The sequence below is a fragment of the Acidobacteriota bacterium genome (genome assembly GCA_035471785.1).
GTDB lineage: Bacteria > Acidobacteriota > UBA6911 > RPQK01 > DATIPO01 > JANQFM01.
Window position 1 is genome coordinate 1 of the sequence record DATIPQ010000031.1, and the last position, 49503, is coordinate 49503.

At 63.7% G+C, this 49503-nt stretch carries 39 protein-coding genes; 14 read left to right on the forward strand and 25 right to left on the reverse strand.

Annotated elements, in window-relative coordinates; genetic code table 11:
* A partial coding sequence (locus VLU25_04775; GenBank protein HSR67233.1) for an ABC transporter permease occupies window positions 1-1593 on the reverse strand: 1593 nt, incomplete at its 3' end.
* Between the two features lie 117 nt (window positions 1594-1710).
* On the opposite strand from VLU25_04775, the gene VLU25_04780 reads away from it, so the two are divergent.
* Entirely contained in the window at window positions 1711-2232 is a 522-nt protein-coding gene (locus VLU25_04780; GenBank protein ID HSR67234.1) for a hypothetical protein, read from the forward strand.
* On the opposite strand, the gene VLU25_04785 is transcribed toward VLU25_04780, so the two are convergent.
* The 7 genes from VLU25_04785 to VLU25_04815 form a co-directional block, all read right to left on the reverse strand.
* Complete coding sequence (locus VLU25_04785) at window positions 2195-3799, reverse strand: ABC transporter substrate-binding protein (protein ID HSR67235.1); 1605 nt, start codon at window positions 3797-3799, stop codon at window positions 2195-2197. The two genes, VLU25_04780 and VLU25_04785, sit on opposite strands and share 38 nt — an antisense overlap.
* 58 nt (window positions 3800-3857) lie before the next feature.
* Complete coding sequence (locus VLU25_04790) at window positions 3858-5201, reverse strand: M23 family metallopeptidase (protein ID HSR67236.1); 1344 nt, start codon at window positions 5199-5201, stop codon at window positions 3858-3860.
* Window positions 5202-5264: 63 nt separating this feature from the next.
* Window positions 5265-5837, reverse strand: coding sequence for an SRPBCC domain-containing protein (locus tag VLU25_04795; GenBank protein HSR67237.1), 573 nt, complete (start codon window positions 5835-5837; stop codon window positions 5265-5267).
* Between the two features lie 47 nt (window positions 5838-5884).
* Entirely contained in the window at window positions 5885-6370 is a 486-nt protein-coding gene (locus VLU25_04800) for an SRPBCC domain-containing protein (protein HSR67238.1), read from the reverse strand.
* Window positions 6363-6692, reverse strand: coding sequence for a metalloregulator ArsR/SmtB family transcription factor (locus tag VLU25_04805; protein ID HSR67239.1), 330 nt, complete (start codon window positions 6690-6692; stop codon window positions 6363-6365). Before VLU25_04805 ends, VLU25_04800 begins: the two co-directional genes overlap by 8 nt.
* A gap of 553 nt (window positions 6693-7245) precedes the next feature.
* Window positions 7246-9294: a glycoside hydrolase family 97 protein gene (locus tag VLU25_04810; GenBank protein HSR67240.1), complete on the reverse strand. Its 2049-nt coding sequence runs from the start codon at window positions 9292-9294 to the stop codon at window positions 7246-7248.
* Window positions 9295-10013: 719 nt separating this feature from the next.
* Entirely contained in the window at window positions 10014-10862 is an 849-nt protein-coding gene (locus VLU25_04815) for a P-loop NTPase (GenBank protein HSR67241.1), read from the reverse strand.
* 46 nt (window positions 10863-10908) lie between these two features.
* Between VLU25_04815 and VLU25_04820 the strand changes: the two genes are divergently transcribed.
* Window positions 10909-12744 (forward strand): sulfatase-like hydrolase/transferase, encoded by a 1836-nt coding sequence (locus tag VLU25_04820; GenBank protein HSR67242.1) that lies wholly within the window; start codon window positions 10909-10911, stop codon window positions 12742-12744.
* On the opposite strand, the gene VLU25_04825 is transcribed toward VLU25_04820, so the two are convergent.
* A complete protein-coding gene (locus VLU25_04825) occupies window positions 12741-13733 on the reverse strand; it encodes a YwiC-like family protein (protein ID HSR67243.1) in 993 nt (330 codons plus the stop codon). The genes VLU25_04820 and VLU25_04825 overlap by 4 nt on opposite strands.
* Window positions 13734-14102: 369 nt before the next feature.
* Between VLU25_04825 and VLU25_04830 the strand changes: the two genes are divergently transcribed.
* Window positions 14103-14942 carry a matrixin family metalloprotease gene (locus VLU25_04830; GenBank protein ID HSR67244.1) on the forward strand — a complete coding sequence of 280 codons (840 nt, stop codon included), beginning with the start codon at window positions 14103-14105 and terminating at the stop codon, window positions 14940-14942.
* A 75-nt stretch (window positions 14943-15017) separates the two neighbouring features.
* Here the strand turns inward: VLU25_04830 and VLU25_04835 are convergent, their stop codons facing one another.
* The gene (locus VLU25_04835; protein HSR67245.1) at window positions 15018-16967 is read right to left on the reverse strand and encodes a serine hydrolase domain-containing protein; all 1950 of its coding nucleotides are present in this window, start codon (window positions 16965-16967) and stop codon (window positions 15018-15020) included.
* Between the two features lie 131 nt (window positions 16968-17098).
* On the opposite strand from VLU25_04835, the gene VLU25_04840 reads away from it, so the two are divergent.
* Both VLU25_04840 and VLU25_04845 read left to right on the forward strand, forming a co-directional pair.
* Window positions 17099-17479 carry a DoxX family protein gene (locus tag VLU25_04840; protein HSR67246.1) on the forward strand — a complete coding sequence of 127 codons (381 nt, stop codon included), beginning with the start codon at window positions 17099-17101 and terminating at the stop codon, window positions 17477-17479.
* Window positions 17480-17577: 98 nt separating this feature from the next.
* Entirely contained in the window at window positions 17578-19110 is a 1533-nt protein-coding gene (locus tag VLU25_04845; GenBank protein HSR67247.1) for a calcineurin-like phosphoesterase family protein, read from the forward strand.
* 103 nt (window positions 19111-19213) lie between these two features.
* Here VLU25_04845 and VLU25_04850 read toward each other — a convergent pair whose 3' ends face one another.
* Entirely contained in the window at window positions 19214-19870 is a 657-nt protein-coding gene (locus VLU25_04850; protein ID HSR67248.1) for a hypothetical protein, read from the reverse strand.
* A 151-nt stretch (window positions 19871-20021) separates the two neighbouring features.
* Here VLU25_04850 and VLU25_04855 point away from each other — a divergent pair, with 151 nt between their 5' ends.
* The 3 genes from VLU25_04855 (at window position 20022) to VLU25_04865 (ending at window position 23077) form a co-directional block, all read left to right on the forward strand.
* Window positions 20022-20522: a MarR family winged helix-turn-helix transcriptional regulator gene (locus tag VLU25_04855; protein ID HSR67249.1), complete on the forward strand. Its 501-nt coding sequence runs from the start codon at window positions 20022-20024 to the stop codon at window positions 20520-20522.
* A 74-nt stretch (window positions 20523-20596) separates the two neighbouring features.
* Complete coding sequence (locus VLU25_04860; protein HSR67250.1) at window positions 20597-21895, forward strand: PQQ-binding-like beta-propeller repeat protein; 1299 nt, start codon at window positions 20597-20599, stop codon at window positions 21893-21895.
* Window positions 21896-21925: 30 nt separating this feature from the next.
* Window positions 21926-23077: a YceI family protein gene (locus VLU25_04865; GenBank protein HSR67251.1), complete on the forward strand. Its 1152-nt coding sequence runs from the start codon at window positions 21926-21928 to the stop codon at window positions 23075-23077.
* A 211-nt stretch (window positions 23078-23288) separates the two neighbouring features.
* Here VLU25_04865 and VLU25_04870 read toward each other — a convergent pair whose 3' ends face one another.
* The 3 genes from VLU25_04870 to rbsC form a co-directional block, all read right to left on the reverse strand.
* Window positions 23289-24296, reverse strand: coding sequence for a Gfo/Idh/MocA family oxidoreductase (locus tag VLU25_04870; GenBank protein HSR67252.1), 1008 nt, complete (start codon window positions 24294-24296; stop codon window positions 23289-23291).
* Window positions 24297-24305: 9 nt separating this feature from the next.
* Window positions 24306-25241, reverse strand: a complete 936-nt coding sequence (locus VLU25_04875) for a sugar ABC transporter substrate-binding protein (protein ID HSR67253.1) — start codon at window positions 25239-25241, stop codon at window positions 24306-24308.
* Between the two features lie 214 nt (window positions 25242-25455).
* Complete coding sequence (gene rbsC, locus VLU25_04880) at window positions 25456-26400, reverse strand: ribose ABC transporter permease (GenBank protein HSR67254.1); 945 nt, start codon at window positions 26398-26400, stop codon at window positions 25456-25458.
* Window positions 26401-26507: 107 nt separating this feature from the next.
* Here rbsC and VLU25_04885 point away from each other — a divergent pair, with 107 nt between their 5' ends.
* The 4 genes from VLU25_04885 (at window position 26508) to VLU25_04900 (ending at window position 33389) form a co-directional block, all read left to right on the forward strand.
* On the forward strand, window positions 26508-26825 hold the full coding sequence (locus tag VLU25_04885) for a helix-turn-helix transcriptional regulator (GenBank protein ID HSR67255.1): 318 nt from the start codon (window positions 26508-26510) through the stop codon (window positions 26823-26825).
* Between the two features lie 11 nt (window positions 26826-26836).
* Window positions 26837-29527: an ABC transporter permease gene (locus tag VLU25_04890; GenBank protein ID HSR67256.1), complete on the forward strand. Its 2691-nt coding sequence runs from the start codon at window positions 26837-26839 to the stop codon at window positions 29525-29527.
* A gap of 370 nt (window positions 29528-29897) precedes the next feature.
* On the forward strand, window positions 29898-32672 hold the full coding sequence (locus VLU25_04895; GenBank protein HSR67257.1) for a serine/threonine-protein kinase: 2775 nt from the start codon (window positions 29898-29900) through the stop codon (window positions 32670-32672).
* A gap of 60 nt (window positions 32673-32732) precedes the next feature.
* Window positions 32733-33389, forward strand: coding sequence for a hypothetical protein (locus VLU25_04900; GenBank protein ID HSR67258.1), 657 nt, complete (start codon window positions 32733-32735; stop codon window positions 33387-33389).
* A gap of 62 nt (window positions 33390-33451) precedes the next feature.
* Here VLU25_04900 and VLU25_04905 read toward each other — a convergent pair whose 3' ends face one another.
* The 9 genes from VLU25_04905 to uvrB form a co-directional block, all read right to left on the reverse strand.
* Window positions 33452-34852: an ATP-binding protein gene (locus VLU25_04905; GenBank protein HSR67259.1), complete on the reverse strand. Its 1401-nt coding sequence runs from the start codon at window positions 34850-34852 to the stop codon at window positions 33452-33454.
* Window positions 34849-36213, reverse strand: a complete 1365-nt coding sequence (locus VLU25_04910; GenBank protein HSR67260.1) for a sigma-54 dependent transcriptional regulator — start codon at window positions 36211-36213, stop codon at window positions 34849-34851. Before VLU25_04910 ends, VLU25_04905 begins: the two co-directional genes overlap by 4 nt.
* A gap of 97 nt (window positions 36214-36310) precedes the next feature.
* On the reverse strand, window positions 36311-37951 hold the full coding sequence (locus VLU25_04915) for a TolC family protein (GenBank protein ID HSR67261.1): 1641 nt from the start codon (window positions 37949-37951) through the stop codon (window positions 36311-36313).
* Between the two features lie 253 nt (window positions 37952-38204).
* On the reverse strand, window positions 38205-38897 hold the full coding sequence (locus tag VLU25_04920) for an ABC transporter ATP-binding protein (GenBank protein ID HSR67262.1): 693 nt from the start codon (window positions 38895-38897) through the stop codon (window positions 38205-38207).
* Window positions 38898-38915: 18 nt separating this feature from the next.
* On the reverse strand, window positions 38916-40172 hold the full coding sequence (locus VLU25_04925) for an HlyD family efflux transporter periplasmic adaptor subunit (protein ID HSR67263.1): 1257 nt from the start codon (window positions 40170-40172) through the stop codon (window positions 38916-38918).
* A 251-nt stretch (window positions 40173-40423) separates the two neighbouring features.
* Complete coding sequence (locus tag VLU25_04930) at window positions 40424-41848, reverse strand: transglycosylase SLT domain-containing protein (protein HSR67264.1); 1425 nt, start codon at window positions 41846-41848, stop codon at window positions 40424-40426.
* A gap of 45 nt (window positions 41849-41893) precedes the next feature.
* Window positions 41894-42409, reverse strand: a complete 516-nt coding sequence (locus tag VLU25_04935) for a shikimate kinase (protein ID HSR67265.1) — start codon at window positions 42407-42409, stop codon at window positions 41894-41896.
* 11 nt (window positions 42410-42420) lie between these two features.
* Window positions 42421-43707 (reverse strand): 3-phosphoshikimate 1-carboxyvinyltransferase, encoded by a 1287-nt coding sequence (gene aroA, locus VLU25_04940; protein ID HSR67266.1) that lies wholly within the window; start codon window positions 43705-43707, stop codon window positions 42421-42423.
* A gap of 48 nt (window positions 43708-43755) precedes the next feature.
* Complete coding sequence (gene uvrB / locus VLU25_04945; GenBank protein ID HSR67267.1) at window positions 43756-45729, reverse strand: excinuclease ABC subunit UvrB; 1974 nt, start codon at window positions 45727-45729, stop codon at window positions 43756-43758.
* Between the two features lie 236 nt (window positions 45730-45965).
* Between uvrB and VLU25_04950 the strand changes: the two genes are divergently transcribed.
* Together VLU25_04950 and VLU25_04955 are read left to right on the forward strand one after the other, a co-directional pair.
* Window positions 45966-47819: a hypothetical protein gene (locus VLU25_04950; protein ID HSR67268.1), complete on the forward strand. Its 1854-nt coding sequence runs from the start codon at window positions 45966-45968 to the stop codon at window positions 47817-47819.
* Window positions 47820-47829: 10 nt separating this feature from the next.
* On the forward strand, window positions 47830-48174 hold the full coding sequence (locus VLU25_04955; protein HSR67269.1) for a hypothetical protein: 345 nt from the start codon (window positions 47830-47832) through the stop codon (window positions 48172-48174).
* A 454-nt stretch (window positions 48175-48628) separates the two neighbouring features.
* Here the strand turns inward: VLU25_04955 and VLU25_04960 are convergent, their stop codons facing one another.
* Entirely contained in the window at window positions 48629-49114 is a 486-nt protein-coding gene (locus VLU25_04960; protein ID HSR67270.1) for a hypothetical protein, read from the reverse strand.
* A gap of 177 nt (window positions 49115-49291) precedes the next feature.
* Window positions 49292-49503, reverse strand: a 212-nt coding sequence (locus VLU25_04965) for a hypothetical protein (protein HSR67271.1), incomplete at its 5' end; no start/stop codon positions are given.

Below are 49503 nucleotides of genomic sequence, written 5' to 3' on the forward strand. Positions count from 1 at the left end.
GAAGTAGTCCTCGGTCACCACCCTCTGAGACAACGTCTGGCCCTCTTCCTCCTCGGACTGTCCCGGGCGCAGGACGCTGACCCCGATTCCCTGCCCGCGGGTGGGAGGGAAGTTGGCGGCGGCCACCGATGCCACTCCGGGGAGTGCGTCCAAGTTTTTCAGCGCTTGCTCGAAGTAATTCACCTTCTGGGCGCTCTGGTACTCGTTGGGAGGCAAGACCAGGCCCAGCGCCAGGATGTCGGTGCGGAATCCGGGCTCGACCTCGTTGAGCTGGTTCAGGCTGCGCAGCACCAGTCCCGCGCCCGTCAGCAGCACCATGGCCAAGGCCACCTGTGCGGCCACCAGGGCATTGCGCCAGCGGCGGTTGCCGCGCTTGTCGGCGGCTCCCCTGGAGGCGCTGGAGAGAGCGTCGTTGAGATCGGCGCGGCTGCCCTGCAAGGCGGGGAGCAGCCCGAAGACGAGGCCGGTGGCCAGGGTCACGGCCAAGCTGAAGAGCAGCACGCCGGGGTCGATGGTCACCTCGCTGAGGCGGGGCAGGGTGGCGGGGGCCAAGGAAAGCAGCGCGTCCGTGGCCCAGAAGGCCACGGTGACGCCCAAGGCTCCTCCCAGCACCGCCAGCAGCACCGACTCGGTCAGCATCTGGCGGATGATGCGGGCGCGTCCCGCCCCGATGGCCAGGCGGACGCCGATTTCCTTTTCTCTCTCACGCGAACGCGCCATCAACAAGGTGGCGATATTGGTGCAGGCGATGAGCAGGACCAGTCCCACGGCCGCCATCAACAACCACAGCGTCAAGCTCAGGTCGCCCACGATGTGTTCATGCATCGAAACCAGTCCGATGCCGACGTCTTGTTCGTTCTGTGGACGGGTCTGGGCCAGCCGCGCGGCCAGCCCCCGCATCTCCTCCTCAGCCTGGGAGACCGGCACGCCCGCAGCCAGCCGTCCCAGCAGGAAGAGGTTGCGCTGCCCATTCTGAGAATCGTCGGGAGTCCCCAGCGGAATGAAGAGGTCCCATGGAGTCTCGTAGGGAAAGGAGAATCCGGCCGGCATCACGCCCACCACTTCGTAGGCCTTTCCGTCGAGTTCGATGGTGTTTCCCACCATGGGCCGCGCGCCGTACTGGCGCAGCCACAGGGAATGGCTGAGGATGGTGACCTGGCTGCCGCGTCCTGCCTGGTCGCGGGCGTCTATGCGGCGGCCCTCAAGCGGCGGCACGCCCAGGAGGCGAAAGAGGTCGGCGCTCACCTTTGCGGCCCGCAATTGCTCGGGCTGCTGTCCGCCCGTCAGGTTGAAATTGTCGAATTGATAGGCCGCCAGGGGCTCCCAGGAGCGGCTCTGCTCTTTCAGGTGCTGGAAGTCGCGATAGCTGGATAGGACCTGTGCCCGCTCCTGGGACTCCAATTCCCAAACCCGGTAAAGATGCTGCGAGTCAGGGAAAGGAAGCGGTTTCAACAGCACGCCGTCCACCACGCTGAAGATGGCGGTGTTGGCTCCGATCCCGAAGGCCAGCGCCAGCAGCGCCACAAGCGTGAAAGCGGGATTCTTGGCCAAGAGACGCACGGCGAATCGAAGGTCCATCCAAAAGTCTTTCATGGTCGGCTCCAGGTCTCAGCGAACAATTTCAAATCAAGTTTAAGTTTTGCAACTTCCATGCCAACAACGGCGAGCAGAAGTTTTCCATATCCGGACTCGCCACTACAATGGAAGCCTATGAAGGCCGACCCCCGAGAGGAGCAGCGATATGTACAGGCAGCCATGACTTATGGGGCCCTGGGGCTGGCCGTGCTCTTGTTGAGCTTGATCGATCCGGGCTTGGCCCGGCCTGAGCGGCGCGACGATGTGGCGGCGCTGATCGTGGCCATTCCTGTCTTCTTGATCTTCGCGGCCATGGTGGCTTGGGGGAATCGTCTGGTGGCGGCCCTGTTGGCCTTCATGGGAATCAGGCCGGAATTCGCCTGGCGCGTGGGCTATCAGGTGCGCGAGAAGCTGGTCATGTTGCTGACGCTGACTTCGGGGCTGCGTGGGCTGGTCCTTTTGGGCAATGCTTCGGGCTACCGTCCCCGCCTCATTCCGCCTGGCTTGGAGCCGGCCGAGCCCAAGCTTTCGATGTGGTTGGGCGTGGCTTTGATGTGCGTCATCGTTTGGGCCCTCTTCCGGGCTGGTTGGAGGCCCTTTCTCGAGCGCCGCCGTCCCGCTACTCGGACCACTCCCGGAAAGGGCCCTGAGGAGTGAAGTCCTTCTTTTCCAGGTCGACCAGCAGAACGTAGGCGCCTTTGGCTCCGATGCGCCGGTTGGGGTTGTAGGTGACCGGCGGCGTCAGTCCGGTCTCGAAGCGGTAGAGGCCTTCCAGTCTGTCCACCAATTTTTCACGGCTCACGTCGCGTCCGGACTGGCGCAGTCCCTCCAACAGAATCTTGGCCGAGGCGAGGGTGAGGATCTGTTGGGGGCGTCCTTGCCGGGACAGGTCGGCCTCTTGGGCCAGGCCCAGGAACTCCCCCACCGCGCTGCGTTCGAAATCGGCCGGAAGGGTGGCGGCGCTGCTGAAGATCTTTCCTGCGAAGGCCTGGGGCGCCTGAAAGAGCGCCGCACCCGCCAAGGAAGCCGGCGAGAGCAAGTAAGGACGGTACTCGGCGGCTTCTGCGGCCTCCAGCCAGGCCGAGGCATCGGCGTCGCGGCCCAGGAACAGCACGGCATCGATCTGCCCCTGGCGCAGCTTTTTGACCGCCTGGGCCGGCTTCAGTTCTCCCGCCGCGTAGCGGATCTCCACCACTTCGGGCCAGTCCTGCCGAAAGGCCTCTTCTTTGGCGGCATCGACGGCCTCTTTCAGGTCCTCTCTGAGGGGTGCCACCACAGCCAGGCGGACTTGGCTCAGGCCCGACTGCTGAGCGGCGAATCCGATGAGGACCCGGCTCTGGGTGGCCAGTCCCGAGAGCAGGTAAAAGACTTTGCGGTTGAGAGGAAAGTCGAGTTGAGGACGCAGCGTGATGGGCCCTACCATGGGCAGCCCCCTGCGGTCAGCCAGCTTGACAAGGGCTTCCTCGCGGTCAGCCAGGAAAGGCGAGACCAGTGCAAAGATGTCCTTCTCGTCGATGAACTCGATGACGGCCGACTCGGCCTGCGCAGGATCGGCAGGCAGGTAGTAGGTCTGCAGCTCCAGCTTGCGTCCGTAAATGCCGCCGTTCTGGTTGACGTCCTCAAAGTAGGCCTGCAGCAGGCGGCGCATCGATTCGGCCACCATCAGCGATCCCGGAGGCAGCAGCAGACCCAGTCTCAGGCTCTCCTCGTCGACGCCCGGATCGCGTTCCTGCCCCAGCTTCTGCAGGTAGGCCACCAGGGCCTGCAGGTCGTCGTCCGACATGCGGTAGCGGGGCATGGCGGTGTTGAGGGCATTGCCGGCGGGGTCGACGCCCTCGGTGATGGACGCGGTCAGGGTTTCCAGCGTGTAGGGCGGATGGCTGCGTCCCGTCTCGTGGCGGACGCCGTAGGGTTTGGTCAGCGTCTCCCATCTCACGTTGGAGGGGATGACGCCGCCTTCCGGGCGTCCGCGTCCGTCGGAGCCGTGGCAATTCACGCAGGGCAGCAGGGTGGCGGGAACCTCGGTCTTTTCCTCGCCCATCAGGGCCACCACGGGCTGGCTGGAGGGACTGGCGCCCGTCAGGTAGATTTGCTTGCCGCGTTGCTCCTGCGGGGTCAGATCGTCGCTGGCCGCCGCGGCGGCCAGCCCCGCCGCCACCAATAGACAGGCCGGCAGGAGCCAATATGTGAAACGGCTGAGAGAAGTGGAGGATGGTGTCTTCATGTTTAGCGGAGCCCCGGCTCGAGGCCAAGTATAACAGTCCAGCGGCCCGGCTCCGCCTTCATCGGACGGCGTCCTCGCGAGGCGGAAAGGTGACGATTTCATTGTGAAGCGGCAGTCCGTACTCGACGGCCTGACCCGCAGGCAGGCTGAAGCCGCCCTCCCGTTCCCAGGGCAGATAGCCGTGACTGAGATAGCCTTCAAAGTGGTAGGGCAGTCCTTCCGAGATGAGCGGGTCGCAGTCGTCGGCCACTTGAAAATGGAGGTGGGGATCGTCGGAATTGCCGCTGTTTCCGATCTGCCCCAGCAGACGGCCGGCGAAGATCTTCTCGCCCGCCCGCACGGCCACCGAATCCTGCTTGAGGTGACCGTAAAAGGCGCAGAATCCCAGGTCGTGACGTACCGCCACATAGTTGCCGGCGAAATTGGACAGGTTGGAGGGCTGCAAGAGCTTGCCGGGAGGATTGTCGGGCCAACCGTCGCGGACCTCGGCCACCACGCCCGAGAAGGCCGAGCGCACTTGGGCCGCGTAGGACAGGTAGTCGGTGTTGGCGGCGTCCTGGCCGTCCGCGGTGGGCTGGCGCAAGAGGCTCCCCTCCCGGTCGATGCGCACCCAGTCGATGGCGAAGCGCTGGGAGATGTGCCCCAGCACGCGGGCCCGTCGATGGCGCGACCAGTTCGAGGGTCCGGCCCTGGCCAGCCAAGGCCCTCCGCTTAGGGGGGATTGAATGACGGGCAAGCGAGGGCGTCGTCGGCGGTAGGTCGAGGGACCCAGGGCCGGCATCGCTTCGTCCTGCCCTGAAGCGGCTAAGACCAGGACGTGGCCCAGCCGGTCGGGAAGAGGCTCGTCTTGCCTGAGGGCCAGCCACAAGAAGAGGGTGGCGTCGCGTCCCGCGGGCAGGGTGATGGACTGCTGCCGGCCCTCCTCGCCGCGGAAGGGTCCGTTGACCAGCCAGTCGGCGTCGAAGGTTCTGAGCAGGGAGCCGTCCTCGCCCAGCACCCGGGCCTCGGTCAAATGGAGGTCGCGAAATCCGTAGTGCCTGATGCGGATCTCATAGGCCAGATGCCGCAGTCCGCCGCTGAGGAAAGCCATGGGCGGCGAAGGCACCGTGCAGATCAAGGCCGGCGTCCACAGCGCGTATCCGGCCAGGGCTGCCGGCGGGAGCAGGGCCAGGGCTCCCGTCCGCCAGCGGTGTTTCCTCTCCCGCCTGAGCAGCAGGCGCAGGGCGGGAGGCCAGCAGGCCAGAATGAGACCGGCTGACACGCCCAGCACCGGAATCCAATGGACGGGCAGGGCGTGGGTAATGGAACTGAGGGTGTCGAGTCCGAGAGCCGTCACCGCGATGACGGCCCCTGCGATGGGCGGTCCCCATGCCCGGCGGGGCTTGGCCTGCTCAGCTTGCATGCCGCGACTCTAGGCCAAAGCAGGTCCGAGGGGCAACCGCCCATCGCTCTCGATGAGGTCTCCTCAGTCCTCTACTTTGATGGACTGCGAGATGGGAGCCAGCTCGGGACTCTCTCCCGCTACGATAGGACCGACCTCTAGGGCGTGTTTGAAGCGGGGCAGCACGAAGCTTCTCCAGGCGCCGTCGAAATAGTCGAAGCATTTGTCCCAGTCCTCTCCATACCCCCAGCCCTCGTGAGAGAAGCGGACACGCGTGCGGCCCTCGTCGATGGCCTCGAAATCGAGGGTCACCAGGGTCTGCTGATGGCGCAGCGTGGGAATGCTGGGAGGGGCGTTCCAGGTGAATCCGAAGCGGCTCTTCTCGATGTATTGCATCACCCTCTGGTCTTCGGCTCCCCGTTGGCCCTTGGGGGCATCGGGGGAGAACCAGATGTCCAGGGTGCCGCCGACTTGCGGTTCGATTCGGGCGTAGGGGGCGAAAAAGCTCTGCAGGCCTTGAGCCGTGGTCCAAGCCTCCCAGGCCTTGTCCAGCGGGGCATCCACTGCGAAATCGGCGTGCAAGCGCCGTTCACCGGCCCGGGCCGGCGCAGCCAGCACCGCCATCAGGCCTATAGCCACAAATAGGTTTCTTTTCATTGTCATTCTCCTTCAGTTCTCCATAGCTTCAGCGACGCGGGGCCGTTTTAAGCCCGGCAAGCCGGAAGATAGTGCAGGTTGAGTACGGCGTCCCACCCGCTGTCGTAGCCTTGGCGGGTTTCCTGGGCTCTCTCGCCCAGCACTTCCCACCCGCTGTGAATCAACTCCACGCGAGTCCTGGATCCGTCCTCGTGGAACCGGACTTCGACTCTCTGGGCCCGGTCTTCCTCGTATCCGGGATGCCAGGTCACTTGGATGCGGCGCGGAGCGTCCCAGGCCAGCACCGTCCCCCACTGGAAGCGCCGGCCGTCGTCGCGCTCCTCGTAGAGCTGACCGCCCACACGAGGCTCGAAGCCGCAGAATGCAGCCCGATCCAGGCTGACGGAATGAGTGGATAACGGCCACCAATCGGCCATGCGCGCCGTGAAGATCTCGAAGGCCTTTTGGCGCGGGCAGTCCACCTCGATGGTCTTGTGGACGGGGCCGAGTTGGCCTCTCTCCTCAACCTCGGTTTCGACTCTTGATTCAGTCATCGCCTCTCTCCTTGGTTTTTCGATGTTGTGCTTCAGCCTCGGCCTTGAAAGACTCCAACACATCCTCCCAGAAGCTTTCCACATAGATGCGCAGAGCCAGCAGACCGCGGCGCTCCAGGCGATAGAGTCGGCGCACGCCCTCCCGCCGTTCGCTCACCAATCCGGCTTGGCGCAGCACCTTAAGGTGCTGAGAAACCGCCGGACGGCTCACCGGCAGGCCTTCTGCCAAATCGCAAACCGCCAACTCCCCTCGCCGCAGCCGCTCGAAAATGGCCCGCCGGGTAGGGTCCGCTAATGCCTGGAGCACGTTTCCGTAAGTCATCACTTACGTAAGTCTAGGCTAACGGACTGGGCGGTGTCAAGAAAAAAATCGCGCGAGGTTTCGCCTCGAGGCAAGCCCTACATCGAATCAAGACTGGCTTTCATGAGGATTCACAAGGTTGCCCAGCCCAGTACAGTTTCCACCTCGACGGCGAGTTCAGTGCGTCAGAAGTTTTGAGCCACCCTGTGGCGTTATCCCACGCTTTCAGCGTTTGCACATTTGGCGTTTGAAACCCAGGGTGGCGCCGCCGTCTCGCTTACGCTCGCCGGGGCTGACCCTGGGCTGGCGAATCTGTCCCTTTCAGGGACAAAAAACGGCGGCCCTGGCTCAGAACTTATGACCGGCAGCACTAGTTCAGCCATTGCGGCGTCCATTCCTTCTCTCTGGTCCGAAGGATGGAAGATCAGCGGAGTGGTTTACAGCGTCGAGCGCCAGGGCTGCAACATTCGTCCGCTTGGACCTGAGTAATGGCGATTCGAGACGCCTGTCGTTGGGACGTGTCAGACGGCGATCACCGAGGGCCTGCGCCTCATCCTGCCAATCTAATCCCCCGCTACTCGTAGGCGGGGACGGACTGGGTTTCTTCCTCGCTGGCGGGGCGGAGGCGGAGGGCGGCGCCGCCGCCGGGGGCCAGGTTGAGGGTGTAGGTGGTGGAGGAGTCGACCAGGACCTGGGTGATGTTGATGGCGTAAGGGGCGGACTCCCAGTTGGCGCCTTCGCCGTCGGCGTAGATCTCGGCCACGTACTTGCGGCCGGGGTCGAGAAAGTCGAGGGGGACCTCGAACGTGCGGGCCTCTTCGTCGGTGATGCTGCCCACGTACCAGTCGTCGCTGTTGCGGTCCTTGCGGGCGATGCCCACGTGGTCGCCGATCTTGGCGTGCAGGGCCCGGGTGTCTTCCCAGTCGGTGGGAACGTCCTTGATGAACTTGAAGGCCGGCTGGTCCTGATAGTTCTCGATCAGGTCGGCGGCCATGTGCAGCGGCGAGTAGATGACCACATAAAGGGCCAGTTCCTTGGCCAGCGTGTTCTTGACGCGGGCATTGGGATTGATGTCTTCGAAGGTCAGGTCCAACACGCCCGGCGTGTAGTCGAAGGGGCCCGCAAGCATGCGCGTGAAGGGCAGGATGGTGGTGTGGTCGGGCGGGTTGCCGCCTTCGACGCTCCAGGCGTTGTACTCCTGTCCGCGGGCGCCCTCTCGGGTCATCATGTTGGGATAGGTGCGGCGGATGCCGGTAGGCTTGATGGGTTCGTGGACGTCCAGCATGATGCCGTGTTCGGCGGCCTTTTCCACCACCATGCGGTAGTGGCGCACCATGAACTGCCCGTGGTGCCAGTGCTCTCCCCCTTCGGTGCGGGTGCCCACGTAGCCGGTCTTGATCATGGTGACGCCCAGTTCTTGGTAGAGGTCGAAAGCGGCGTCGATCTGGGATTCGTAGTTGCTGATGCCGGCCGAGGTTTCGTGGTGGCCGATCAGCACCACGCCCTTCTCGCGGGCGTAGTCGGTGACGGCGCGCAGGTCGAAGTCGGGGTAGGGCTCGGTGAAGCGGAACAGCTCGCTGTTCTGCATCCAGTCGCCGTCCCATCCGACGTTCCAGCCTTCCACCAGGACTCCGTCGAATCCGTGCTCGGCCGCGAAGTCGATGTACTGCTTGGTGCGCTCGGTGGTGGCTCCGTGCTTGGGGCCGGATTCCCAGCTCATGGTGCCCAGGTGCATGCCCCACCAGATGCCGACGTATTTGCCGGGCTTGATCCAGGACGTGTCCTCCAGCTTGTTGGGCTCGTTGAGGTTGAGGATGAGGTAGCTTTCCAGCAGGTCGCTGGCCGACTCGCCGATCTGCAAGGTGCGCCAGGGCGTCTTCATGGGGGCTGATCCCAGAACCTTGGCTCCGTCGGGCCAGGGCACCAGGTCGCACTTGAGCGTGGTGCCCTCGGTATGGCGGGCGGTCATGCTGGCGTAATCGGTCAGGGCCGCTTCGTGCAGGCTGAGCACCAGCCCGTCCGAGGTCTCGAAGGTGACCGGCGTATGCACCACGTCCAGCTCGCTGATGGGATTGCGCTGGTAGAGGTATTCGTAGCGGTTGTCCTGGTAAGCGGGAATCCACCAGGCGGCATGATCGCCGGCGAAGCGGAACTCGGTCAGTTCGTCGGTGATGACGAAGTCGGCCAGAGCATCCTGCTCGGGAAATTCATAGCGGAAGCCTACGCCGTCGTCGTAGGCCCGGAAGACCACATCGAGGCGCCGCCGGGGAGCGGCCGATTCCCTGAGGGCCACGCGCAACTCGTTGTAATGATTGCGGATCTGGTGTTTCTCGCCCCACACCTGCTCCCAAGTGTTGTCGTAGTTGGTCTCCCCGTAGGAGAGGACTTCCAATCCGCCGTCCAGCGGTTCCTGGTCGCGGAAGGCGAAACCCAGCCGGGAATTCTCGAGAACGGCCTGACCGCCGCGGTCGATGCGGTAGAAGGGGGTGCCTTCGGCCAGTTCGAAAGAAACTTCGATGCTGCCGTCCGGTGAAGCCACCTGCAGCGTTGCCGGAGTCTGTGAGCAACCCGCAACCGCGGTCGGGATTGCCCCCAACACGATCCATCTCAAGGTCTTCTTCATGATCTTAGTCTGTCCTTATAAGTTACTGTATCACAGGTACTTAGCATGCCAGAAGGAGGCTTTGGCGGCAAGCTGCTTGCTGCGCCCTTTAGAGCGGGGCTTGGGGCTGGGCGCCCGATTGGCGATCGGTGCCCATCGCCGCGGGGACGCGCCTCCCACCCGGCCTGTACCAAGCCGCCTGGCTGGTTGCAAGGAGGAGACTGGCGGCAAGGCATCCCTGAAGCCACCGGACTTTCTGCTGCGGGTTTAGATCGCGACCGGCATCCAGCCTTTAAGCATCACTGTGCCCATCGCCGCAAGGATGCGCCTCCCACCAGCGGTGTGTCCCATCGCTCCCTTGAGCAGGTCGCTCTCTGGAGGGTGGTGGTCCACCCAGACTTCTCCCGCTCTTCTGAGCCAGGGCCCTCCGTTCTTGTCCCTGACAGGGACAGATTCGCCAGTCCAGCGACTGTGTTAGCAGTCAAGTCCGGGCTCGCTGAAGGCGAGCGATTCGTCAGCCCAGGGTCAGCCGCGGCGAGCGTTAGCGAGACGGCGGCGCCACCCTGGGTTTCAGACGGCAAAGGTCTGAACGCTGAAAGCGTGGGATAACGAGACGGAGTGGCTCAAAACTTCTGAGGCAATGCAGTAGCGAGCAGCCTCATACCGCCGAGAGCAATTAGCCCTTCAGCGCGGTCGCTGAAACTTGATTCGTGTGTGAACTTGCTGGCCACCTAGTGGCCCTAGAGTTCTTTCGCTATCTTGAGGATGGACTGCCAGGCGGGAGAGTCCACTTGGTCCCTGGGGCTGAGCCCTTGGTCGCAAAGGCGGGCCAGCTCCGGATCAAAAGGTACGCTGCCAAGATGAGCCAGATCGATCTCCACTTCGGACGACTCGGGAAAGAGCGGACGCACCTGGCCGCAGCATGCGCAGTAGTAGCCGCTCATGTTTTGGATGTACCCGAGCAGCGGATTAGGAGTCTTGCGCAGGGCCGCCAGCGAGCGGCGGACGACTCCCCTGGAAAGGTCGGAAGGCAGCGTTACCAGCACGAACTGCGTCTGCGGCCCCAGGAATTCGGCGTACTGGAAGGTCCTCTCGGCTCCTGGAGGAAGGTCGAAAAGCAAGGTGTCGAAGGGCTCCCAGTCGGTCCCGGCCAGGAAATCGGCCAGGGTGGCGAACTCCTTGGTGGCCCGCCAGGTGTGGCTGTCGCCCTGGGCGATGGAGGGGAAGTCGACGGCCTCCGACTCGGGCACCATGGTGCCGAAAGAGACCACTCCCACGCCGTCCCTCGTCCTGGGGACGACCAGTCCTCGCCGCCCGGGGACAGGGACGCTGGTCTTGAGTCCGCCCAGACGGGCCTGGGAAGGTCCGTTGAGATCGGCATCCAGCACGGCCACGCAGCGTCCCCGGGTGTTGAGGGCTTGGGCCAGCAACATGGTCAAGGTCGATTTGCCCACGCCGCCTTTGCCCGATCCCACCGCCAGCGCCATCTCGATGGGCTCAAGCTTTGAGGCGATCTTCTCCTTCAGCTCCACCACCTGCCGCAGGACATTCGAACCGCCGTCGCCTTCCAGGTCCCTGTAGGTCTTCATGGTGGCCAGTATACTGGTGGGAAGCGGTGTTAGTATCCATAGAGTCATGAGAGCTAAGATCCTGTTGGCGGCTCTGGCCGTCCTGGCATGGATGTTAACCGTTGCCTGGCGTCAGCCGGAGGGCGAGAAGGCCGCGGCCAGGCCCGACATCGTGCTCATAACCGTCGACACCTTGCGGGCCGATCACCTCTCGCCTTACGGCTCCCAGTTGAAGACGCCTGCCGCAGACCGCCTGGCGCGCGACGGGATGGTGTTCGAACAAGCGCTGTCGCCGGCCCCGCTGACCTTGCCCTCCCACCTCACCCTGATGCTTTCGCAGGAGCCCTTCGTCCACGGGGTACGCAACAACCGCGGATGGGACCTGAACAGCCAGGCCCAATCGCTGGCGCAGGTGCTGCGGGAAAACGGCTACGCCACGGCGGCTTTCGTGAGCGCCTTCGTGCTCAATCCCGAAACCGGCATCGAGCGGGGCTTTCAACACTTCGACAACGACTTCAGCACCAACCTGGAGGCCGGTCCCGAGCCCTTGGAGCGCAGGGCGGCCTTCGCGGTGGGGGCCGCCATGGGCTGGCTGCGTACGGCTCCGCGTCCGTTCTTTCTCTGGCTTCACCTCTTCGATCCTCACGAAGACCACGACCTGGAAGCCTCTTTGACCGGCCGGCGCACGGGACGCCCTTACCCCGAGGAGGTGGAATACGCCGACCGTCACATCGGACGCCTGCTCGATTTGCTGGACGAGAAGGGGCTCTACCGGGACAGCCTCATCATCTACACCTCCGATCATGGCGAATCGCGGGGCGAGCACGGCGAACTGACCCACGGTTTTTTCATCTACCAGTCCACCCAGCACATCCCCCTGATCGTCAAGCTGCCCCAGAGTGGAGGGGAGGTGGCATCTGCGGGGCGGCGCGTCTCCGGGCTGGCGCGGCTGCTGGACGTGGCGCCCACCGTCCTGCGCCAAGCAGGCTTGCGTCCGCCGCGGGAATGGCAGGGAACCGACCTCTTGTCGCGGCGCAGGGTGGAAGAAGCTTACGCCGAAACCCTCTACCCCTATCAGAACTTCGGTTGGAGCGCGCTGGCCTCCCTGCGCTGGAAGCATTACAAGTACATCCGTGCTCCCCGTCCTGAACTCTACGACTTGCAGGAAGACCCGGGCGAGCGGCGTAACCTGGCGGAGCAGCGCTCCACCCTGGCCAACTCGCTGTCGCAGAAGCTCGACGAGTATGTGGGCCGCTTTGAAATGGCGCCTTCTCAGCCGGCAGAGATCGATCCGCAAGTTGAAGAGAGGCTGCGTGCACTGGGCTACGGCTCCTTAGCCAAGCCCCGTCCCTCGCAGGGACTCTTCGCCGGCGCCGACCCCAAGGACCGTCTCGACCTTTATTTGGCGGTCAGCGGCAAGGACTCCTCCTTGGGGCTGACCTCGCAAGAGGCTGTCGAAAAGCTGCAGGGATTCCTGGAGCAGGAACCGCAAAGCGCCCATCTGTGGAAGCTGCTGGGACGCAACCTCTATCGCCTGGAGCGTTTCGACGAAGCTCAGGCCGCCTTCGCCCGCGGACTCGAACTCGACTCCCGTTCCCCCGAGTTGAGGCTTTACCTGGCTCTCTCCCAGTTCCAGGCCGGTCACGGCGGGGAAGCCGAAGCCAACTTACGCCGCATCATCGGGGAGGGCTCGGCCGACTACCGGGGCCTGGTCACGCTGGGGATCCTCTTGCAGCAAAAGGGAGAAATCGAGGAGTCGATTTCAATGCTGCGCCGCGCCATGCACATCAATCCCGGAGCCCTCGATGCGCGGCAGGCGTTAATCGAGTCCTTGAAACGGGCCGGGCGCAATGAAGAGGCCGAGCGCCTGCAGTCCTCCCTCCCCCAGCCGCCGGGACGTTAGGACGCCCAACCCACAGTGGTGAAGATCACGAACCAGAGGGTGAAGGCGATCTCGCTGTAGCCGATGACCTGGAGGTTGAGGCGGGCGGACGGTTCGCGCAGGTACCAGAAAGCCCGCGACACGATGGGCAAGTAGGCCAAGGCGATGAGGCGGCCGATAAGCCCTCCGGTCCACAGGGCGCCAACCACCACCACCAGCCCAGCGTGATAGAGGATGTTGTGGAGGGTGCGGCGGCGCGGGTCCTCCTTCTTGACGAAGCGGCTGACCCGCATCTTGACGTAGAAGATGGAGCTGGCGAAGTAGAGGAAACAGAGGCTCCAGATGAGAGCGGCGGACTCGTCCAGGCGGCTCTGCGCGACCACCTGGGCAGCGGGAGCGGTGGCCGTGAGTCCCACGATGCCGATGACCTCTCCCGCCACCTGACGCTCTTTCTTGCCCCGCACTTGCAGCAAATGGAGGCCGAAAAACAGTGCCGCCAGTCCGCCGATCAGGCACAGTTCCCAGAGCCCGTAGCGGGTCAGCAGCGCCAGTCCGCAGGCCAGTCCCACTGCAAGATAGATGAGAAGCCAAAGACGCCACCAGGCCGCATGGCCCGCGCCGGGCGTCCCCTTGCGGACCCGCAGCAGCCGCGAGAGCGGTTGGTGAGCCAGGAAGAATCCGCTGGCGGCCGACAGGAAGAGCACTTCCTTGAGTCCCAGGCTGCAAGCCGCCAAAAGGGGGATGAGAGCGCTGCCGTAAAACACTGCCCAAGCCCCATGTTCCCTGGGGATGGGAATTCGCCTTCGTGAAATGCGGGCCCTGCTCGCCTGTACCACTCTCTCGCTCCCTGCCTCATGTATCCGGACTGCTGATGAACTCGAGTCGATGCAGGAAAATAATACATTCTTCGCCGCCTCCAGCGCGCATCCGTTCTCGGTCGGCCGATGGGCTTGCCCCCTTGCGGGAGACTCGTTAGGATGACCTTCTCCAACATGCTTTGATCTCGACACGGCAATCAGCAGAGGGGGCAGGACATGCGAGCGACACGAATCGGATTGGTCGCCCTTACTGCGATGGTTTCCATCTCAACGGCCGGGGCTTGGGCGGTCCAGGATCCTGCCATGGAAGATGCTCTAAGCGAGGCTCTCAAGGCCGCCGGAGCACCCTATACTCCCGGTCGCCAGCCCCGTTGAGGTTGATGCCGGAGCCTCTCGCTTTGCATCAATTACTTATCTCTATACAGAAACTTGTGCATTCTCTGTAGAAATGTGGCACAATGGGGCCATTGTTTTCACCATTTCATGAGTCCGGATGAACGACTCCTATGCGGGCCTGGGGAAGCCTCCAGGCATCCGGACGCTTCAAGTGAGGAGATGAGCATGCGCAAGCTTATCGTAGCTCTTTTTGTACTTGCGGCTCTGATGGCCACCTCTGTCGTACTGGCCCAGGGACGCCCCTTCGATCTGCCTTCCCACGCACAGCAAATCGCACCCGGAATCTACTACCTGGGCGTGGGCCGCGACGTCGACGGACGCCTGGTTGAAGGTCTCGCCTTCGTTCGCAAGGGCCCCGGTTTTCAGGCCAATGGAATGGGCCAGGGCATGGGCGGCGGCGGAGGCGGCGGCGGCTGCTTCACCGAGCTGGCCAAAGGTGCGGCTTGGATCACCACCGAACCCTGGCGCATCGATACCAGCATCGTCAACAACGCCAACCTGTCCTCCCAGGACATCGTCAACCAAACCGCTCTGGCCCTGCAGGCCTGGAACAGCGCGGCTGATTTCCTGGTCTTCGGCAGTCAAGAAAGCGGCCCCGTGGACGGGGCCGACGAGGTCAGTCCCGACGGACTCAACGAAGTCCTCTTCGCTCCCATTTCGAGCAGCGGCACCATCGCCGTGACCATCACCTGGGGCATCTTCTCGGGTCCCCCTTCCGGACGCGAGTTGGTGGAATGGGACACGGTTTTCGACGATGACGGCGATTGGCTATGGGGCGATGCCGGACCGACCGACGAGGTCGGATGCGATCCCTCGGTCTGCGACGACACGATCATGGACTTCCGCAACATCGCCCAGCATGAGTACGGCCATGCAGCCGGCCTGGGCCATCCCGGCAGCAACTGCACCGAGGAGACCATGTTCGCGTTCGCCAGCGAAGGCGAAACCAAGAAGCGCACCCTCAACACGGGCGACGTGGGCGGAATGGTTTCCCTCTACCAATAAGCGCGCCGGCAAGCGCTTGAGCAGCCTTGACGAGCGGGATCGGCCGATCCCGCTCGTTTTCTTTTTCGGCAGAGGCTAGTAGTTAAAGCCCAGCAGGTTCCAGTAGTTGAGCACCCACAGGAGGGCAAAGCTGAGCACCGTCAAGAGCGTGAAGTGCAAGCGTCTGATCACTCCCCAGTAGGAGTGCCTCCAGGCCACCCACAGGCCGGCCAGCAGGAGAATGCTGAGAAAACCCGCCGCCAGGGGAATCCACAGCAGCGTCTGCAGCGAGGCGGGAACGCCGAAGACGATCGAGATGGGGTCGCTGAGCACGATGGCGAATCCGACCGCGAAGATGATGAAGAGCAGCGACACGGCCCATCCCAGCAGGGAAGGCCACAGCGGCGGCCTGGGGTCGCGGGCGGCCATGGTGCTCTCCGACTTGCGGCGCAGCAGCGGGGCGAAGGGCCACAGCACCACCGCCGAAAGCATCCAGACCAGACTAATGCCCATGATTGCCATGTGCAGAGTGGGCGAGCGCAGTCCGCCCACCTTGTGGAAAGCCATGATGGGCAGGTTCGAAAGGTGGAGTTCTCGCACCTCGCCGTTTGCGTCCTGCTCGAAGATGAGCTTGTCCGACTTCTCGGTGTGCTGAAACACCAAACGCTCCAGCGGTGCGTAGCGGTTGATCTCGCCGTCCTGAGGCGAGCGCATCAGCAGGTAGCCGTCCGGATCGACTTCCACCTCCACCGTCGCGATCAACTGGGCCAGCTTTGCCAGAGTGGTCTCAGAGGCCCGATTGGCGACATAACTGCCGGCGAATCGATCCAGCGACCGCACATCCTGGGCGGGTTCTGGCTGAGGACTTTCGGGGCGAGGGAAATAACGCTCCAGCAATGCGTCGTAAACGTCGCCGCGGGCTTGGCCTCCCTGGGCCGAATTGAAGGAAAGGAAAATGCCCGTGTCGGCCTCGGGAACCAGCACCAGCATGGTGTGGAAATAGATGGTGTCTCCCCCGTGGCCGAAGATGTGCGGGTCGGCGGGGCGCCCCTCGATGAATCCGTAGAGCATGGCGTTGGATCTGGGGTGAGGTCGGAAGAGCTCTTCCCGCATCCGCAGCACGGTCTGGGGCTGCAAGATGCCCGGGCTTCCCTCCTGGCTGGGATCGAGGTGGGCCAGCATGAAGCGCGCCATGCTCTCGGCGCTGGCGCTGAAAGCGCCGGCCGGCGACATGGGCACGTGCTCGAAGGGCTTGGCCACGAACTCGCCGCCTTCGAAGGTGTAACCCTTTGACATGTACTGGCTGATTTCCTGCGGCACCGGCTGCCGCGCCGTGCAGTAGGTCATTCCCAACGGCTGCAGGATGTTGTCTTCGACGTAGCTCTCGTAGGACTGGCCCGAGACGTTGGAGACGATCAGCCCCGCCAGCGCCGTGCCCCAGTTGGAGTAGGCCGCCTGCACTCCCGGCGGACGCACCCGCTTGGGGATGTCCGAAGACAGCACCTCGGCCAGCGGACGCGTGTCTTCTTCTTTGGCGAAGAGCCCGATCACCACGTCCTCGAATCCCGGCGTATGGGTCATCAGGTGCTTGAGGGTGACGGGCTCGGGGTAGGTCTCCGGGATCTGAAACGTCTCCAGGTACTGGTTGACGTCGGCGTCCAGGTCGAGGCGTCCCTGCTCCACCAGTTGCATGACGGCCGTCCAGGTGAAGAGCTTGCTGACCGAGCCGATGCGGAAGAGGGTGGTGGCGGGATCCACCGGGGTGTCCTGCTCCAGGTCGGCATGGCCATATCCCTTGGAGAAGATGAGGCGGCCTCCCCGCACCACTGAAACCGTTGAGCCGACCCACTTGCGGGCCTTCATCTGAGACGCCATCAAGCCGTCCACGAAGGCCTCCAGTGCGACCGGATCGTCCAGTCCGGCGCTGGCCGGCGGAGAGAAGGCGGCCACTTCCTTTGCTGAGGCCGTCGAAGGAGCGTTCGGTTGGGCTGCCAGACTGCCCAGCAAAAGAGATAGAGCCAAAAAGGGAAGTGAGAGGATTCGCATGATTGAGGATCATATCGCAACCGGTTTTGGCTTAAAAGTCGCCAGCGCAAGGCGTCTCGACAACAGACAGCGATTTGTCAAGGGCCGCTGCCGCCGTCAAAATGGCGAAAACGGCAAGGGAGGTTCGCGAGATGAACGCCAAGCATGTCATCGCCTGGGTCCTGTGTGTTGTCCTTGGATTGTTTTTCATCGGCGGGGCCGGTTTCTCCAAGCTGAGCCCCAGCGACGAGATCCTAGAGAACTTCGAGGCCTTCGGATATCCCCCCTGGTTCGTCACCTTCACCGGAATTCTGGAGGTCTTGGGCGGACTGCTGCTGCTGATCCCGGCGCTGGCTTCCTACGGGGGGCTGATCATCGCCGGGGTCATGGCAGGTGCCGTTTATTCCCATGTCGCATCCGGTATCGGGTCGCCGGCCCTGGCGGCCGTGTTCCTGGTCTTGGCTGTGATTTGCTGCTATCTGCGGCTGGACCGGGCCTTCGGTCCGCTGGGCAGTCTGGGCGGACGCCGCTAAGCTTCGCCCAAGCCGGAAATCTCTATCTCGCGTTAACGGAAAGGCAGTAAAAAGACTGTGGCCGCCGCCTTTTCAAGAAGGGGCGCAAGGAGGAAGGAATGCCGAATCGCAGAATACAAGCCGCCAGCCGAAGGGCTTTTCTGGGACACCTGGGCACACTGGCTGCCGCTGCCGCCCTGTCTCCTCTGGGAGGGGAGTTGTGGGGAGCGCGTTCGCCCCGGTCGGTCGTGCTCAACGACTTATCCCGTCCTCGTCCCCAGCGGGTTCGCGGACGCGTCCATGCGGCCGGCAGGGGACTGGCCTCGGTCGCGCTCAGCGACGGCGTGACGGTGGTCGACAGCGACGCCGAAGGCTATTTCGAACTGGTAGGGGATACTCGAGCCCGCTTCCTGTCGCTGAGTCTGCCCGCCGGCTACGCCATCCCCCGCAATCCCACCGGGACGGCTCGCCTCTACGCCCCTCTGCAACCCGATCAGAAGGGCGAGGCCGAGGTGGAATTCGAACTCCGCAAGCTGTCTCGCTCGGACTCGCGCCATACCTTCTACCAGTTGGCCGATCCGCAGACCCGCACCATCGACGAGATGCGCTGGTTCCAGCGGGAGACCGTCCCCGAGGTGGCCCGCCTGGCTGCGGAGCAAGCCGGAGGAACGGCTTTCGGAATCGGATGCGGAGACATCATGTACGACGTGCTCTCGCTCTATCCCGAGTACGAGAAGGGCGTCCAGGCCATGGGGATTCCATTCTTCCAGGTCGTGGGCAACCATGATCTGGACTTCGAATCGCACACCAACCCCGGCGCCTCCTCCACCTTCCAGAGCCACTTCGGGCCTTCCCACTACTCCTTCAACCGGGGAGCCGTCCACTATGTCGTCCTCAACAGCGTCTTCTGGCACGGCGACGGCTATATCGGATACCTGAGCGAAGGCCAACTGGCCTGGCTCAAGCAGGACCTGGCGCGGGTGGAGGCTGGAAGTCCCGTGGTCGTGGCGCTTCATATCCCCGTCAACACCACCAATCCGGAGCGCCGCCAGCGCGCCAACCGCGACGAAAGCGGCAGAGTGCAAAACCGCCAGGCTCTCTACCACCTGCTGGAGCCTTTCCAGGCTCACATCGTTTCCGGACATCTTCACGAAAGCGAGCACATGTTCGAGGGAGGCGTGCACGAGCACATCAGCGGCGCCGTTTGCGGCGCCTGGTGGAGCGGCCCCATCTGCCACGACGGGACGCCCATGGGGTACGCCGTCTACCAGGTGGACGGCGAAGACCTGAGCTGGCGCTACCAGTCGACCGGCAAGCCCCCCGAGCATCAAATGCGGCTCTATCCTCCCGGCAGCGACCCGCTGGCTCCCGAGGAGGTAGTGGCCAACATCTGGGACTGGGATCCGAAGTGGAAGGTGACCTGCTATCAGGACGGCCAGGCCGGCGGTCCCATGGCGCGCCGCATCGGTCTCGATCCGCTTTCAGTGCAACTGCACACGGGCCACGACTTGCCGGCCAAGAATTCCTGGGTCGAGCCCATGCCCACCGGACATCTCTTCTACGCTCCCGTGGCTCCCGGCGTCCGCCGCATCACCGTGGAAGCCGTCGACCGCTTCGGACGCACCTATCGCGAAGACCTGAACCTGCAATAATGGAAGCTGTCGCTGCAGGGGCCCTCCCGGCGCGCTCAACTGGAGAAGTAGGGACGCGCCGGGCGGACCCGCAGTGAATGGCACTCGGAAGCCGCTCCGGTGCCTATTCGGAAGCGGTCATCGGCAATTCCGCTTCCAAGTCGACCGCCAGTTGGATGTCCCCCCAGCGAATGGCCAGGGTGCCCCGAGCCGGCGGAGTCTTCGACTCGGAGGTGATGAGTATCGAGAGCTTCTCGGCGGTTTCTTCCAGCGTCGAGGACTCCAGCGGTATCTCCGTAATCAAAGGCGAGCCCGCTCCCTCCAGATGACGCTTGGGAAGCCCCTGCGCCACAAAGGGATCGAGATGGCCTTGGCGCACTTTGGCCGGATCCAGCACCAGAAGGTTCCAGCCCCCTCTCTCCTGGGAATAGCGGGCCGCCAGGAAGTACTGGTTGGGCTGCAGCCTCTTTCCGCCCAGGCGGAAGGGAATGTTGGCCTCCAGGGTGGTCCAGTAGTCGGCGCCCAGGCGCCACACCTTCTGATCCCCTCCGCCCTTCAGCATGGACTTGTACTCCGGCTTCCACTGGGGCTTGCCGAAATTAACCACGATCTGCCCCAGGAATTCGCTCTGGTCGGACAACAGGCCGCGGGGATGGCCGTCGAAAATGGCCATGCGGGACGCGCCCCTGTCGGTTTCGCCCGAGGTGAAGATCAGGACTTCGGCCAGCAGCGGGGCCGAGAGAGCCGCCGCTGCCACAAGTAGCACTAGCAATCGCTTCATTGGATTTCTCCTCCGTTAAATGTTGTATATGCAATTACACGATCCGCGGCGGGGACGGTTCCGCTTTTGTCGCGCTTGCGGTAAATGTACAATCTGTCTGCCGCAAGGCTGGCGCACCGGCCACAAAGCGGCCCGTTACAATAAAGGACGAATGAGCCAGGACGAAATCGACACTCGAAAGGCCGCTGAAGAAATCGCCATGGGATGCCTGGCGGGAAGGGTGCGCCTTCTCAACCGCGTGATTACCTCGGCCTACAACGAGGCCTTGCGTCCCCACGGGGTGCGGGTGGAGCAGTTGGGGCTCCTTTCCATGGTCTTCTTTCTGGACCGTCCCACGCCCTCGCAAATGGAACAGTTTCTGCGCATCGAGCGCTCCACGCTGAGCCGAAACTTGAAGCGCATGCGCGACAACGGGTGGATCGAGAATCTGCCCGGCCCCGACGCCCGCAGCCATTGCCTGTGCGTGACCGAGAAGGGAAAGCGGCTGATGCGACAGGCTCTGCAGTCCTGGCGCGGGGCGCAGAAGCGGCTGGGGGAGGAACTGGGCGAGGAGACCCTGCAAGCGCTCTTCGCAGTGGCCTCGCGCCTGACCGGCGACGACGACGCGCCTCAGCGTCGTGAGGGTGGCGGCGGCGAAGAGTCGGGCCGATAGAGGGATTTTTCCGAACCGGCGCAAGCTTTACACGTGTCAAACTTGCGGCCTCCAATAAGAGTGAAAGGAAGAGGATGAATAGATCGACGAGACTGCGACGAACGGGGCTTTTTCTGGTACTGCTGGCGGCGGCCTGTCCGCTCATCTGGGCCGGTTGGGAGGGGTCTGAGGAGACGGCGGCCGAGGAGGCTTCTTACGACTGGACTCAATGGGGCGGTCCCGACCGCAATTTCCTCTTGCCCCAGGCGGGGCCCCTGGCCACAGAGTGGCCTGAGGAGGGACCCAAGGTGCTGTGGAGCAGGCCCCTGGGCGACGACGGCTTCTCCTCCATTCTCTTCGAGGACGGCCGCCTCTACACCATGCACCGGGATGGGGACCGGGACGTGGTGGTCGGCCTCGACGCCGCCACGGGCGGGACCATTTGGGAGACGGCCTACGAGTCGCCCACCGCCGAGGACATGATTCTCGATTTCGGTCCCGGTCCCATCTCCACGCCTCTGATCGCGGGCGACCGCATCTACACCGTCAGCTCCACGGTCAAGTTCCACTGCCTCGACAAGAAGGACGGCAAGATACTGTGGAGCCACGACCTGCGCGAAGAAATGCAGGCCAGCCACATGGGACGCGGCTACGGGCCTTCGCCCATCGCCTACCAGGATCTGGTCATTCTGGGCCTGGGCGGGCAGGAGCAGGCCGTGGTGGCTTTCGACCAGGAAAGCGGTGAATTGCGCTGGAAGAGCGGCAGCTTTCCTCCCAGCTATTCCTCGCCCATTCTGGTCGACTTCGGGGGACGCGAGATGCTCATCATCTCCATGGGGACGGCCCGCGCCGGACTCGACCCCTCCAACGGCGAGGTGATCTGGGAGATGGATACGCCCAAGGTGGTGGGACCCATGATGTCGACTCAGCACTTCGGCGACGATCACATTCTCTTCGGCTCCATGGCCTACGGAGGCGGCAGCCGCGCCATCCAGTTGAAGAAGGAAGGCGACCAGTTCAGCGCCGAGGAGCTGTGGTACTCGCGCCGCACCCGCATCATGTACACCACCTATGTGCGGATCGGCGACCACGTGTACGGATCGAGCGGCGATTTCGGGCCGGCTTTTCTGCAGTGCCTGAACATCCACGACGGCAAGGTGCTGTGGCGGGAGCGCGGCTTCTCGCGTGCGCACCTGGTGCTGGTGGGCGAGCACGTCCTCATTCTCGACGAGGACGGCGATCTGGCCATCACCACCGCTTCTCCCCAGGGACTGACGGTGCACTCCCAGGCCAACGTCCTGGAGCGGACGGCCTGGACGCCCCCCACCGTCATCGGGTCGACCGTCTACCTGAGAAACCGCAAAGAGATCAAGGCGCTGGACCTGAGCCGCTAGTAACACCTGCGCAAGGCATGGAGCAAGAGCATGAAGAACATTGCATTAATGGCGACCCTGATTTCGCTGCTGTCCGCAACCCTTGCGTTGGCCCAAGGCGAGTCCTCATCGGACGTTCCCGAGCGGACCTTCGCCGGGCAAACCCTTGAGGTGCGCGATCAGGATCTCGACTTGGGCGAGGTCTTCTACGTCTGGCCCGGCGAGGACGCCCAACTGGCCATGATCTCCTCGGCCCCCGAGCAGCAGGTGGTGCTGACCAGCAACCGCATCGTGGGTTACGCCATCGTCCCCTTCGAGCGCGAGGAAGCCGCTTCGCCGCTGGCTGCGGCCTCCTTCCGCATGCCGGTGGTGCAGTTGACCAGCGGAATCGACGGGGTCGACCAGTTGCTGCACGGTCCCATGCTGCTGGATGCCGCCTCCCATCCCGAGGTGGGTTTGCAGGTCGTCTCCTTCTCCGATGTGAGCAAGGTCGAACAGTCCGATTCGCAGACCGTCTTCCGCGGCACCATGACCATGGAGGTGCAGGCCAAGGGCGGCTCCAGGAGATTCACCTTTCCCGCCCAGGTCAGCCTGCGGCCCTTCTTGACAATGGCCCCCCGCAATCCTGTGGTGGGAGACCGGCTGGTGATCGAAGGTCAATTCGAAGTCACTCCCGAGGACCTGGGATTGACCTTCGCCGATCCCCGCATGCAGGCCCGCATGTCTCCCCGCATCGCCGAGACCTTGGGCGTGCGCCTTTACCTGATGCTGGGCAATGTCGACCCGGAGAAGCCGGGCAATCCGGTGGACGATCCGCGGGTGATTCACAGCCGCATCCGCCTCGACACCCTGTTGCGCGACCTGCGCGACGCTCCCAAGGCCTACGCCTACGCCCGAGGGCTGATGAAGGAAAGCTGGGACGACGCCGAGACCCTCAACCACATCGCCAACTCCATTGCCACCGCCGAAATCCAGCCCCGTGACCTGGGTTTGGCCCTCAAGGCGGCTTCCCGGGCGGTGGAGTTAAGCGAGGAAAAGAACCCGGCCTACCTCGACACCTTGGCTGAAGTCTACTTCTTGGGGGCCGATTACGCCCAGGCGGTGCAGTGGCAGGAAAAAGCCGCGGCCCTGGCCCAGGGCCGCATGGCCGCCCCCCTGCAATCCAAACTGGCCCGCTACAAAGCTTTCGCTGCCGGCCAGTGAAGCAGCAGAGAGCAGGTCACCAACAACGGGTACCGGCAACCGAGCCGATCCTCGAATGGCGGAAGGCGCATCCCTGCGGCGATGGAGGGAAGGCCAGGAGGCGGCTGGCTGAAGAGGACTGGACGGGCTGCATCACGCAGAGGTCAGCTCAGGAGGCGTCGGGTCACTTTTGCGGCGATTTCGATTGGGGACTCGAAGCGCTTAGCAGCAATCAATCGAGCGCCACCCGTCGGCCCTGGTGCAGGCTCTTGGTGGCCGCCAGGGCTACCTTGAGAGCCTGTACGCCGTCGGCGATGGTGACAGGGGGAGGGGTGTCGGTGAGGACGTTGCGGGCGAAGTTCTGCAGTTGCAGGGTGTAGGCATCGCGGAAGCGCTGGGGAAAGTAAGGGACGGTGTCGTGTGAGACCTGGTTTTCCTTGAGCAGCAGCATGGGCGTCTCACGCAGGTATCCCACCCGCACGGCTCCCTCCGAGCCCAGCACCTCGGTGAAAATGTCATAGGCGTAGACGCCCTTGCGGGAAAGATCGATCACGCCCAGTCCCTGCTCGAATTCCAGCGTAACGATGGCATTGTCGATGTCGCCCACTTCGCCCAGCTCGGGATAGACCAGCACGCCTCCCGTGCTCTGGACGCGCCGCACCGGACCCATCAGCCACAGGGCCAGATCGAAGTCGTGGATGCCCATGTCGACGATCATGCCTCCGCTGTGGCGCGGATCGGCGTACTCCACGCTGGGCCGGTAGGGGTCGCGCGAACTCGACTTGAAGAGGACCGGACGCCCGATCTCTCCCGCCTCGATCTTGTGTTTGGCGGCGGCGTAGCCGGGATCGAAGCGGCGCATGAATCCCATCTGGAAGAAGATGCCGCTCTTCTCCACCGTCTCCTGCATGGCCAGGGCCTGGTCGAGGGCGATGGAAAGCGGCTTCTCGCAGAAAACCGCCTTGCCCCGCGAAGCGCAGGCTTCCACCAACTCGGCGTGGGTGCTGGTAGGGGTGACGATGGCCACCGCGTCCACCTTGGGATCGTCCAGCAATTGCAGCGGATCCCCGTAGCAACCGGCCACCTCGAAGGTCTCGGCGCAGCGCCGGGCTGACCCCAGGTGACTGTCGGCTACCGCCGTCAAGCGGGTCTCGGGAATGACTCCGGCCAAGTCGCGGGCGTAGACTTGCCCCAGCCGTCCGCACCCCAACAGTCCGACGTTGAGCTTCTTATCTGCCATGCCGGCTCCTTAAGGCGTGACGAGTTGGATGGGGACGGAGTTGTCGCGCTCGATCTCTTCTCCCCTCAGCAGAGCTACCGCTCTCTCCACGGCCAGCTTTCCCATCTGAGAGGGGAACTGGGCCACCGAGGCCTGCATCTTGCCCTCTTGCATGGCCTGGCGGGCGTCCTGGACGGCGTCGAAGCCGATGACGGTGATCTGGCCCGTGCGTCCAGCCGCCTCGATGGCTTCGATAGCCCCCAGGGCCATCATGTCGTTGCAAGCGAAAAGAGCGTCGATCTCGGGATGGGCTTGCAGCATGTTCTGAAAGACGTTGAAGCCCTGGTCGCGCTCCCAGTTGGCGGGTTGGGAGGCCACGATCTCGACTTGGCTGCCGGCGATGGCTTCCCGGAAGCCGCGCAGGCGCGAGTCGCCGGTTTCGTGTCCGGGGATGCCTTCCAGCACCGCTACTTTGGCTTTGCCGCCGGTCAGCTCCACCAGGTGCCGGCCGGCGATGCGTCCGCCGTCGTAGTTGTCGGACCCGATAAAGGCGGCCGTCTGGGCGCCCTGGCTGGAGGCGGTGGGCTGGTCCAGGCGGGTGTCCAGGATGAGGACGGGAATGCCGGCGGCGTTGGCCTTGACCACGGCGGGCACGATTTCCTTGGAGCCGCTGGGGGTCAGGCAGATGGCGTCGACGTCGGTCTGGATCAGGTTTTCCACAATCTGCATTTGCTTTTCGACGTCCAGCTCGCGTTCCGCCGCCTGCACCACCAACTCCACGCCCAGGCGGTCGGCGGCTTCCTGGGCTCCCGCCTGCATATCGATGAAGAAGGGATTGTTGAGGGTCTTGAGCACCAGCGCGATGCGGGTGCCCCGTTCCTGCTGGTCGGGACGGTTGCAGGCCGTCCAGGCCAGGGCCAGCAATAGCACCGCGATCACTGTGACGATGAATGGGTATTTCTTCATGGCTGCACCTATGTGTACCTCAGTTCTCCCCCAAAAGCCAGCGGACTTGTCCGGATGGGCACGACGAACCCAGAAGGCAACCACCTCCCCTTTGGGCAGGCAGCCCCAGGTCTGGTGGGAGGCGCATCCTTGCGGCGATGAAGGAAGGGGTACGAGGCGGCCGGCTGAGAGAGGACTTGGCGGGCTGCATTCCGCAGGAGTCGAGTCAGCCGCCTCATGAGCCGCCCCGGCGCTTCATGGCGGCGTCTACCAGGACGGCCACGATAATGACCGAGCCGATGATGATCTGCTGCACGTAAGAGGAGACATTGAGCAGGTTGAGCCCGTTGCGCAGCACCCCCATGATGAGGGCCCCGATGAGTGTTCCGCCCAGGTGGCCGATGCCTCCCATGAGGCTGGTGCCGCCGATGACGGTGGCGGCGATGGCGTCCAGTTCGTACATGATGCCGGCGGTGGGCTGGGCCGAATTGAGGCGGGCCGTCAGCACCACTCCCGCCAAGGCGCTCATCAGTCCCGAAATAGCGTAGACGGCGGTCTTGATGCGTCCCACCCGCACGCCCGAGAGGCGGGCCGCCTCTTCGTTGCCTCCGATGGCGTAGACGTAGCGTCCGAAGAGCGTGCGCGAGAGCAGCACGTGGAAAAGGGCGTAAACCGCCAGCATCAAGAGGATGGGAAACGGCAGCGAGAACGTTTCCCCGGTGGCCACATGACGGAAGCCCTCTTCGAATCCCGAGATGGGGCGTCCGCCGGTGTAGACCAGGGCGGCGCCCCGAGCCGCGCTCATCATGCCCAGGGTGGCGATGAAGGGAGGCAGGCGCCCGGCCGTGATGAGCAGTCCGTTGACGGTTCCGGCCAGGGTTCCCACCAGGAGTCCGGCCGGCACCGCCAGCCAAGGGGAAAAGCCCTCGGCCAGCAGTCCCGCCATGACTACCGCCGCCAGGGCCAGGATGGATCCCACGCTGAGGTCGATGCCGGCGGTGATGATGACGTAGGTCATGCCAACCGAGATGATGGCGTTGATGGCGGTCTGCTGGAGCACGTTGACCAGGTTGGAAGGGGTCAGGAAGTAAGGAGTGGCCGCCCACATGGCCAGGCAGAGCAAGAACAGCCCCATGAGGGTTCCCAGCGAACGCGTCGGATGGAGCAATGAAGCCTTCATGAGCGATGCAGGGAAGGTAACACGGCGCACCATCCAGGAAAAGAGGTTGACTCGTCCCCCGGGGCTATGTAGAATGCGACACAGGCTATGTAGAAAGGCATAGAGCCATGAACGAGGCAACCCGCATTACCTTCAACGGAGCCCTGGTGCTGCAGGCCCTGGCCTCAGGCTACCGCTACGGATTCGAGATCATGGACTACACGCGGCTGGCCAGCGGCACGGCTTATCCCATCCTGCGCCGCTACGAGGCGGCGGGACTGGTCGAGTCGCACTGGGAGGACACCTCCAAGGCCCACTCCCAAGGCCGTCCGCGGCGGCGCTATTACCAGTTGAGCGCTCAAGGCGAGAAGGCCCTTCGCCAGGCCACTCGCCGCATCCGGGCTCAGCAGCGCATCTTTCAGGGACTGGAGCCGGAATCCCGCTAGGTGGCCCAGCAATGAAAAAGGCATCGTCACATCCGCTGGCCTTTCGAATAGGCCGGGCTTTCCTGGCCCTGGTGGCGCCTCTGGTGCCGCTCATCGAACGGCGCGTCTGGCGGGAAGAGTGGGAGAGCGAACTGTGGCACGGACTGCGCAAGCGCCCCTCCCGAACCTCCGCTCCCCGCGTCTGGCCTTACCTGCGCGGCTGCTGGAAAGATGCCTTGGAAGTGCGCCGCATCGAGCGGCGCCGCGCCGCCCACCGCCAGGGGCGCCCGCGGGGATGGCCCGGACGGGTCGTCTCCGCCGCCATGAAAGGTTTTCCCATGATGATCAACGAGCTTCGCTTGGCCGCCCGGTCGCTGCTCAAGGCGCCTGCCCTGGCCGCTGCCGCCATACTCACCCTGGCTCTGGGCATCGGGGCCAACACCGCCATCTTCTCCGTCATCCACGGGCTTCTGCTGCGTCCTCTGGGCTATCCTGGAGCCGAGCGCATGGTGGTCGTCTCGACCTACAATCTCGAGCGTGGATTGGGCCCCATGTCGGTGGCCGGCCCTCGGCTGGCCCACTTGATGGAAGGAACGCGCAGCTTGCAGGCAGTCTCCGGCTATCAGCCCGACGAGCTCGATCTGACGGGGCTGGGCGAGGCCCGCCAGGTCCAGGCCGCCAGGCTTCTTTCCAACATGACCGCCCTGCTCGACTTGCGTCCCCAGGCCGGACGCACCTTGACCCCGTCCGACTTTCAGCCCGAGGCACCTGCGGTAGTGCTGCTCACCGACGCCTTTTGGCGCAGCCACTTCGGCGCCTCTCCTCAGGCGGTCGGCAGCACCATCCGCCTCAACGGGCGGGAGCATACGATTGCGGGGGTGCTCAGGCCCGAGTTCGAATTGCCCCATCCGGCCGCGCTGGTCTTGCCGCTGCGCTTCAACCTGAGCCAGTTGGGGCAGGGTGAGCACACCAACTTTTACGTCACCATGGGACGTCTGCAGGCGGACGCCTCCCTGGCCATGCTGGACGAAGAGCTGCGGGCCTTCGACGCCGCCGAGGTGGAGAGGCAAGGACGCGACTTCGGCTTTACGCTGCAGGCCCAGGAGCTGCGCAGCTACGTTGTGGGTTCGACCCGCGATTCGCTGCTGGTGCTGTGGGCCGCCGTAGGACTGGTCTTGCTCATCGCCTGCGCCAACGTGACCAATCTTCTTCTGGCCCGCTCGGCCCGCCGCCGCCGCGAGTCGACGGTGAGGGCGGCGCTGGGCGCCGGACGTTGGACCCTGATGCGCCAGTACCTGAGCGAAAGCCTGGTTCTGGCCCTGATCGGCAGCGCGGCGGGAGTGGCCCTGGCCCTATTGCTGGTGGCTCTGCTCAAAACCTTCAGTCCCCGCTTGCCCTACATGGAACACGTGGGCCTCAACCTCCAGGTGCTGCTCTTCACTTTGGCACTCACAGTGCTTTCGGCTTTGTTGGCCGGGCTGATACCGGCCTGGAAGGCCTCGCGGCCCAGCGGCTCGCTTTCACCCAACGCGCGTCAGGAGTTTCTCTCCCAACGCAGCGGACGGCTGCCCGCTCTGCTCAACGCCGTGCAGGTGGCGGTGGCCGTCACCCTGCTGGTGGGCGCCGGACTGCTCTTGCGCAGCTTTTGGCAATTGACCTCCGTCGACCCCGGATTCCGCTCCCGCTCGGCCCTGGCCGCCGGCATCGCATTGCCCTCCTACCGCTTCCCCGAGCCGGCCCGGCGCTTTCAACTCATGGAACAGATCGTGCGGCGCCTGCAGGACCATCCCGGCGTGCGTTCGGCTGCGGCCGCCCAGTTGCTGCCCATGGTGGGAGGCTGGTCGAAGATGCTGCTGCGGGATGAGGAAACGCCCGAGCACGTGGGCGAACTCACCGTCAGCGCCCAGGCCGCCACTCCCGGCTACTTCAGGACCATGGGCATCGGGCTGAGAGGACGCGACTTCCAATGGAATGATCGGGCCGACAGCCGCGAGGTGGTGATCGTGAATCAGCGCTTTGCCGAGATTTACTGGCCTGGCGAGGACCCGGTGGGGAAGGTGCTTCCCCGCTCCCAAAGCGAGATCGAGGTCATCGGGGTGGCTGATGACGTGCGCTTTTACGGGCTCGACAACGAGGTCGAGCCCACCTGGTATTTTCCTCTCCTGCAGAGCGACCGGGCGCCCTCTTATTTCCGCCTCGTCATCCTGCCCGAGCAGGGCAGCAGCGTGGGGGCGGCCGACCTGCGGGCGGCGGTGGCGTCTCTGGCCCAGGACGTACCCGTCGATGTCATCGGCACCATGACCTCGGTCATCCGGCGTACCGTTTCCCGTCCCCGCTTCAACGCCTTGCTGCTGGCCTCTTTTGCGCTCACGGCGGCGCTTTTGGCGGCTATCGGCATTTACGGCGTGCTCTCCCATTCGGTGACCTCCCGCCAGGCCGAGATCGGAGTCCGCATGGCGCTGGGGGCTAACACGCCGCGCATCCTGCGTCAGGTCATCGGACAGGGCATGGCGCCGGTTCTGCTGGGCCTGGCGGCGGGCATCGCGGCGGCATTGGCTATCGGCGGAGTGTTGGCGGGCCAGCTTTTCGGCGTCCGGCCCCAGGACCCGGCCACTCTGACCGTCATACCCATCCTGCTGGCCGTGGTGGCCCTGGCGGCTTGTTATCTTCCCGCCCGCCGGGCATCCCGCATCGATCCCGCCCGGTCTCTGAGAGCCTCCTGAGCCGGACTCTTCTCGAGACGGCTGGCCAGCCTCTCCCGGCCAGCCGTCTCGCAGCACTGCCTCCATCGCCGCAAGGATGCGCCTCCCACCCGGCATGCACCATGGCCTTCGACCGGGTGAAAGGCGCCTCCCGGCACCCTGATTTCCGCTGTGAACGGAAGCCGAAGCCCCTCGTTCGGCACCCATGGTCCTTGACCGGATGGGAAAAGCATCCTTGCGGCGATGGAGGAAAGGCTGCAGCTTGCCGAGGAAGGCGGCCGGCTGTTATCGCAAAGCCCGCACGGGTGTGCCAGCCATCCAAATCTCCCCTTGGTGCGTCTAAGAGCAGAACAGGGAACCATTTGGGGCTGGAATACCGTAGGATGTGCAGATGGCCGCTTGTCCTCACTGCGGGGCGGAAGTCGATCAGCAGGCGCGTTTCTGCGCCGCCTGCGGGGCCGCCCTGCCGACCGGGGACGCGGACGCTACGCTGTTGGGAGAACCGCCCCCGTCATCAGCCGCTTCCTCCACCCCACGCTCCCCTCCAAGCTCGGCGGCGGGATTGACCAGCCAGGTGCACTCCGACGCCCTTTTCTCCCCCGGAGCGCTTTTCGCCCGCCGCTACCGCATCGTGGGAATGCTGGGCAAGGGCGGCATGGGAGAGGTTTACCGGGCCGACGACATCAAACTGGGCCAGCCGGTGGCGCTCAAGTTCCTTCCCCGCCAACTGGCCGCGGACCCGCGCCGCCTGGCCCGCTTTCACGACGAAGTGCGGCTGGCCCGTCAGGTGACCCATCCCAACGTTTGCCGGGTGCACGACATCGGCGATTGGGAGGGATTGCACTATCTCTCCATGGAATACATCGACGGCGAAGACCTCTCCTCTCTGCTGCGCCGCATCGGACGCCTGCCTTCCGACAAGGCCGTGCAACTGGCCCGCCAGCTTTGCGCCGGACTGGAGGCCGCTCACGAGCAGGGGGTGCTGCACCGCGACCTCAAGCCGGCCAACATCATGATCGACGGGCGAGGGCGCGCCCGCATTACCGATTTCGGACTGGCCGCCGTGGCCGACGCCCTCAGTCCGGGAGACGTGGCAGGCACTCCCGCCTACATGGCTCCCGAGCAGTTGCAGGGCGGAGAGGTCAGCGTGCGCAGCGACATCTACGCCCTGGGCCTGACGCTCTACGAGATCTTCACCGGACGCCAGACTCACAGCGCCAAGACCCTGGACGAGCTCAAGCGCCTGCGCAGCCGCGATTCGCAAGTCTCCATCACCCGCTACGCCCGCGATGCCGACCCGGCGGTGGAAAGCGTGATCCTGCGCTGCCTCAGCGCCGATCCCTCTCAGCGTCCGGCTTCGGCCCTGGAGGTGGCGGCGGCTCTTCCCGGAGGAGACCCCCTGCAGGCCGCTCTGGCCGCCGGAGAAACGCCTTCGCCGGAAATGCTGGTGGCTTCGAGGGGATCGCAGGCGCTGACTCCGCAGAAGGCCTGGGCCGCGGTGGCGGGCATCGCCTTGCTGCTGGTGCTGGTGGCGGTGATCAGCCAGCAGGTGCGGCTGACCGAGAAGGTGGGCCTGCCGCGTCCGCCGGAGGCTCTGGCTGACCGCGCCCAGGAGCTGGCGGCCGAGCTGGGCTACGAGCAAGATGGCGCCGACCGCATCTGGGGCTTCGGCGTCGACCGGCGTCCGCTGCGCTGGAGGGCCGCCAACATGCGGGCCCAGGAGCGCTGGCGCGATCTGCAAGGCGATCCCTCGCTGATCTTCTGGTACCGTTCCTCGGAGAGTCCGATGCGTCCCCAGCGCAGCAACCTGAGGCCCACCTACGGGGACCCGCCCCTCTCCGCATCCGGCTCGCTGCGGCTATTGACCAACACGGCTGGACGGCTGCTGCAGTTGGAAGCTGTCGGCGGCCAGGCCGCTTTGTCACCTGCGGAGGCCGAAACCTCCTCGCCGGATACAGACTATCCGCCGCAGTGGAGGCTGCTTTTTGAACGGGCGGGTCTGGATCCCGAGCAGTGGCGTCCGGCGCCGGTGGACTTCACGCCTCCCTCCTTCGCCGATCAGCGTCTGGCCTGGCGTCCCCTTGCCGCCAACCAACAGGATGCAGCGTCGGATGAGGCCGCGGGGAAACCCCTGCAAGTCCAAATGGCTGCGCTGGGAGGAAAGGTAACCTATTTCCGCGTCATGCAGCCCTGGACGCCTGGGCCGCAGGGCTGGTCCCCACCGCCCAGCTTCGTCGACCGGCTGGTCAGCATCGTGGGTTTGGTGCTCACCCCCCTTATCCTGGGTCTGGGCCTGTGGATGGCCCGCCGCCAGTTGCGCCAGGGCAAAGGCGACCGCCGCAGCGCCTTCCGTCTGGCAGCCGTCTTTCTGCTGGTCGAAATCGCGCGCTGGTTCATCACCACTCACTATCTTGGAACCCTCAGCTTGCAGTGGGGGCTGCTGCTGGATTGGTTGGCTTCGCGCCTCTTCAATGCCGCCACCCTGTGGCTGGTCTATATCGCCTTGGAGCCGTTCGCCCGCCGCTACTGGTCTCAGGGACTCATCTCCTGGACCAAGATGCTCAGCCGCGGTTTCTCCGACCGCCTGGTGGCCCGCGATTTGTTGCTGGGGATCCTGATGGGGGCCGTGGTGACCGTTTCCAACGCTTCCCAGCCGCTGCTGGCTCAGGTGCTGGGGACGACTCCTCCTCCTCCACTGGCTTACGGGATTCCTTCCCTTGCCGGAATCCGCGAAACCATGGGCGTGTGGCTGGCCGCCTTCCCGGACGGGGTCCTCTCGGCCATCACGGGGACCTTCGTCTTCCTGCTGCTGCGCTACTTCCTCAAGAAGCAATGGCTGGCCGCCCTGGCCACCGTCGCCCTTTACACGCTGGCGGGACCGGGCCTGGCCGGCGGCGACGTGACCCTCGATCTCTTCTTCAACGTCATCGAGGTCTCGATCGTCCTCTTCACCCTGCTGCGCTTCGGACTGCTGGCCACCGTGGCGGCTTTCGTGGCCATGGACTGGCTCAGCGGCGCCCCCATGACCCTGGAATTCTCGGCTTGGTACGGCGGCCTGGCCCTAACCACCCTGCTGCTGACCCTGGGCATCTCGACCTACTGCGCCTATGCTTCGCAACTTCCAAGGTCCAAGCGCCAACTCACGATTGCCGAACGAGGCTTGTGAGTTGTTAGAGTTGAGGGTTGAAAGTTGCGCAACGTGCGCATTTGGGGCAGAATTCTTGACATGTTCAAGCGTCTCTTCGGTCGGGGAGCCGACGATTCCAAAGACTCTGGGGCCGAGGGCTCCTTTCATCGACTGGGCTGGGTGGCGGCCGAGAACAACGACTACGGCGTGCGCATGCTCGACTGCCGCAGCTACACGCGTTCGGTGCCCGCCAACTCCGACAACCCTTCGGTGGCGGCCCGCTTCTTGCGCTTGCGCCAGGCGCAGTCTTCGGATTTTCAGGGGCGCACGCCTCATGAGGCGGTCTCCATCGACTGCGATCTGAGCTTCCCGCCGCGCCAGGCCTCCACGGGACCCATCCACCGGGCCCGGGTGATGGAAGACAAGTGGGACGTCTATCAGGTCGGCAACGACTGGTGTTTCATCGCCAACTGGTCGGGGGAGCCGGTCTTCATCCTCAGCACCGAAGAAGACAAGGAGGGCGTCAGAGCCACCCGTTTGCAGGCTTGCCTCGATATGGCCGGAGGGGACGAAACCCTGGCCCTGCGTCAGGCCGACTACCTGGCCAAGCACTACATCTACGACTGGGGCGGCCCTTTGCCTCTTCCCCAGGGATTCCCCGAGCAGCCCCGCCAAATCGCCGAGTACGCCTTCGAGCACTACGGCCGCAGAGCCTCCTTCGCCACCTTTGAAGACACCCTTCCCCTGCGGCCGTAAACAAGTTCGAAGTAAGTTCGAAGTGCGATTTTCGAAGTGCGAACTGCGCGAACTGCGCGGCTTTAATCGTCGTCTTCTTCAGGGAGCGGAAGGCGCAAGCGGGCGATGCAGCCGGTGCGGTCGCGGCGGTTTTCAAGGGTGAGGGCGCCGCCGTGGGCTTCGGCGATCTGGCGGCTCAGCACCAGGCCGATTCCGCTGCCGCCCTTCTTGGTGGTGTAGAAGGGCACGAAGAGGTTGGCGGTGTCGGAAAGTCCCGGTCCTTCGTCGCGCACGAACAGTTCCAGCACGGCGCCGGCGATTTTCCATCCTACCTCCACCTTGCCTTGGCCCTCGGCCGCTTCGGCGGCGTTCTTGATGAGGTTGATGAGCACCTGCTCGAGTTGGGCGGCGTCGGCTTCCATGGTGAGGTCGGGCCCTTCCAGCACTCTGACTTCGGCGCGGGTTTCCAGCCCCGCCACCCGCTGGGCCAGGGTGGCCATGTCCATGGGAGCCAGTTCGGGCTGGGGAAGGCGGGCCAGGCGCGAGTAGGAACTCATGAAGCGGATGAGCGAGTCGGCCCGCGTGCTGATGACGGAGAGTCCGCGCTTGGTGTCGTCCTGCCAGTCTTCAGGCAGGGGTTCCAGCGCCAGCAGGGTGCTCAGCGATCCGGCCATGGACTTGATGGGGGTGAGCGAGTTGTTGAGCTCGTGTCCCAGCACCCGCACCAGCCGCTGCCAGGCCTGGCGCTCCTCTTCGCGCAGGGCCTGGGAGAGGTCTGTCATGACGATCAGGGTGTGAGGCAAGCCGCCTTCCCTGAAGCTGGAACGGCGCATCCCCCAGCGTCCGATGCCGCCAGGGAAGGTCTTGTTGAGGGTGCGCACGGCCTTGCCGCTAAGTGCTTTCGCCAGCCCCAATTGGGCGGCGCTGCGGCCCAGGATGCGATCCTGGGGCTGAGCCAGCAGGCGTTCGCCGGCCCGGTTGACCAGGCGCAAACGGTTTTCCTGATCGAAGGCGAATACGGCCACGTCGATCTCGGCCATGACGGCCCGCAGCAGGTTGGTGGCGTCCACCATATCCAGCCGCTGGCGCTTGAGGGTGGAGCCCAGCACGTTGACCTCGATGGCCGCCGCGCCTACCGCGTCGTCATAGCGTCCCGGGCGGATGCGGATGGAATAGTCGCCCTCGCGCAGCGCCGCCAGCATGTTGGAGACGGTCTGCAATGGAAAGACGACCCGCTCCCGCAGCATCACGGCGCAGCCGATCCAGGCCGCCAGCAGCACCACGCTGACCGTCCACTGCACTTTGGCGGTGTAGTCGCCCCACCAGATCAGGTACATGACCAGCCCTACGGCCGGCAGTCCTCCCAGCAGGGAGAGCAGCATGACACGGGTCTCGTGCTTGAGCAGGTGGCCCCGGTCGGGCGGCTGAGTGGAGAGGTCGGGAGGGGTGATCTCGATGCGGTTGTCGAGGGGGGAGTCGCTCACGTTCGGATCCTCTCCAGGCGCCGATAGAGGGCGCTGCGGCTGAGGCCCAGCGCCTTGGCGGCCTGGCTGACGTTGTCCTCGGCCCGCTCCAGGGCCCGCTTGATAAGGTATTCTTCGGCGTCCTCCAGGGTCAGGTCTTCCAGGCGGGGAGCCGCCTCGCGTCCGCCGCGAAGGCCCAGGTCCTCGGCCTGCACGCGACGTCCCTGGGCCATCAGCGTGGCCCGTTCCACGGCATGGTCGAGTTCGCGGATGTTGCCCGGCCAGGCGTAGTCGAGGAGGGCCTTGAGGGCGCCTTCCTCGAAGCCTTCCAGTTCCTTGCGGTAGCGCTTGTTGTGGATCTTGAGGAAGTACCTGGCCAGCAGGGGAATGTCCTCGCGCCGATCGCGCAGGGGAGGCAGCGCGATCTCCACCGTGTTGAGGCGGAAGAGCAGGTCCTGACGGAAGCGGCCCTCCTCGACTTCTTCGTCCAGGTCGGAGTTGGTGGCTGAGATGACCCTGACGTCGACCTTCTTGGTCTTGGAGGAGCCGACCCGCTCGAACTCGCCGGTTTCCAGCACGCGCAGCAGCTTGGCCTGCTGAGGAAGAGGGATATTGGCGATCTCGTCCAGGAACAGCGTGCCGTTGTCGGCCATCTCGAAGCGGCCCACTCGATCACTCTTGGCGTCGGTGTAGGCTCCCTTGACATGGCCGAACATCTCGCTCTCGAAGACGCCTTCGGACAGGCCGCCCATGTTGACGGTGTTGAGGGGCTTGGAAGAGCGTCCCGAGATGGCGTGAATGACCCGCGCCACCACGCCCTTGCCGCTGCCGTTCTCCCCAGTGATGAGAATGTTGGCATCGGCCGGTCCCACCCGCTCGATGATCTGCAGCACCGGCTTCATGGCCGACGACTCGGCGATGAAGTGAGGCTTGTTTTCGCCCCTCAGCAGCTTGTTCTCGGCTTCCAGAACCTCTTCGCGGCGCAGGGCCTGGCCCAGTTCGATCTGGTTCTGGATGATGCTCAGCAGGCGGTGGTTGTCCCAGGGCTTTTCGATGAAGTTGCGCGCGCCCCGGCGCATGGCTTCCACGGCGATATCGATGCTTCCCCAGGCCGTCATCACCACCACCGGGAGGGTGCCGTCGACAGCCTGTATCTGAGGCAGCAAGTCGAGGCCCTCGCGGCCCGAGGTGGTATCGCGGGCGTAGTTAAGGTCCATCAGCAGGCAGTCGTAGTCCTGCTTCTTGACCTGGTCGAGGATGGCCTCCGGTGAGTCAGCCGAGTCAACTTGATATTTCTCGCCCTTGAAGAGTAGGCGAAGCGCTTCTAAGACATCGGCCTGATCGTCGGCGATCAGGACCCGTGGGCGATCCTTTTCGGGCATACCATTGACATTTTAGGCCAACTGGGAGCGGCGGTGCCCGCCAAAGGCGCGAAAAGTGTCCGGAAATGGGATTACTTCGCGCCTTGGGCGGTTCCTCTTAGGGTTGATCCTGCCCGCGGGCCAGGGAGACTTGGCTTTGCTCGATGATCTGGTGGGTAGCCCGCATGAGGGCCGTCACCGCCTGTTCGTAGTCGATCAGGGCCCGCAGTTCCTGGGCTTCGGCGCTGGTCAGGTCGCGCTGGAAGCGCAGCACCTGGAAGTTGGTTGAGAATCCCGCTTGAAAGCGCCGGTTTTCGCCGCGCAACTGCTCTTCCGAGAGTTCGCGGGCCAAACGCGCCGATTCCAGCCGCTTGCCCTGGGTCTTGAGGCCCTCGAAAGCATTGCGCACTTCGACGATGATGCCTTGCTGGGCGTTCTTGAGGCGGCTTAGATTCTGGCGCTCGCGGATGCGGGCCTGGGCCAGATTGCCTTCCATGGTGCGGTTGCCCAGCGGAATGCGGACGTCGACGAAGGCCGACCAGGTGTGAAAGTTGAAGCTGAAAGCGTCGGTAAAGACGTCGCCGAGGCCGCTGGCCTCGCCGCCTCCGGCGGCATTCGACGTATAGCTCAGCCGCAGGTCGACCTGGGGTTTCAGTTCTTTCTTGAAGAAGGTCTGGTCGACGGCATCCTGTTCGAGCCGGCTCTCGACTTGCTTCAGTTCAGGCCGGTTCTGCAGCGCCAGGTCGACGGCCTCGTTCAGTGTCATTTTGATCTCGGGCGTCCGGGGCGTATCGGTGGGATAGACGCTAAGCGACCAGATGGAGGCTTTGGGGTCGTCGGACATCAACTGCTTGAGCCGGTTCTGGGCGTTGATGATCTGCACCTCCGAGCTGATCATCTCCTGCTCGCGGAGGGCTACCTCGGCGCGCGAGGAGGTGATTTCGATGGGCGCTGAAACCCCGATGTTGACCCGCTTCTGATTGTTCTTGTGCTGGGTGATGGCCAGCGCCATCCCCTCGCGGCGGGTCTCGTAGTTGTTGATGGCGAAGACCAGTTCCCAATAGCGGTCCTGCACCTGCTGGATGACTAAAGACACCTGCACCTCGAACTGCAGATCGTTGATTTCCAGATCGAGGTTGCGCAGCTTGAGCAGGCGCTGGGTCTGAGTTTCGCGGAATCCCCGCCACAGGGGCTGCCGAAAGTTGGCCGAAAAAGAAGCCCGGTAGGCCGGATTGGCGAACTGGAAGGCGCTGTTGGAGTCGCTTCGGTTGCTGAAGTAGCTGACGGAAAAGTCGGCCCCGCTGGGCAGATTCTGGAGCAGGCGGCCGCTGTAGCTGAATTGCTTCTGGGCGAAGACCTCCGCGCCCTCGCCGGCTTCCAGGTCCGAAATGGTGGGAGACTCCGCGTCTTGCCATCCCACTGAGAACTCCAGGGCCGGATCGTAGAAGCCGCGGGTAGAGACGATTTGCTCGCGGGTCAGTTCTTCGTTGAAGTTTTCGATGGCGATGTCGAGATTGTGCAGAAGAGCCAGGCGGATGGCGTCCTGCAGGGTCAGTTCCATAATGGTCTGGCCGCCGGCCTCGACTTTATCCCGGTAAGGCGGAGGCACTTCCAGTTCCTCGGCCTGCAGTTGGCGTGAAACTTCCAGGGGCGATCTCTGCTGCTCTTGCTCTTGACCGCTTTCCTGAGCGGCCAGAGGGCTGAGCAGAAGCAGAAACGCCGTCAAAAGAGGCAGGATTTTTCTGGCGCTGGTGTTCATATTGCTACTCCAATGAAACGGGTTCCCGGCGTTCCCGCCGGATCGGCTCCGGCTGGTCGAGCCGGAGAAAGAGTTTTGAGGTTCTCTCATTCGACACTTCGGCCTTTCGCCGTTAAAGACAGGCAAAGCAGGGTAGATCTTAACAGGGAGGGGGCAAGTCGGCGGGCGCGAAAAAGGCGGCCCGGCTCTGACCGGGGACCGGGGCCGCCGGCCCTGCCGGGCCGCTCCATGTCGTTGTCTTCGAATCCGTCCTTCAAACGGCGGCTTCGATGTGTCCTTCTTCAACGATCTGTCCGTCGAAGAGATGGACTTCGCGTTCGGCGTGAGCCGCGTAGCGCGGATCGTGAGTCACCATGCAGATGGTGGCCCCGTCGTTGTGCAGGTCTTGCAGCAGCTCCATCACCGCTTCGCCGTTGCGGGAGTCCAAGTTACCCGTGGGCTCGTCAGCCAGCAGGATAGAGGGCTTGCCTACCAGGGCGCGGGCCACGGCCACGCGCTGTTGCTGACCGCCTGAGAGCTGCGAAGGATAGTGCTTCATGCGGTGCGACATGCCGACCCGGTCGAGCGCCCACTGCACCCGCTCTTTGCGTTCCGAGCCGGGCATGCGCCGGTAGGTCAGCGGCAGCTCGACGTTTTCGTAAACGTTGAGGTCGCCGATCAGATTGAAGTTCTGAAAGATGAAGCCGATTTCCTTGTTGCGGATCTTGGCCCGGTCGGACAGGCTCAGGTTGGCCACCGACTGCGCATTGAGGTGGTACTCGCCTTCGGTGGGCGTGTCCAGCAGTCCCAGAATGGAGAGCAGGGTGGACTTGCCGCATCCCGAAGGTCCCGAGACGGCGATGTACTCGCCTTCCTGGATTTCCATTTCGATGCCCGCCAAGGCATGGGTCTCCACCTCGTCGGTGTAAAAAACTTTCTTGACGCCTTTGAGTTCAATCAATGCCATGGTGTTGATTCTCCCTAGCTAGTTGAGGCGGATTTTGTCGTAGTCGTCATGCTGCGAGGTATCGGAAAGAATGACTACGTCGCCTTCCGCCAATCCGGCTTTCACTTCAATTTCGTTGACGGAGCTGCGACCCAGTTGCACCTGGACGCGGGTCGCGGTTCGTTCCTGTTCGTTGATCTTAAAGAGTCCGATGGTCTGGTCGGCCTGCCCGTAAGCGGGGCGTCCCATCACCAGCACGTTTTCAAGCTTGTCTATTTGGATGGTGCCGTCCACGCTCAACTGAGGACGCGCCCCTTGAGGAAGAGGGCCGTCCAGCGCCACATCGACCTGCACCACGCCCTGGGCGGCGGCTGGATCGATGCGGACCACGTGTCCGGGAATGACTCCATTGCGGGTGTCGATTTCGGCGTACTGCCCAATGGCCACTTCGTTGGCCTGAGTTTCCGCGATGCGCACTTCGGCCATCAGCTTCTCGGGCTGGGCGATGCGGGCCAGGTTTTCACCCGGACTGACCTGCTGCCCCACCTCGACCGGCACTTCTTGCAGTTGGCCGCGGATGCCGGCCCGGACGCTGAGCGACTTGAGCTGCTCTTTACGCAGGTCCCAGAGCGCCTTGGCGGTGGCCACCTGGGCCCGTTGGGCGTCCAATTGAGCCACTACCGTCTTGGCGAAGTTGTCCAGACGTTCCTGCTCCAGTTCGTTGCGGACCTTGAGGTTGTTGGCCCGGATGCGGCTCAGTTCGAAGGTCAGGTTGTCGATCAAGCCCTCCTGCAACAGTTCTTGGTTGAGGTTGGCCTGCATTTGGGCAGTTTCGTAATCTGCCGTAGTCTGAGCGGCGGCGGCCTTCTGAGCCAGCAATTGCTGTTGAAGCTGGACTTCCAGGTTGCGGAAGTTGGCCTGCTGGACTTCGTAGCCGAGACGTGCGTCAACCTCGTCGCGCTCCAGCTCGGGATTGCTCAATTCCAGGATAACCGTTGCCGGACTCAGTTCCACGCCGGGCTTGACGTGGATGACTTCGATGCGTCCCGAGACGATGGCGGGGATGAAGCGTTCCTCTTCGGGCACCAGCGTGCCCGCACCCCGGACTTTCACCACAAGGTCCTGGCGCCGTACTTTATCGGTCCACAGCGTAGCCGGATCGACGCTGGGCGCCGCCGGTTCCAACTGGGACAGGTAGTAGGTGATTCCCGCCACCGCCGCCAATCCGACAATGGTGTAGAGAATCCTGAGAATCGTCTTCTTCCGCTTATGACCTTTCCCGCGGGGTATGTCCATCCTAAATTCCTCCACTCTATGTGAACGCAAGTGGCATGCCACACCGGCGCAATCCCCACAAGACCCGCGCAACGCCGGTTACGCAGAGGGAAATGCCTGCCCGCCGGTTGTCATGGCATGTTCGTCTGCGACAACGATTGTCCCAAAATCGAACAGTTGCGGCAAGTGGAAAACTTCAATTGGCAAACGCGGCAAGAGGTAATGGTCAGCCAAGACGCTGCGGCTGATGCTCCAGAGCGCTCACATGCGATCTATTTGGAAGGGCCCGAGGTTGAGGAGCGGATGCCTTCTCCCAGCGGGCTGGGCGGGGAGACCACCAGCAACTGTCCCGCATAGATGCGGTGCGGATTGGAGATCCCGTTCCAGCGCATCAAGCTGCGGATCGAGGTGCCGAAGCTGCGGGCGATGGACCCCAGGGTGTTGCCGCTGCGGACGCGATAGAGCATGGAACCGTCGGCGGCCACCGTCACCGGACTGGAAGTCGGCTTGAAGGAGGCCAAAGCCGCCTCCACTTTCTCTCCCTGTCCCGCGGGAAGGTGCAGTTCCACGCCCGCCGGCAGGACCCGGCTGCGCTGCCAGACGTAGCGGGTCAGATGAGGGTTGAGGGACTGGAGTTGCTCCAGGTCGAGAGCGGAGAGCTTTTCAAGGTGGCTGACGTGGTATCCGTTCTCGAGCCGGATGGTGTCGAAAGCGGCGGGAGGATCGAATTCGACTTCGCCGAAGTAGCGGCGATAGTTGCGGTCGACCTCGATGGCGGCCAGGAACGAGGGGTAGAAGTTGCGGCTGGCGAAGCCGAAGGTGCGCGACTGGTAGTGATCCACGGTTTGCCTGAAGTCGTTGCCGTGGCGCTTCAGGGCCCGCAGCATGCCGTAGGGGCCGTGGTTGTAGGCCGTCACGGTGAAGGGCCAGTTCCCCAGCTTCTCGTGGTTTTCGCTGATGTAGCGGGCGGCGGCGTGGGTGGCTTTGATGGGATCGCGGCGTTCGTCGATGTAGCGGTTGATGCGCAGGTAGCGGCGTCCGGTCGAGCGCATGAACTGCCAGATTCCCACCGCTCCCACCTTGGAGTAGGCATTGAAGTCGAACGAGGACTCGACGTGTCCCATCAGCGCCAGCACCTTGGGCAGCCCGTGGTCCTGGAAGATTTCTTCGATGCGGTCGAGGTAGCGGCGCGAACGGATGAGTCCTTCCAGGTACTTGTCGCGAACGCCCCGCTGGTAGCGCACCTGCTCGCTCAGTTCCCGGAAGGTGCGGGGAGTGATTTCCATTCCCCGTTCCCGCACTCGCCGGATGAGGTCGAGGTGAACGGGTTGCAGGCGGGGCGAGGCGGTGCCCCACCGTCCGATCTCGGCCAGCCGGTCCTCCCAGGCTTCGCGGGCTTCCTTGAGAACTTCGCGCTGGCGTTCTTTCTCATCGTCGTCGTGCCGGATGCCCTTCTCCATGACCTGGACGTGATAGATCAGGCCCAGGTCGCGCATGTCGTGAAAGATGATGTGCTTCTCGTCCCACTCGGTAAAGACGCGGGTCCAGAAGGCGATCTCGGTCTCGAACCCCTGAGCCGGAAAGTCGTCGGCGATCTCGCTTAAGGAAAAGGGACTTTGGGATTGATAGGCGGCCAGCGGAGCCGTGGAAAGGAGCAGGGAGAAAATCAGGGCCAGCGGCGGCGAGAAAAAACGCATAGACGCCCATCTTACGTCATGGAGACCGCCATTTGAAGAGGAAATTCAACAGCCGTCAAACTGGTCGAGAGCTTTGAGGACGGCTCGAGCAACCTGGGAAGGGGTCAGACCTCTGGTCTGCACCGACAAGTCGGCCTGACGGTAGTGGGGCAGGCGGCTCCGGTAGAGACGCTGCAGGCGGCGGGCATCGCCGGCCAGCGGACGCCCGCCCTCCTTCTCGATGCGGCGTTGCATTTCCTGGAAAGGAACCTGCAGCCACAGGCTCACACCCGACGACTGCACCACCTTTCGGTTGCAGGCCCGGCAGAAGGCGCCGCCCCCCAAGGCGACCACGGCGGGCGGGTGGGCGGCCACATCCTTGAGCGCCTGAGATTCCAGGGCCCGGAAGGCCTTTTCTCCGTCCTCTTCGAAGATCTGCTCGATGCTGCGTCCGGCGCCCTCTACGATCCGCTGGTCGAGATCGTAGAAAGGACGGTCCAGGCGGCGGGCCAGCAGGGAGCCGACGGTGGACTTGCCGCAGCCCATGAATCCCACCAGGAAGAGATGTCCCGCTTCTTTCATGGGATGGCCCTTCAACCCCTCAGGCTTTGCAGGATATCGAAGAATTCGGGAAAAGAGACGGCGGCGCAGGCGGGATCGTCGATCTCCACCGCTTGGCGGGCGATCAGTCCGGCCACGGCGAAGGCCATGGCGATGCGGTGGTCGCCGTAGCTCTTCACTCGTCCGCCCTGAAGCGGCTGGCCGGGAGGGATGTGAAAACCGTCCGGGAACTCCTCGCATTCCACCCCCAGGGCCTGCAGGTTGCCGACCACGGCGGCAATGCGGTCGCACTCCTTTTTGCGCAGTTCCTCGGCGTCGCGCACGGTGAAACCCGACTTGAGACGGGTGCCCAGCACGGCCAGGGCCGGAATCTCATCGATCAGGTTGGGAATCCAGCGTCCTCTGAGCAGAGGCGGGAAGCGTTCCAGCGCGGCCGACTGATAGCTGAGTTCCAGGTCGCAGACCGGCTCTCCGTTGTGCTCGCGGTGGCGGCTTCGGCCGATCTCCAGGCCGGACTGCTGCAACAGCTCCAGCAGTCCGCTGCGCGAGGGGTTGATGCCTACATTGGGGATGCGCAGACGGGAACCGGGCACGACCAGGGCAGCCACGATGAAGAAGACGGCCGCCGAAAAGTCGCCTGGGATGGTGCAGTCGACTGCCCTCAGGGGCTGTCCGCCCCGCACCCGCAGCACGCCCTGCTCGGATGTGAATTCCGCCCCGAAAACGGGCAGGCAGCGTTCGGTGTGATCGCGCGTCGAGGTCTGCTCCACCACTTCGGTGAAGCCGTCCGCCACCAATCCCGCCAGCAGGACGCAGCTCTTGACCTGGGCGCTGGCCACCGGCGGACTGTAGCGCACGCCCCGCAGCGCGCTTCCCTCGATGCGCAGCGGCGGCAGCCCTCCGGGACGGCCCTCGATGCGCGCCCCCATCAGACGCAGCGGACGCAGGATGCGCTCCATGGGCCTCTGAGAGAGCGATTCGTCGCCCTCCAGGCTGGACGGGAAGGGCATCCCCGCCAGCGGCCCCGTCAAGAGCCGCATCAAGGTGCCGCTGTTGCGGGCCTGCAAGGGAGCTTGGGGGGCTTGCCAATCCTCCCATCCGCCGCTCTCGATGCGGACGCTGCGCCCCTGCTGATCGACACGGGCGCCCAAGGCTTCGATGCACTCCAGGGAAGCCGCGCAGTCGTCGGCGTCCGAGTAGTTGTCGAGGTTGGCGGTTCCGCGGGCCATGGCCGAGAGAATGGCGTAACGGTGCGAGATCGACTTGTCTCCGGGCAGGCGGGGCGTCCCCTGCAGGCTTTTGGCGGGTTGGATGCGCATAGACTTATGGTGCTCAGTGGGAGTGCGGCAAACCTGCCCCTGCGGCCGTCAGCCCTCGATCTCCAGCGATTTGAGTTCTTTGATGCGATCGCGCAATTGGGCGGCTTTCTCGAATTCGAAGGCCATGGCGGCCTCTTTCATCTCCTTCTCCAGATCGGCGATCTTTTCTTCCAGTTCCTGCACCGAATCGACTTCGGGCAGTCCCTCCTCCAGGTCGGGAACAGTGTAGTAGTCGGCCATGGCCATTTCCAGCAGGTCGGAGTCCACGGCCTTGCTGATGGTGGTCGGCGTGATGCCGTGCTTCCGGTTGTAGGCCTGCTGGATCTCGCGCCGCCTCTCGGTCTCTTCCATGCACTGGGCCATCGAGTCGGTGACCCGGTCGGCGTACATGATGACCATTCCGTTGACGTTGCGGGCCGCCCGTCCCGAGGTCTGGATCAGCGAGGTGGCGCTGCGCAGGTATCCTTCCTTGTCGGCGTCCAGAATGGCCACCAGCGAAACCTCGGGAAGATCCAGCCCCTCCCGCAGCAGGTTGACGCCCACCAGCACGTCGAAGCGTCCCAGGCGCAGGTCGCGCAGGATCTTGACCCGGTCCAGGGTGTCGATCTCGGAGTGCAGGTAGCGCACCGCCACTCCCACCTCGGTGTAGTATTCGGTCAACTCTTCGGCCATGCGCTTGGTCAGGGTGGTCACCAGCACGCGCTCTTCCCGCTCTTCGCGCACCCTGATCTCCTCCAACAGGTCGTCGATCTGCCCCTTCACCGGACGCACGTCGATGCTGGGGTCCATCAGTCCGGTGGGACGCACGATCTGTTCCACGATTTCGCCGCCCGTCTTCTCCAGCTCGTAGGGTCCCGGCGTAGCCGAGACGTGGATGGTCGGGGGAAGGCGCTCCTCGAACTCCTCGAAGTTGAGGGGACGGTTGTCGAGAGCCGAAGGAAGGCGGAAGCCGTATTCCACCAGGTTGAGCTTGCGTGAGCGGTCGCCGTGGTACATCCCCCTCACCTGGGGGACGGTGACATGGCTCTCGTCGATGAAAAAGAGGGCGTCGTCGGGCAAGTAGTCCATCAAGGTAGGCGAGGGCTCTCCGGGCGCCCGTCCCGTCAGGTGGCGCGAGTAGTTCTCGATTCCTCGGCAATAGCCCACCGTCTTGATCATCTCCAGGTCGAACATGGTGCGCTGATGGATGCGCTGGGCTTCCATCAGGCGCCCTTCCTTCTCCAGTCCGGTGCGAAATTCCTCCAGTTCGTCCTTGATGCTCTGCACCGCCGCGTTCCAGCGCTGGCGGGGAATCACGTAGTGGGAGTTGGGATAGATGGGGACGCGCTCGTGTTCCTGCAACAGTTCGCCGGTGAGCGGGTCGAACTGCTCGATGCGCTCGATCTCGTCGCCGAACAGCTCCACCCTGACCCCGTAGTCCTCGTAGGAGGGAATGATCTCGATGACGTCTCCCCGCACCCGGAAGGTCCCCCGCACCAGGTCGTAGTCGTTGCGCTGGTATTGAATCTCCACCAGTTTCTTGAGGATTTCGCGGCGGTCGATGCGGTCGCCCCGCTTGAGCATCAGCAGCATGCCGTAATAAGCCTCGGGCGATCCCAGTCCGTAGATGCAGCTCACGCTGGCCACGATGATGGTGTCGCGCCGTTCGAAGAGCGAGCGGGTGGCCGAATGGCGCATGCGCTCGATGTCGTCGTTGATGAGCGCCTCTTTCTCGATGTAGGTGTCGGTGGAGGCGATGTAGGCTTCCGGCTGGTAGTAGTCGTAGTAGCTGACGAAGTACTCGACGGCGTTGGAAGGGAAGAACTTCCTGAATTCCTGATAGAGTTGTGCGGCCAGGGTCTTGTTGTGGCTCAGCACCAGGGTGGGACGGTTCAGTTCCTCCACCACCTTGGCCATGGTGAAGGTCTTGCCCGAGCCGGTCACCCCCAGCAGCACCTGGTGCTTATCCTTATCCTCCACTCCGCCACAGAGGGAGTCGATGGCTTGGGCCTGGTCGGAAGAGGGGGTAAAGGAGGATTCCAAATGGAAGCGCCCGGAGTATCCCAAGGCCCTCCCGAAGGCGATTCCCGAATAAGAGAGTTCTCCACTGCTGCTCACCACGTTATTATACGTAAAGAGCCTTCGCCGCCGAGGGGACGGTCAGGCGGGGCGGTCGGGTCGGGCAGTCGGCGCAAGGGGCTTGGCTGAAACAGCTCATCCTTTTCTGCGTAAGTTGCATCGATAGCGGGGGACCAGCGGCTGGCAACGGAGTTTCAGACATGGCACGTCCTTCTCTCGTCACTTTCTTGGTTTTTTTCCTGGCGGCAACGGGCTTTTCGGGCTCAGCGCTGGCTCAGGACGAATCGCTGTTTCTCATCGTACCGCGGGCTGTCCAAAACGCCGGCGAGGTGACCGGGTTGGCCTTTGCCAATCCCTCTGAGCAGTCGGCCGAGGTTCGCGTCTTTTACTTGGATGACCAGGGCGAGAACCTGGTCGACGACATCGACCTCGTCATCCCGGCCAGGGCCCAGGAGGCGCGCAACCTGGAAGAATACTTCGGCCCTGTGGCGGCCGACAGCCAGGGCTGGATACTGGCCATCACCGACAACATCTCGGTGGTGGGCTTTTTTCTCACCTCCAATCCCCCCGCCTCCCGCATCGACGGAGCCGAGGCGCTGGTGGGAGGACAGTTGAGCCGACAGATCGTCTACCCCGAGGTCGTCCAGCAAGGCGGAGCCGCCACCCAGATCAGCGTCGTCGGCTTCGGTTCCGACGAATCCGATCTTGAGGTGACCTTCGAGTTGAGAGCCGCCGACGGGTCCGTGGTGGAAAGCGTCAGCAGAGTCCTCCCGCCCCTTCCCGCCCTTGGCAGCCAACTGGTGATCGGACTCGACGAGCTTTTCACCGAGCCCATCCCCGAGGAGGCCTACATATCGGCCACCGCTTCAGAGGGCGGAGGACTGGTGGGATTCGAGATTTTCGGCGACAATCAGGCCACCGCCGGACGCAACGCCTTCGACTCCATGGGCGAGGCCTTCCCCTTCGGCTCCTCCCTCTTCGGAGCCCAGGTCGCCACCGGCAGCCTCGATTCCACGCTGACCGTCATCAATCCCACCGGCACCCCGGCCAACCTGACCCTGACGGCGACGCCTACCAGCGATGCTCCGCCAGAGCAGGAACCGGTTTCCGTGGAGCGGCTGCTTCCGGCTGGTGGAGTCCTCAAAGAGGACGCGGCGGAAATGTTCGGGCTGGTCGGGGACTTCGTGGGCTGGGTGAGAGTGGACTCCGACATCACCGGCCTGCTGGGCGACGTCACTTTCGGCGCTCCCGACGGCAGCTTCCTCTCCTCGGTTGAGCTACAGACCATTCCCGTCAGGGATATCGTCTATTCCCAGGTGGCCCAGGTGGCCGAACTGCCCGCCCAGGGGATTCCGGGGGCCCTGACCGGCATCACCTTCCTCAATCCCAACCCGGTCGACGTCGATGTCGACCTGTTCGTTTACGACCTCTTCGGATTCCTCACCGGAGAGGCTCACTTCATCTTGCAGGCCGGCCAGCATCTTCCCCGTCAGCTCTTCGAAATCATCGACGGATTCGCCGACCAGGCCGGAGGCTCCATCCGGGTGCTGTCAGACCATCCCATATTCTCCTTCGAGCTTTTCGGGTTTCTCAGCGGCGGATCTTTGACGGCTCTTTCCGCTGTGCCTCCTCAGCGTCCCAGTGCCCGTCTCGAGGGTTCCTTTACGGTCGACGGAGAGGCTCCGGGCGGAGCGCTCGACGAATCGCTTTCCATCGCCGCCCTCGATCCTGTCACTCAATTGACCATTTTCAGCGCCCCGGTCGGCGCCGACTTCAGCCTGCTGGTTTTCAACGGCACCTATGACCTGATTGCCGGCACCGATCTGGACGACAACGGCATCATCTGCGAGACGGGCGATTTGTGCGGAGCGGTGGTTGACGGCCAGGGCCAGATCGAGTCGGTCGAGGTGGAGGCGGGAGAGGTCCTGAGCGGGCTGACGATCGATTTGACGGTTCTTGAGGCCCCGCTGTCGCTGCGCCGCTCCGGAGGCCGCTCGGGAGACGTGCCGCCCGTGCGACTCAAGCCGTTTGTGCGTCCAGGCCTTCCGCGCTAGAGTGCCCGCCATGAGACACTTTTTTGTACTTTTGGCAGCCGTGGCCCTGGCAGCGGCCTGCGGCGGGCCCCCCCATGATGAGGAGGCCGATCAGAGCGCCGGCCAGTCGGACCCGGGGCAAGAGGACCGCCGACTGGAAGGCACCCTGGCTCCCACCGTGGAAGAGGGAGGATGGGTGCTCAAGACCGAGGAAGGCGACTTTCTCCTGCTCAACCTTCAGGACTATCCCACTCAGCCCTGGTTCAGGGAAGGGGCCCTGGTCAAGGCCGCGGGACAGGTCGATGCCGGAGCGGTCACCATCTACATGCAGGGGACCCCTTTCCGGGTGGAATCGATAGAACCCGCGGAGGACTAGGGCCACTAGGGCCACTAGGTGGCCAGCAAGTTCACACACCAATCAAGTTTCAGCGACCGCGCTGGAGGCCTGATTGCTCTCGGCGGTATGAGGCTGCTCGCGATTACTACACGATTGATTTTTAAATAACGGTTCGTTTTGGTCAGATGTGCAGGCTGCCGTCGCTCCTGATCTGCCTGTGGCAGAATAAGGAGGACGACATGCCGTTTCAGAGAAAAAAGGCAGCCTTGCACTTGAGCCCGGAGGAACGGGCGCACCTGGAGGATTTGTCGCGCTCGCGGGTATCGCTCACATACTCTCCGCAAGGTATTGATGAGATCGGCCCCTTGATCTACGAAGAAAATTGGCTTCCAGTATTACAGAGGATCGACCACCTTCCAAACAGAGGGCGAGGGCCCTTCCAAAACCCAACCTAGAGGCGGTAATTGCAACACCGGAGTCACCGGAGTCCACCTTAGCCAAGCCGCCAACCTGTCCAACCAACCAGGACCACTTCCGCCTTCTGACTGCTGTGGAATTCGATGCCAGTCAAGCCCTTTAGTTGGGACAACTCCTGCACTGAAAACAGTGACTGGCGAAGCAATCTAGACTCAGCGCTCTTATGGATGACCATGTAATGCTGAGAGTCTTGCTGCCGCAACGCCGATGGAAAGAATCCGCTGTACGTGGCTGAGAACGTCACGAGTCGATTGCCAGACGTCGTAGTTTGATCCGCCCAGGGAGCCGTGGTCGAGCCGTTCATGAAGGGCTCGTGCCTCTTGCGCTCCGATTCTTGGCAAATCACTGTTCCTGAGCGGTGGTGGATAACCGAAGGCCTCCATCGTTTGGTATAGAGTCCGTAGTTCCTCGTCTTCGGGATGTCCTTGCCCTGGAATCGATAGCCGGTAAGTTCCGGCACGGTCAGCAACATCGTGAAGAAGCTGTGCTGCGCGATCAACATCTCTAACTGCTTCAGCGCGAGTGACCTCTGCTTGGTCAGTTCTGTTAGCTTCGAGATGCGCCAGCATTTGGAGCACCTTCGAAAGGGCGTGCATCAAGGCTTCGGATGCTTGTCGTGAGATACCCTCAGTCTCGTGGTCAATGGTATTGAAAACGCCAGGCATTTGTCAGCTCCTTTCTACTTGTCGCTCTCTTCTGAAGGAGAACGAACTATCAGCTTTTCGAGCAGCCGCTCGAACTCTGCATCGTATTGCTTCTGGTCCTTCTTCCTATCCCAGAACTTCCTCGCCGCTTCCAGGTTCACGAGAGTTTCCAATTCCGTCTGAAACGGCTGCCAAAGTGGCTCGTCTAAGATCCCGAGCCTTCGCTGCAGATAGACCGCTGCGTAAA

Bases quoted from the DNA above. Each gene is read 5' to 3' on its own strand.
- VLU25_04780 (HSR67234.1), top strand. From the start codon at position 1,711: ATGAAGGCCGACCCCCGAGAGGAGCAGCGATATGTACAGGCAGCCATG.
- VLU25_04785 (HSR67235.1), bottom strand. From the start codon at position 3,799: ATGAAGACACCATCCTCCACTTCTCTCAGCCGTTTCACATATTGGCTC.
- VLU25_04790 (HSR67236.1), bottom strand. From the start codon at position 5,201: ATGCAAGCTGAGCAGGCCAAGCCCCGCCGGGCATGGGGACCGCCCATC.
- VLU25_04795 (HSR67237.1), bottom strand. From the start codon at position 5,837: ATGAAAAGAAACCTATTTGTGGCTATAGGCCTGATGGCGGTGCTGGCT.
- VLU25_04800 (HSR67238.1), bottom strand. From the start codon at position 6,370: ATGACTGAATCAAGAGTCGAAACCGAGGTTGAGGAGAGAGGCCAACTC.
- VLU25_04805 (HSR67239.1), bottom strand. From the start codon at position 6,692: ATGACTTACGGAAACGTGCTCCAGGCATTAGCGGACCCTACCCGGCGG.
- VLU25_04810 (HSR67240.1), bottom strand. From the start codon at position 9,294: ATGAAGAAGACCTTGAGATGGATCGTGTTGGGGGCAATCCCGACCGCG.
- VLU25_04815 (HSR67241.1), bottom strand. From the start codon at position 10,862: ATGAAGACCTACAGGGACCTGGAAGGCGACGGCGGTTCGAATGTCCTG.
- VLU25_04820 (HSR67242.1), top strand. From the start codon at position 10,909: ATGAGAGCTAAGATCCTGTTGGCGGCTCTGGCCGTCCTGGCATGGATG.
- VLU25_04830 (HSR67244.1), top strand. From the start codon at position 14,103: ATGCGCAAGCTTATCGTAGCTCTTTTTGTACTTGCGGCTCTGATGGCC.
- VLU25_04835 (HSR67245.1), bottom strand. From the start codon at position 16,967: ATGCGAATCCTCTCACTTCCCTTTTTGGCTCTATCTCTTTTGCTGGGC.
- VLU25_04840 (HSR67246.1), top strand. From the start codon at position 17,099: ATGAACGCCAAGCATGTCATCGCCTGGGTCCTGTGTGTTGTCCTTGGA.
- VLU25_04845 (HSR67247.1), top strand. From the start codon at position 17,578: ATGCCGAATCGCAGAATACAAGCCGCCAGCCGAAGGGCTTTTCTGGGA.
- VLU25_04850 (HSR67248.1), bottom strand. From the start codon at position 19,870: ATGAAGCGATTGCTAGTGCTACTTGTGGCAGCGGCGGCTCTCTCGGCC.
- VLU25_04855 (HSR67249.1), top strand. From the start codon at position 20,022: ATGAGCCAGGACGAAATCGACACTCGAAAGGCCGCTGAAGAAATCGCC.
- VLU25_04860 (HSR67250.1), top strand. From the start codon at position 20,597: ATGAATAGATCGACGAGACTGCGACGAACGGGGCTTTTTCTGGTACTG.
- VLU25_04865 (HSR67251.1), top strand. From the start codon at position 21,926: ATGAAGAACATTGCATTAATGGCGACCCTGATTTCGCTGCTGTCCGCA.
- VLU25_04870 (HSR67252.1), bottom strand. From the start codon at position 24,296: ATGGCAGATAAGAAGCTCAACGTCGGACTGTTGGGGTGCGGACGGCTG.
- VLU25_04875 (HSR67253.1), bottom strand. From the start codon at position 25,241: ATGAAGAAATACCCATTCATCGTCACAGTGATCGCGGTGCTATTGCTG.
- rbsC (HSR67254.1), bottom strand. From the start codon at position 26,400: ATGAAGGCTTCATTGCTCCATCCGACGCGTTCGCTGGGAACCCTCATG.
- VLU25_04885 (HSR67255.1), top strand. From the start codon at position 26,508: ATGAACGAGGCAACCCGCATTACCTTCAACGGAGCCCTGGTGCTGCAG.
- VLU25_04890 (HSR67256.1), top strand. From the start codon at position 26,837: ATGAAAAAGGCATCGTCACATCCGCTGGCCTTTCGAATAGGCCGGGCT.
- VLU25_04895 (HSR67257.1), top strand. From the start codon at position 29,898: ATGGCCGCTTGTCCTCACTGCGGGGCGGAAGTCGATCAGCAGGCGCGT.
- VLU25_04900 (HSR67258.1), top strand. From the start codon at position 32,733: ATGTTCAAGCGTCTCTTCGGTCGGGGAGCCGACGATTCCAAAGACTCT.
- VLU25_04910 (HSR67260.1), bottom strand. From the start codon at position 36,213: ATGCCCGAAAAGGATCGCCCACGGGTCCTGATCGCCGACGATCAGGCC.
- VLU25_04915 (HSR67261.1), bottom strand. From the start codon at position 37,951: ATGAACACCAGCGCCAGAAAAATCCTGCCTCTTTTGACGGCGTTTCTG.
- VLU25_04920 (HSR67262.1), bottom strand. From the start codon at position 38,897: ATGGCATTGATTGAACTCAAAGGCGTCAAGAAAGTTTTTTACACCGAC.
- VLU25_04925 (HSR67263.1), bottom strand. From the start codon at position 40,172: ATGGACATACCCCGCGGGAAAGGTCATAAGCGGAAGAAGACGATTCTC.
- VLU25_04930 (HSR67264.1), bottom strand. From the start codon at position 41,848: ATGCGTTTTTTCTCGCCGCCGCTGGCCCTGATTTTCTCCCTGCTCCTT.
- VLU25_04935 (HSR67265.1), bottom strand. From the start codon at position 42,409: ATGAAAGAAGCGGGACATCTCTTCCTGGTGGGATTCATGGGCTGCGGC.
- aroA (HSR67266.1), bottom strand. From the start codon at position 43,707: ATGCGCATCCAACCCGCCAAAAGCCTGCAGGGGACGCCCCGCCTGCCC.
- VLU25_04950 (HSR67268.1), top strand. From the start codon at position 45,966: ATGGCACGTCCTTCTCTCGTCACTTTCTTGGTTTTTTTCCTGGCGGCA.
- VLU25_04955 (HSR67269.1), top strand. From the start codon at position 47,830: ATGAGACACTTTTTTGTACTTTTGGCAGCCGTGGCCCTGGCAGCGGCC.
- VLU25_04960 (HSR67270.1), bottom strand. From the start codon at position 49,114: ATGTTGATCGCGCAGCACAGCTTCTTCACGATGTTGCTGACCGTGCCG.